General features: G+C 69.5%; 54 protein-coding genes and 1 tRNA gene. 18 read left to right on the top strand and 37 right to left on the bottom strand.

The annotated features are described in order from the left end of the window. Together AC0T5L_RS25070 and AC0T5L_RS25065 are read left to right on the top strand one after the other, a co-directional pair. On the top strand, positions 1 to 99 hold a 99-nt coding region (locus tag AC0T5L_RS25070), incomplete at its 5' end, for a transposase (RefSeq protein WP_476167953.1). Positions 100 to 299: 200 nt separating this feature from the next. Further along, positions 300 to 719, top strand: a complete 420-nt coding sequence (locus AC0T5L_RS25065) for a pyridoxamine 5'-phosphate oxidase family protein (RefSeq protein ID WP_476167951.1) — start codon at positions 300 to 302, stop codon at positions 717 to 719. A gap of 79 nt (positions 720 to 798) precedes the next feature. Here the strand turns inward: AC0T5L_RS25065 and AC0T5L_RS25060 are convergent, their stop codons facing one another. The 3 genes from AC0T5L_RS25060 to AC0T5L_RS25050 all read right to left on the bottom strand — a co-directional run bounded on the left by AC0T5L_RS25060 (position 799) and on the right by AC0T5L_RS25050 (position 3,881). After that, positions 799 to 2,148 carry a PhoH family protein gene (locus tag AC0T5L_RS25060; RefSeq protein WP_476167950.1) on the bottom strand — a complete coding sequence of 450 codons (1,350 nt, stop codon included), beginning with the start codon at positions 2,146 to 2,148 and terminating at the stop codon, positions 799 to 801. A gap of 267 nt (positions 2,149 to 2,415) precedes the next feature. Then, on the bottom strand, positions 2,416 to 3,177 hold the full coding sequence (locus AC0T5L_RS25055; RefSeq protein ID WP_476167949.1) for an isoprenyl transferase: 762 nt from the start codon (positions 3,175 to 3,177) through the stop codon (positions 2,416 to 2,418). A gap of 92 nt (positions 3,178 to 3,269) precedes the next feature. Further along, the gene (locus AC0T5L_RS25050; RefSeq protein ID WP_476167948.1) at positions 3,270 to 3,881 is read right to left on the bottom strand and encodes an RNA polymerase sigma factor; all 612 of its coding nucleotides are present in this window, start codon (positions 3,879 to 3,881) and stop codon (positions 3,270 to 3,272) included. Positions 3,882 to 4,196: 315 nt separating this feature from the next. Here AC0T5L_RS25050 and AC0T5L_RS25045 point away from each other — a divergent pair, with 315 nt between their 5' ends. Together AC0T5L_RS25045 and AC0T5L_RS25040 are read left to right on the top strand one after the other, a co-directional pair. After that, the gene (locus AC0T5L_RS25045) at positions 4,197 to 5,564 is read left to right on the top strand and encodes a serine/threonine-protein kinase (RefSeq protein ID WP_476167947.1); all 1,368 of its coding nucleotides are present in this window, start codon (positions 4,197 to 4,199) and stop codon (positions 5,562 to 5,564) included. 125 nt (positions 5,565 to 5,689) lie between these two features. Next, positions 5,690 to 6,517, top strand: a complete 828-nt coding sequence (locus AC0T5L_RS25040) for an alpha/beta fold hydrolase (RefSeq protein ID WP_476167946.1) — start codon at positions 5,690 to 5,692, stop codon at positions 6,515 to 6,517. On the opposite strand, the gene meaB is transcribed toward AC0T5L_RS25040, so the two are convergent. Next, positions 6,514 to 7,470: a methylmalonyl Co-A mutase-associated GTPase MeaB gene (meaB, locus tag AC0T5L_RS25035; protein ID WP_476167945.1), complete on the bottom strand. Its 957-nt coding sequence runs from the start codon at positions 7,468 to 7,470 to the stop codon at positions 6,514 to 6,516. The genes AC0T5L_RS25040 and meaB overlap by 4 nt on opposite strands. Before the next feature lie 267 nt (positions 7,471 to 7,737). Continuing rightward, positions 7,738 to 8,925, bottom strand: a complete 1,188-nt coding sequence (locus tag AC0T5L_RS25030; protein WP_476167944.1) for an acetyl-CoA C-acetyltransferase — start codon at positions 8,923 to 8,925, stop codon at positions 7,738 to 7,740. 86 nt (positions 8,926 to 9,011) lie between these two features. On the opposite strand from AC0T5L_RS25030, the gene mce reads away from it, so the two are divergent. Both mce and AC0T5L_RS25020 read left to right on the top strand, forming a co-directional pair. Continuing rightward, positions 9,012 to 9,539: a methylmalonyl-CoA epimerase gene (gene mce / locus AC0T5L_RS25025; RefSeq protein ID WP_476167943.1), complete on the top strand. Its 528-nt coding sequence runs from the start codon at positions 9,012 to 9,014 to the stop codon at positions 9,537 to 9,539. Between the two features lie 438 nt (positions 9,540 to 9,977). Further along, complete coding sequence (locus AC0T5L_RS25020) at positions 9,978 to 11,267, top strand: DivIVA domain-containing protein (protein WP_476167942.1); 1,290 nt, start codon at positions 9,978 to 9,980, stop codon at positions 11,265 to 11,267. 126 nt (positions 11,268 to 11,393) lie between these two features. Here the strand turns inward: AC0T5L_RS25020 and AC0T5L_RS25015 are convergent, their stop codons facing one another. From AC0T5L_RS25015 to AC0T5L_RS25005, 3 genes are all read right to left on the bottom strand, one after another. Then, positions 11,394 to 12,134, bottom strand: coding sequence for an alpha/beta hydrolase (locus AC0T5L_RS25015; RefSeq protein ID WP_476167941.1), 741 nt, complete (start codon positions 12,132 to 12,134; stop codon positions 11,394 to 11,396). Positions 12,135 to 12,193: 59 nt separating this feature from the next. After that, positions 12,194 to 12,511, bottom strand: coding sequence for an ATP/GTP-binding protein (locus AC0T5L_RS25010; protein ID WP_476167940.1), 318 nt, complete (start codon positions 12,509 to 12,511; stop codon positions 12,194 to 12,196). Positions 12,512 to 12,705: 194 nt separating this feature from the next. Continuing rightward, entirely contained in the window at positions 12,706 to 13,920 is a 1,215-nt protein-coding gene (locus AC0T5L_RS25005) for a 3-hydroxyacyl-CoA dehydrogenase (RefSeq protein ID WP_476167939.1), read from the bottom strand. Between the two features lie 137 nt (positions 13,921 to 14,057). On the opposite strand from AC0T5L_RS25005, the gene nucS reads away from it, so the two are divergent. From nucS to AC0T5L_RS24970, 7 genes are all read left to right on the top strand, one after another. Next, entirely contained in the window at positions 14,058 to 14,735 is a 678-nt protein-coding gene (nucS, locus tag AC0T5L_RS25000) for an endonuclease NucS (RefSeq protein ID WP_476167938.1), read from the top strand. 123 nt (positions 14,736 to 14,858) lie between these two features. Continuing rightward, positions 14,859 to 15,740 (top strand): ABC transporter ATP-binding protein, encoded by an 882-nt coding sequence (locus tag AC0T5L_RS24995; protein ID WP_476167937.1) that lies wholly within the window; start codon positions 14,859 to 14,861, stop codon positions 15,738 to 15,740. Beyond that, positions 15,737 to 16,564, top strand: coding sequence for an ABC transporter permease (locus tag AC0T5L_RS24990; protein ID WP_476167936.1), 828 nt, complete (start codon positions 15,737 to 15,739; stop codon positions 16,562 to 16,564). The genes AC0T5L_RS24995 and AC0T5L_RS24990 overlap by 4 nt, the downstream gene beginning before the upstream one ends. After that, a complete protein-coding gene (locus tag AC0T5L_RS24985) occupies positions 16,561 to 17,163 on the top strand; it encodes a sensor histidine kinase (protein ID WP_476167935.1) in 603 nt (200 codons plus the stop codon). Before AC0T5L_RS24990 ends, AC0T5L_RS24985 begins: the two co-directional genes overlap by 4 nt. Next, on the top strand, positions 17,160 to 17,792 hold the full coding sequence (locus tag AC0T5L_RS24980; protein ID WP_476167934.1) for a response regulator: 633 nt from the start codon (positions 17,160 to 17,162) through the stop codon (positions 17,790 to 17,792). The genes AC0T5L_RS24985 and AC0T5L_RS24980 overlap by 4 nt, the downstream gene beginning before the upstream one ends. A 133-nt stretch (positions 17,793 to 17,925) precedes the next feature. Further along, positions 17,926 to 18,591 (top strand): DUF1707 SHOCT-like domain-containing protein, encoded by a 666-nt coding sequence (locus tag AC0T5L_RS24975; protein ID WP_476167933.1) that lies wholly within the window; start codon positions 17,926 to 17,928, stop codon positions 18,589 to 18,591. 231 nt (positions 18,592 to 18,822) lie between these two features. Further along, positions 18,823 to 20,421: a M28 family peptidase gene (locus AC0T5L_RS24970; RefSeq protein WP_476167932.1), complete on the top strand. Its 1,599-nt coding sequence runs from the start codon at positions 18,823 to 18,825 to the stop codon at positions 20,419 to 20,421. Between the two features lie 323 nt (positions 20,422 to 20,744). Here AC0T5L_RS24970 and AC0T5L_RS24965 read toward each other — a convergent pair whose 3' ends face one another. Beyond that, a complete protein-coding gene (locus AC0T5L_RS24965; protein WP_476167931.1) occupies positions 20,745 to 21,038 on the bottom strand; it encodes a MerR family transcriptional regulator in 294 nt (97 codons plus the stop codon). A 157-nt stretch (positions 21,039 to 21,195) separates the two neighbouring features. Here AC0T5L_RS24965 and AC0T5L_RS24960 point away from each other — a divergent pair, with 157 nt between their 5' ends. From AC0T5L_RS24960 to AC0T5L_RS24950, 3 genes are all read left to right on the top strand, one after another. Beyond that, entirely contained in the window at positions 21,196 to 21,624 is a 429-nt protein-coding gene (locus tag AC0T5L_RS24960; RefSeq protein ID WP_476167930.1) for an Hsp20/alpha crystallin family protein, read from the top strand. An 80-nt stretch (positions 21,625 to 21,704) separates the two neighbouring features. Next, entirely contained in the window at positions 21,705 to 22,013 is a 309-nt protein-coding gene (locus tag AC0T5L_RS24955; protein ID WP_476167929.1) for a hypothetical protein, read from the top strand. Between the two features lie 102 nt (positions 22,014 to 22,115). After that, a complete protein-coding gene (locus AC0T5L_RS24950) occupies positions 22,116 to 22,712 on the top strand; it encodes a cob(I)yrinic acid a,c-diamide adenosyltransferase (protein WP_476167928.1) in 597 nt (198 codons plus the stop codon). A gap of 182 nt (positions 22,713 to 22,894) precedes the next feature. On the opposite strand, the gene AC0T5L_RS24945 is transcribed toward AC0T5L_RS24950, so the two are convergent. From AC0T5L_RS24945 to AC0T5L_RS24820, 26 genes are all read right to left on the bottom strand, one after another. Continuing rightward, a complete protein-coding gene (locus AC0T5L_RS24945) occupies positions 22,895 to 23,410 on the bottom strand; it encodes a hypothetical protein (protein WP_476167927.1) in 516 nt (171 codons plus the stop codon). A gap of 87 nt (positions 23,411 to 23,497) precedes the next feature. Continuing rightward, the gene (locus tag AC0T5L_RS24940; protein WP_476167926.1) at positions 23,498 to 23,794 is read right to left on the bottom strand and encodes an MTH1187 family thiamine-binding protein; all 297 of its coding nucleotides are present in this window, start codon (positions 23,792 to 23,794) and stop codon (positions 23,498 to 23,500) included. Positions 23,795 to 23,844: 50 nt separating this feature from the next. Further along, a complete protein-coding gene (locus tag AC0T5L_RS24935) occupies positions 23,845 to 24,327 on the bottom strand; it encodes a DUF2550 domain-containing protein (RefSeq protein ID WP_476167925.1) in 483 nt (160 codons plus the stop codon). Between the two features lie 30 nt (positions 24,328 to 24,357). Continuing rightward, on the bottom strand, positions 24,358 to 24,747 hold the full coding sequence (locus AC0T5L_RS24930) for a F0F1 ATP synthase subunit epsilon (RefSeq protein ID WP_476167924.1): 390 nt from the start codon (positions 24,745 to 24,747) through the stop codon (positions 24,358 to 24,360). Positions 24,748 to 24,877: 130 nt separating this feature from the next. Further along, positions 24,878 to 26,320, bottom strand: coding sequence for a F0F1 ATP synthase subunit beta (atpD, locus tag AC0T5L_RS24925; RefSeq protein WP_476167923.1), 1,443 nt, complete (start codon positions 26,318 to 26,320; stop codon positions 24,878 to 24,880). A gap of 5 nt (positions 26,321 to 26,325) precedes the next feature. Further along, positions 26,326 to 27,243: a F0F1 ATP synthase subunit gamma gene (locus AC0T5L_RS24920; RefSeq protein ID WP_476167922.1), complete on the bottom strand. Its 918-nt coding sequence runs from the start codon at positions 27,241 to 27,243 to the stop codon at positions 26,326 to 26,328. Positions 27,244 to 27,246: 3 nt separating this feature from the next. Beyond that, entirely contained in the window at positions 27,247 to 28,887 is a 1,641-nt protein-coding gene (gene atpA / locus AC0T5L_RS24915) for a F0F1 ATP synthase subunit alpha (protein WP_476167921.1), read from the bottom strand. Positions 28,888 to 28,952: 65 nt separating this feature from the next. Beyond that, positions 28,953 to 29,777, bottom strand: a complete 825-nt coding sequence (locus AC0T5L_RS24910; RefSeq protein WP_476167920.1) for a F0F1 ATP synthase subunit delta — start codon at positions 29,775 to 29,777, stop codon at positions 28,953 to 28,955. Then, positions 29,777 to 30,325, bottom strand: a complete 549-nt coding sequence (atpF, locus tag AC0T5L_RS24905) for a F0F1 ATP synthase subunit B (RefSeq protein ID WP_476167919.1) — start codon at positions 30,323 to 30,325, stop codon at positions 29,777 to 29,779. The genes AC0T5L_RS24910 and atpF overlap by 1 nt, the downstream gene beginning before the upstream one ends. Before the next feature lie 29 nt (positions 30,326 to 30,354). After that, positions 30,355 to 30,573, bottom strand: coding sequence for an ATP synthase F0 subunit C (gene atpE / locus AC0T5L_RS24900; protein ID WP_073704647.1), 219 nt, complete (start codon positions 30,571 to 30,573; stop codon positions 30,355 to 30,357). Positions 30,574 to 30,681: 108 nt separating this feature from the next. Next, positions 30,682 to 31,539 (bottom strand): F0F1 ATP synthase subunit A, encoded by an 858-nt coding sequence (gene atpB / locus AC0T5L_RS24895; protein WP_476167918.1) that lies wholly within the window; start codon positions 31,537 to 31,539, stop codon positions 30,682 to 30,684. Between the two features lie 93 nt (positions 31,540 to 31,632). Continuing rightward, a complete protein-coding gene (locus AC0T5L_RS24890) occupies positions 31,633 to 31,854 on the bottom strand; it encodes a hypothetical protein (protein WP_476167917.1) in 222 nt (73 codons plus the stop codon). Positions 31,855 to 31,914: 60 nt separating this feature from the next. Beyond that, positions 31,915 to 32,346 (bottom strand): hypothetical protein, encoded by a 432-nt coding sequence (locus tag AC0T5L_RS24885; RefSeq protein ID WP_476167916.1) that lies wholly within the window; start codon positions 32,344 to 32,346, stop codon positions 31,915 to 31,917. Positions 32,347 to 32,571: 225 nt separating this feature from the next. Next, the gene (locus AC0T5L_RS24880; RefSeq protein WP_476167915.1) at positions 32,572 to 33,735 is read right to left on the bottom strand and encodes an MraY family glycosyltransferase; all 1,164 of its coding nucleotides are present in this window, start codon (positions 33,733 to 33,735) and stop codon (positions 32,572 to 32,574) included. A 12-nt stretch (positions 33,736 to 33,747) separates the two neighbouring features. Next, positions 33,748 to 34,599: an L-threonylcarbamoyladenylate synthase gene (locus AC0T5L_RS24875; protein WP_476167914.1), complete on the bottom strand. Its 852-nt coding sequence runs from the start codon at positions 34,597 to 34,599 to the stop codon at positions 33,748 to 33,750. A gap of 211 nt (positions 34,600 to 34,810) precedes the next feature. Continuing rightward, positions 34,811 to 35,674 carry a peptide chain release factor N(5)-glutamine methyltransferase gene (gene prmC / locus AC0T5L_RS24870; protein ID WP_476167913.1) on the bottom strand — a complete coding sequence of 288 codons (864 nt, stop codon included), beginning with the start codon at positions 35,672 to 35,674 and terminating at the stop codon, positions 34,811 to 34,813. Next, a complete protein-coding gene (gene prfA, locus AC0T5L_RS24865) occupies positions 35,671 to 36,741 on the bottom strand; it encodes a peptide chain release factor 1 (protein WP_476167912.1) in 1,071 nt (356 codons plus the stop codon). The genes prmC and prfA overlap by 4 nt, the downstream gene beginning before the upstream one ends. Before the next feature lie 112 nt (positions 36,742 to 36,853). Then, positions 36,854 to 37,063, bottom strand: a complete 210-nt coding sequence (rpmE, locus tag AC0T5L_RS24860) for a 50S ribosomal protein L31 (protein ID WP_476167911.1) — start codon at positions 37,061 to 37,063, stop codon at positions 36,854 to 36,856. Positions 37,064 to 37,260: 197 nt separating this feature from the next. Then, positions 37,261 to 39,081: an L-lactate permease gene (locus tag AC0T5L_RS24855; protein WP_476167910.1), complete on the bottom strand. Its 1,821-nt coding sequence runs from the start codon at positions 39,079 to 39,081 to the stop codon at positions 37,261 to 37,263. A gap of 246 nt (positions 39,082 to 39,327) precedes the next feature. Continuing rightward, the gene (gene rho, locus AC0T5L_RS24850) at positions 39,328 to 41,319 is read right to left on the bottom strand and encodes a transcription termination factor Rho (RefSeq protein WP_476167909.1); all 1,992 of its coding nucleotides are present in this window, start codon (positions 41,317 to 41,319) and stop codon (positions 39,328 to 39,330) included. 443 nt (positions 41,320 to 41,762) lie between these two features. After that, the gene (gene thrB, locus AC0T5L_RS24845; protein ID WP_476167952.1) at positions 41,763 to 42,701 is read right to left on the bottom strand and encodes a homoserine kinase; all 939 of its coding nucleotides are present in this window, start codon (positions 42,699 to 42,701) and stop codon (positions 41,763 to 41,765) included. A gap of 191 nt (positions 42,702 to 42,892) precedes the next feature. Next, a complete protein-coding gene (gene thrC, locus AC0T5L_RS24840) occupies positions 42,893 to 43,951 on the bottom strand; it encodes a threonine synthase (protein WP_476167908.1) in 1,059 nt (352 codons plus the stop codon). Between the two features lie 251 nt (positions 43,952 to 44,202). Continuing rightward, entirely contained in the window at positions 44,203 to 45,489 is a 1,287-nt protein-coding gene (locus tag AC0T5L_RS24835) for a homoserine dehydrogenase (protein ID WP_476167907.1), read from the bottom strand. Positions 45,490 to 45,554: 65 nt separating this feature from the next. Next, positions 45,555 to 46,940: a diaminopimelate decarboxylase gene (lysA, locus tag AC0T5L_RS24830; protein ID WP_476167906.1), complete on the bottom strand. Its 1,386-nt coding sequence runs from the start codon at positions 46,938 to 46,940 to the stop codon at positions 45,555 to 45,557. A gap of 122 nt (positions 46,941 to 47,062) precedes the next feature. Beyond that, a complete protein-coding gene (locus AC0T5L_RS24825; protein ID WP_476167905.1) occupies positions 47,063 to 48,151 on the bottom strand; it encodes a DALR anticodon-binding domain-containing protein in 1,089 nt (362 codons plus the stop codon). Beyond that, positions 48,148 to 48,534: a response regulator gene (locus AC0T5L_RS24820; RefSeq protein ID WP_476167904.1), complete on the bottom strand. Its 387-nt coding sequence runs from the start codon at positions 48,532 to 48,534 to the stop codon at positions 48,148 to 48,150. Before AC0T5L_RS24820 ends, AC0T5L_RS24825 begins: the two co-directional genes overlap by 4 nt. 130 nt (positions 48,535 to 48,664) lie before the next feature. Here AC0T5L_RS24820 and AC0T5L_RS24815 point away from each other — a divergent pair. Next, positions 48,665 to 48,736: transfer RNA gene (locus AC0T5L_RS24815), tRNA-Arg, on the top strand. A gap of 184 nt (positions 48,737 to 48,920) precedes the next feature. On the opposite strand, the gene AC0T5L_RS24810 is transcribed toward AC0T5L_RS24815, so the two are convergent. Then, on the bottom strand, positions 48,921 to 49,163 hold the full coding sequence (locus tag AC0T5L_RS24810; RefSeq protein ID WP_476167903.1) for a hypothetical protein: 243 nt from the start codon (positions 49,161 to 49,163) through the stop codon (positions 48,921 to 48,923). A 149-nt stretch (positions 49,164 to 49,312) separates the two neighbouring features. Then, a complete protein-coding gene (locus AC0T5L_RS24805) occupies positions 49,313 to 49,681 on the bottom strand; it encodes a hypothetical protein (RefSeq protein ID WP_476167902.1) in 369 nt (122 codons plus the stop codon). A 106-nt stretch (positions 49,682 to 49,787) separates the two neighbouring features. On the opposite strand from AC0T5L_RS24805, the gene AC0T5L_RS24800 reads away from it, so the two are divergent. Continuing rightward, positions 49,788 to 50,195, top strand: coding sequence for a MerR family transcriptional regulator (locus AC0T5L_RS24800; protein ID WP_476167901.1), 408 nt, complete (start codon positions 49,788 to 49,790; stop codon positions 50,193 to 50,195). The last annotated feature ends 130 nt before the right edge of the window (positions 50,196 to 50,325 follow it).

The following is a 50,325-nucleotide window of genomic DNA, read 5'->3' as shown; positions in this document are numbered from 1 at the left end:
AAGCGGTTGTGGTCGGGGTCCTACTTCGCCGGATCGGTCGGGGGTGCTCCGATCAGCGTGCTGCGCCAGTACATCGAAGGGCAGCAGCGTCCGGCCTGACGGCCGGGCGGGGGGTCGGATCCGATTCACCTCCGGCCTGAAGGCCGGAGCACTCTCGGATAAGACCATAGCCGGGCTTGACCCCAACAGCGGTTGAGGACGCAGACTCTTCCTCATCACCGCACCACTGCCTTGGGGCGCCGGGGACCCGTGGAGGGTCCCCGGCGCCCCGGGCCGTCCGACCGACCAGCTGAGGGACCATGACCGAGCCGAGGACCGTTACACACGTACCCGTGCCAGCAGCGGTGGCCGACCGGCTGCGCACCGACCGGAACGTGTGGCTGTGCACCCTGCGCCACAACGGAACACCGCACGTCACACCCGTGTGGTTCGTCCACCTCCGCGACCGGTGGTGGATCAGTGTGGGGGCCGGGTCGGTCAAGGCCCGCAACGCGGCCGCCGACCCCCGGGTGTCCCTGGCGCTGGAGGACGGTGACGCGCCCGTGGTGGCCGAGGGCCGGACCAGGGTGCGCACGGCCGGCTTCCCCGAAGACGTGGTCGAGGCATTCCAGAGGCGATACGGCTACGACATCCGTACGCCGTTCCCGGGGAGCACCGACGGCCGCGCCCTGCTGGAGGTGTCGGTGACACGCTGGCTGCTGAGCGGCACCGCGCGGTGAGGAAGGCCCCGGAGCCCCCGTGTGGCGGAGGGCGACGGGCCCGCCCCGGAAAGCCGGGGCCGGCCCTCCGGCGCCCGGGTCAGTTCTCCAGCATCTCGGTGACCAGGGCCGCGATCGGCGACCGCTCGGACCGGGTCAGGGTGACGTGGGCGAACAGGGGGTGCCCCTTGAGCTTCTCGATCACCGCGACCACGCCGTCGTGGCGGCCCACGCGCAGGTTGTCGCGCTGGGCGATGTCATGGGTGAGCACCACCCGTGAGTTCTCGCCCAGACGGGACAGCACCGTGAGCAGCACGTTGCGTTCCAGGGACTGGGCCTCGTCCACGATCACGAACGCGTCGTGCAGCGAACGGCCCCGGATGTGCGTGAGCGGCAGGACCTCCAGCATCCCCCGGTCCACGATCTCCTCGATGACGTCCTCGCTGGTCACCGCGGACAGGGTGTCGTGCACCGCCTGACCCCAGGGGGTCATCTTGTCGTTCTCGGTCCCGGGCAGGTAGCCCAGCTCCTGACCGCCGACCGCGTACAGGGGCCGGAACACCATCACCTTGCGGTACTGGCGGCGCTCCAGGACGGCCTCCAAACCGGCGCACAGGGCCAGGGCCGACTTACCGGTGCCCGCGCGCCCGCCCAGGGACACGATGCCCAGCTCGGGGTCGGTGAGCAGGTCCAGGGCGATGCGCTGCTCGGCGCTGCGGCCGTGCAGGCCGAACACGTCCCGGTCGCCGCGCACCAGCTTCACCGACTTGTCGGGCTGGACGCGGCCCAGCGCCTTGCCGCGCTCGGACACCAGCACCAGTCCGGTGTGGCAGGGGAACTCGCGTGCCTCCTCGATGTCGCTCTCACCGCTCGAGAACAGCTCACCGATCTGGTGGGCGGGCACGTCCAGTTCGGTCATGCCCGTCCAGCCGTGCTCGATGGCCAGTTCGGCGCGGTACTCGTCGGCGGCCAGGCCGATCGAGGACGCCTTGATCCGCATCGGCAGGTCCTTGCTCACCAACACGACGTCCTCGCCCTCCTCCTGGAGGTTGCGGGCCACCGTAAGGATCCGGGTGTCGTTGTCGCCGAGCCGGAAACCCGCTGGCAGGATCTTCGGATCGCTGTGGTTGAGCTCCACACGCAGCGTTCCGCCCTGGTCGTTCACCGGAACCGAGACGTCCAGACGCCCGTGGGCGGCCCGGAGGTCGTCGAGGCGACGCAGCGCGTCACGTGCGAAGTACCCGATCTCCGGGTGGTGACGCTTGCTCTCCAGCTCGGTGATCACCACCACGGGGATGACGACATCGTGCTCGGCGAACCGGCTCATGGCCTGCGGGTCGGCGAGCAGGACGCTGGTGTCGAGCACGTGGACGCGCCCGCCCTCTCCACCCTCCGCGCGGGGGTCGACGGGGGACTGGGTGTCACGGTGATCGGTCGAGGAACTAGCCACTCGTTCTCCCCTTGGGCACCACTGGGGCACCCTACTGTCACGGGATCTTGGAGGACCGGGACCTGGCCCGCGAGGGCCGGGTCCGGCCCTCCTCGTTGACTTTCCGCGATGGCGGAGGAGATCAATGAGCCGGGGCCTCCCGAACGGACGGACGAACGCCATCCGCTGCTTTCGACGCTACGCGTCCACGCTCCCGTTTCCAAGGGACCCGTCCCTCCACGCGATGAACTCCGCGTTAAGGGGCCGGTCGCCGAGGGGACACGGGGGTCAGGACCCGTAGCGGCGGGTGCGCGCGCCGTAAGAGCGCAGTGCGCGCAGGAAGTCCACCCTGCGGAAGGCAGGCCAGAAGACCTCGCAGAAGTAGAACTCCGAATGCACGCTCTGCCACAGCATGAAACCGGACAGACGCTGTTCTCCCGACGTGCGGATGAGCAGGTCGGGGTCGGGCTGACCGCGCGTGTAGAGATGCCGTGCGATGTCCTCGATGTCCAGGCGCTCGGCCAGCTCCTGGATACCGGTGCCCTTGGCCGCCTCTTCGTGAAGGAGGGACCGAACCGCATCAGCGATCTCACGTCTACCTCCATACCCGACGGCGACGTTGACAACCAGGCCGGGGTTGCCGGATGTGGCCGCCTCCGCCTCCTTGAGCTCGCGGACGGTGGAGTCCGGCAGCACGTCGAGCGCTCCGACGGGGCGTGTGTTCCACCCCTCCTCGCACAGCCGGGCGATGGTCTGCTCGATGATGCGCACCAGCGGTCCCAGCTCGGACTCGTCGCGGGTGAGGTTGTCGGTGGACAGCATCCAGAGGGTGACCACCTGCACACCCACCTCGTCGCACCAGCGCAGCAGCTCGAAGATCTTGTCCGCGCCCGCCTGGTGGCCCTGCTCGGCTGCCTGGAGGCCGCTGCTCTTGGCCCAGCGCCGGTTGCCGTCCATGGCTACGCCGACGTGGCGGGGGATCTCCTGGCTGGTCAGCCTGCGTTCAAGACGCCGCTCATACAGCCAGTACAGGGGGTCACGAAGCCCCATTGGCGAAACCTCTCAGAGCTGGATCAGGGACAGCACACCGCTGGAAAGGATGTGCCGACGGGGATACCTCCAGCGTAGTTCGCCCACGGGGGTTACGTCACAGTCAGGGACTTGCGCACGTGCTTGCGCCCCTGGTGGATACGGGACTTGACGGTGCCCAGGGCCAGATTGAGCTCGGAGGCGATCTCGTTGTAGTCCATCTGGCACAGGTCTCGCAGGACCAGGGGGGCCACCAGGTTGGGGCGGTCCTTCTCCAGCTGGTCGAGGGCCTCCAGCAGGTCGATGCGGGAACCGGCGATGACGCTCGTGGTGCGGGGGTCGCGCTGGTGGGGCATGCGCTCGGCCTCGGTGGGGAACTCGGCCGAACGGCGCTTCATCGAGCGGTAGGTCTGCCGGGCGGAGTTGGACACCACCGTGTACAGCCAGGTCGTGAACAGGGAGTCGCCCTTGAAGCTGTCGATCTTGCGGGCCACGCGCAACAGCGCGTCCTGGCATGCCTCCTCGGCGTCCTGCCGGTAGGGCAGGAAGCGCGAGCACCGGCGCAGTACTTCGGGCTGGATCCGCCGAAGCAGGTCGTCCAGGGCCGTGGCGTCGCCCTCCTTGGCCCGGCGCGCGAGCTCCTCCAGCTCCTCGTCGACGTTGCTGGCCACCCGGCGCCGAGGCGTGGGGGTCTCCTCGTGGTCTGCGTGGTCACTACTGCGCATGGCTGGTCTCTCCCTGACTGACGGCAGACGTCCGACCGTCCGCTCCGGACGCGTGAGCGCCCGTCGATTTCGAGGGTCACACGTGTATGGGACGCCTACGGTTCCCGTCCGGCTCCGACCTCGCGAAGACTCACGTTTCCTCGCGACCATTCACATGGCGCGGAACCCGTCGGGTCGTCTCCAGTCTCCATGGCCCGGGGGCTCCGACGCCACCCAGAGGGTGGGGGCCATATCGCTGGGAGACAACGTGAAGGTACAGATGGTGTATTAGTGGGGCAACGACTGAGTATTCACCCCCGACAAGCCGAGGCGGAAATGAGCCAACCGGAGGCCTTCGGACGTTACCGCGTCATACGGCGCCTTGGGTCCGGCTCCTTTGCCACGGTCTGGTTGGCGCAGGACGATCTGCTCAACTATCCGGTGGCCATCAAGGTACTCGCCGAGAACTGGGCGCACCAGATGGACATCCAGTACCGCTTCCTGGAGGAGGCGCGCATCCTGCGCCAGACCGACTCCACGTGGCTGGTGGCGGTGCACGACGTGGACGTGCTGCCCGACGGGCGGCCCTACATGGTGATGACCTACGCCGACCAGGGGAGCGTCGCAGACCTCGTCCACCGAGGTCAACTGCCTTTGGACGAGGTGCTGCGGCTGCTGACCGAGATCGGCCAGGGCATCACCGTGCTGCACAACCACGGCACGATCCACCGCGACATCAAGCCGTCGAACGTGCTGCTTCAGTCGTCACCCGTGGGGCAGCGGGTACTGGTGGCGGATCTGGGGTTCGCCAAGTCGATCGACGAAGCCTCGGGGTTCACCGCGGCGGCCGGGACACCCGGATACATGTCCCCGGAACAGAGCACCCCCGGCGGTGACCTGGACGTCCGCTCCGATGTGTATTCGCTGGGCGCGGTCGCCTACGAGCTCATCACCGGCCGTCCGCCGTCGCGCCCGCCGGTGAAGACGCCGCCTGGCCGGATCCGGCCAGGTCTGCCCCCAGCGCTCGATGAGCTCATTCTGTCGGCACTTTCGGTGGACCGAGAAAGCCGTCCAGCGGACGCCAAAACCTTTACCGACCGGGTCAGAACCATTCGCATGGCTCCCGACCTGCCCAAGGTGGTGCCGTGGTGGCAGCGGTACCGAATGCCGTGGCAGCGGACCGCGGCACTGCTGGTCGTCCTCGCCGTGCTTGCGGCCACCGTCACGGCCTCCGTCGGCAGGCCGGACCTGTCCCTGACCACGGTGCGCTACGCCACCCAGCAGATCCACGTGCGTGTGCCGTCAGTGTGGGCCCGAGAGTTCCACGTCGGCCGGGAGGCACGCCCAGCGGCCGCCGAGGCCGTGACCAGCCCCGGGCTGCTGGTGACGACCGACGCCGACGGGTGGTACTCCACCGACGCGCCGTCCTACGGGGTGTACGCGTCGGTGGTGCCCGGTGGACACGACCTGGACGGGGTCGCGGGCACCGATCCGTGCGGAAGCGCCCCGAGGGAGCGGGAGCTGGACACCGATGCCTGGGCGGGCACGGTGTGGGACTGGCCCGAGTGCGACGGCAACGGCTCGTTCAGCAGCGCCGCCGTGCGCCGGCCGGGCATGTCCGAGACCGTGTACCTGGAGGTCCGCCAGCCGGGGTACCGCCCCGACCTGGTGAACGAGATCATCGACGGCACGTACCTGGGCTGAGTGCGCCTCACGACCGCCGCCTCGACTTTTTCTCGGCGGGGCCGATGAGTTCGCGCCCTCGCCGAGGTCTGTTCCCGGTGACGCCCCCCGTCCGACGGGGGCACGCACGAGAGGGAGCGGCGGCCATGGCGAGCACGCACACGCTGGAGACACCCGACGGAACCCTGTACTACGAGGTGCGCGGCCGGGGGCCCGTCCTCGTACTCGCGGGCGCGCCCATGGGCGCGGAGGAGTTCGGCCCCGTGGCCGATCTGCTGGCGCGGGACCGCACCGTCCTCACCCACGATCCCCGGGGCATCTCCCGCAGCACTCTGAACGACCCGGAGCGGGACTCCACGCCCGGGCTGCGCGCCGACGACGTCGTCGCCCTCCTGGACGCCCTCGGCACGCGATCGGCCGACGTGCTGGGGACCAGCGGCGGCGCGGTGACCGCGCTGGCACTGGCCGAGCGGCACCCCGGCCGGGTCCGCACCGCCGTCGCGCACGAGCCGCCCCTGACGGAGCTGCTTCCCGACGCCGCCGAGCAGCGCGCGGCGATGGAGGACCTCATCGCGACTTACCACCGGGACGGCGTGTCCGCGGCCTGGGCCGAGTTCATGGCCAACGCCGGGTTCCCGGCGGAGGAGGGCGGCGGCGCTCCGGCCGAGGAGCCCTCAGAGCGGATGCTCGCCGACAGCACCCGCTTCTTCGCCCACGAACTGCGGCACACCACCGGGTACGTGCCCGATACCGGCGCCCTCAGGGCAGGGCCCGTCCGCGTCGTCGTCGGACTCGGCGCCGACTCAGGTCCCCTGCTGACCTCCCGAACCTGTAAGGCGCTGGCCGACCGGCTCAGCACCGTACCGGTCGTCTTCCCCGGCGGGCACGGCGGCTTCGCCGAGGCTCCCGAGGACTTCGCCGCCGTGCTGCGCGAGGTCCTGGAGTCCGAGGACGTGTTCCACGGACCGCGCTAGCGCAGGTTGGCGCCCAACTCCTTGGCCAGCACGTCCGCGGCCGAGTACGGGTCCTGTCGCCCGTCCGCTACCTCCTGGGCCAACGCGTCCAGACCGGCGTCGTCGCCCACCACGCCCATGCGCGAGCGCATCAGGTCCAGCACGATCGCCTGTACCTCGTGTCCGGCGCGGACCCGGCGGCGCGCGGCCAGGTCTCCGCTGGCCTCCAGATGGGCGAAGTGCTGGTCCATCCGCTCCCACAGCTCGTCGACGCCCTCGTCCCTGGAGGCGACGGTCATGACGATCGGCGGCTTCCACTCCTCGTCGGTGCGGTCCTTCATGGCGATCATCTGGCGCAGTTCGCGCAGTGTGGACCTGGCACCGTCCCGGTCTGCCTTGTTGATCGCGAAGACGTCGGCGACCTCCAGCACGCCCGCCTTGGCGGCCTGCACGGAGTCGCCCATCCCCGGGGCGCAGAGCACCACGGTCGTGTCGGCCTGCCCGGCGATCTCCACCTCGGCCTGCCCCACACCCACGGTCTCCACCAGGATCACGTCGAACCCGGCCGCGTCCAGCACCCGCAGCGCGTGCGGCGTGGCCCAGGACAGCCCGCCCAGGTGGCCCCGGTTGGCCATGGAGCGGATGAACACCCCCGGGTCGGTGGCGTGCTCCTGCATCCGCACGCGGTCGCCCAGCAGAGCGCCACCGGTGAACGGGGACGAGGGGTCCACGGCCAGCACGGCCACGGTCATCCCCTTCGCCCTGGCGGCGCGTACGACGGCGTTGGTGGTGGTGGACTTGCCCACCCCCGGGGAGCCGGTGAAGCCCACCACCCGGGCGCGACCGGTGTGCGGGGCCAGGCCCGCCATGATCTCGCGCAGCTCCTCGGACCCGTTCTCGACCAGGGTGATCGCGCGGGCCAGCGCCCGGCGGTCGCCCCCTTGGACCCGTTCGACCAGCTGGGGGGTGTGCATGGGACTCCTTGGTGTCAACGAAGCAGGACGGGGCGAGGGCTCGTGGCCCCCGCCCCGCGACTGTCAGGTGCGTCGTGCCTCCCGGGGCTTTCCCAGGTTGCACAGTGTCTTCGGGTCGGGTTCACCCGCACGGGTGCGCCACGCGAACGGCCGGGGGTCTCCCGGTGCCCACGGCGCAGAGCCGTCAGGTAGCGGCCGCCGCCTGCCGGGAACCGGCTCGGCCCGGGCGGCCGCGGGCGTCCGGGGCGTGGCCCCGAAGGTGCCGGACTACTCCTCGGGAACCGTGAACAGCAGGGCGTCGCCCTGGCCTCCGCCGCCGCACAGGGCGGCCGCGCCGAACCCGCCGCCGCGGCGGCGCAGCTCGTGGACCAGGTGCAGGGCGATCCGGGCACCGGAGGCGCCGATCGGGTGGCCGATCGCGATGGCGCCGCCGTCGACGTTGACGATGTCCTCCGAGATGCCCAGGTCCCGGGTGGACTGGATCCCCACCGAAGCGAAGGCCTCGTTGATCTCGACCAGGTCCAGGTCCTCCACCGACCTCCCCGCCTTGTCCAGCGCGTGGTTGATGGCGTTGGAGGGCTGGGAGTGCAGCGAGTTGTCCGGGCCGGCGACGTTGCCGTGCGTGCCGATCTCAGCGAGGACCGGGGCGCCGAGCTCCTCGGCCTTGGCGCGGCTCATCACGACCACGGCGGCGGCGCCGTCGGAGATCTGGGAGGAGGACCCGGCGGTGATCGTGCCCTCGCTGTCGAAGGCCGGACGGAGTCTGCCCAGGCTCTCCGCGGTGGTGTCGGGCCGGACGCCCTCGTCCGCGGAGAAGACGACCGGGTCGCCCTTGCGCTGCGGGATCTCCACGGGGACGATCTCGGCGTCGAAGCGCCCGGCGGACGCGGCGGCGGCCGCGCGCTGGTGGGAGCGGGCCGCGAAGGCGTCCTGCTCCTCGCGTCCGAGGCCCAGCTTGCCGTTGTGGCGCTCGGTGGAGGCACCCATGGAGTCGCCCTCGAAGGCGTCGGTCAGGCCGTCGTGCGCGGTCGCGTCCAGGACCTCGATCGATCCGTACTTGTAGCCCTTGCGCGACTTCGGCAGCAGGTGCGGCGCGTTGGTCATGGACTCCATACCCCCGGCCACCACCACGTCGAACTCGCCCGCGCTGATGAGCTGGTCCGCCAGAGCGATGGCGTCCAGGCCCGACAGGCAGACCTTGTTGACCGTTACCGAGGGCACGCTCATGGGAATACCCGCCTTGACGGCGGCCTGGCGGGACGGGATCTGTCCGGCGCCCGCCTGGAGCACCTGTCCCATGACCACGTATCCGACCTGTTCGCCGCTGATACCGGCGCGCTCCAGCGCGGCCTTGATCGCGAAGCCACCGAGGTCGGCGGCGGAGAACCCGGCGAGGGAGCCGAGGAGTCTGCCGGTGGGGGTCCGAGCCCCACCGACGATGACGGAACCGGGCATCGTAACTGGCCTCCAAGTGATGGGTGACGCACCTGGTCTGCAACGATACCTACACCGCCGTCAGCGACCCCCGGGAGGTTCACCTCATGAGTGACGCACCGCACTCGGCCAGCGAGTTCTCCGCCTCACCCGCCCCAACCGACTCGTCGTCCCCATCCGGCCAGCCTGGTTCCTCCGTACCGTTCTCGGGGCTGACCCGGCTCGACCACGTGGGGATCGCCTGCCGCGACCTCGACGCCTCGATCGCGTTCTACCGGTCCACGTACGGGTTCGAGGTGGACCACGAGGAGGTGAACGAGAAGCAGGGCGTGCGCGAGGCCATGCTCCGGATCAACGGCACCGACGACGGCGGCGCCACGTACCTGCAACTGCTGGAGCCGGTCCGGGAGGACTCCCCCGTGGCGAAGTTCCTGGAGCGCAACGGCGAGGGCGTGCACCACATCGCCTTCGGGACCGCGGACGTGGCCGGCAGCGCGGCGGGGATCGGTGAGCGCGACGTACGTGTCCTGGACGCCGAACCCCGCGACGGGACCGCCGGATCGAAGATCGTCTTTCTGCACCCCAAGGACTGTGGGGGCGTTCTCACAGAACTGGTCCAGAGCGCGCATCAATAACGGGATACCTGCTCTGAGCAGGGAAATTCTCCTATGAAGGCACCGGGGGCACGTCACGGGGGCGTTCCGGACACATCACAGGTTGAGCGTCATGTGCGTGGTCGGGCGCAGAGGCCACCGGAAGTTACCCGAAACCCTCTTCCCAGGGGTTCTGCGCTTGATAAAGTCGGCTAGCTGCCGGATTCACCGTTCCGGCTCTGGTCCATGTCTTGCAGTCCGGTAGTCGAGCCGGGTCGGCCGTGCCGCCGTGTCAGATGACAGGGCGCACGCGGACGGCGTCGGATGCGGTCAGGGGCGCACGAGCCCGCCGCATCGACCCCCATCCCTCCGGTTCGCCGTCCCGGACCCGCCCGTCCCCCGGGGACAGCGCAGCCGCCCTCCTCGCCGTCCCCGGCCGTTTGCAAGTAGCCGTCTCGCACCCGTTCAGGATTCCGCCACATGCCGTCAAACAACATTGACACCCAACTCAACAACATTTTCGACGAGGACAACACCCCACCCGAATTCGACGTGGTGCTGCGTGGCTTTGACCGCAACCAGGTGCTGGACCACCTGGAAGGCCTGCGCAACGACCTGAAGCAGAACACCAAGCAGGTCGAGAAGTTCAAGACCGAGCTGGCCGCCAAGACCCGGCAGCTCCAGGAGCGTGAGCGCCCCTCCTACTCCGGCCTGGGCTCGCGTATCGAGGAGCTGCTGCGCCTGGCCGAGGAGCAGGCCAACGAGCTGGTCCAGAGCGCGCAGATCGACGCCAACGACATACGCTCCGCCGCCCAGATCGAGGCCGCCGAGATGCGCGCGGCCGCCGAGTCCGAGGCCACCGAGGTCCGCACCCTCGCCCAGCGCGAGGCCGATGAGACCCGCCAGGCCGCCGACTCCGAGGCGGAGGAGATCACCACCACCGCCCGCCGCGAGGCCGACGAGCTGACCTCCACCACCGAGCGCGAGGTGCAGAAGAAGCGTTCGGCGGTCGACCACGAGATCGCCGAGAAGCGCGCCACCTTCGAGGGCGAGATCGCCAAGCTGCGCACCACCACCGAGCGCGAGTGCGCCCAGGCCCGCGCAGCCGCCAAGCGCGAGCGCGACGAGACCATCCAGGCCGCCAAGAGCCAGGCCGAGGAACTGCGCAAGAACGCCGAGCGCGCCTACGCCGAGTCCGAGGCCCGCCGTACCGAGGCCGAGGACCAGTTCGAGCTCCAGCTGGCCGACCGCCGCGCCGAGGCGGAGCGTCAGGACGCCGAGCGCCTCGCCGCTGCCCAGGCCGCCACGCAGAAGATGGTCAACGAGGCCGAGGAGCGCGCCGCCAGCGCCGAGCAGCGCGCCACCAAGGCGAGCCAGCAGGCCGAGCAGACCCGCCGCGACGCCGAGAACCACGCCAAGCAGCTGGTCGGCAACGCCAAGAAGAACGCCTCCCAGATCGAGACCGAGGCCAAGTCCAAGGTCGAGCACCAGCTCAGCGACGCCAAGGCCGAGGCCAACCGGATCATGACGGTCGCCACCAAGGAGGTCGACGAGCTCAACCGCCAGCGCGACAGCATCCAGTCGCACCTTCAGCAGCTGCGCCAGCTGCTCGGTGGCGGCGACGGTGGCGCCGCTCCGGCGGCTCCCGCCGCCCCGTCGGCCCCGGCCCCGGCCGCGATCCCGCAGGACTCCGCTCCGGAGGCCGAAGAGGCCAAGCAGCCCGCGCACTCCGGCAAGGGCGCCGACGACGAGGACTGGTGGCAGGAGTAGCGTTCCGGCCCCTTCGGGGCTGAGACGCGCTCACGCACGAGGGCCCGCCCTCCCCGTTGTTCCGGGAGAGGGCGGGCCCTTCGCCGTGCCGGGCCGACGCGACCCGGCGATACCGGCCCGTCCGGGTCACCTGAGGGTCTGCGTGTCCCTCTCGTACGGGCCGTCCCACTCCACGGGCAGCGGGTAGGCCTCAGGGTTGACCCTTTTGACGATCTCGTCCAGAACCCGGCGCACGTAGGGCTCGCCCACCCACAGGTGCTTGGCGCCCTCCACCCCGATGACCTCGCACTGGGTGAGCGGGCTGAACCGCTCCTTGGCCTCGTCGGGGCGCAGGTAGTCGTCGTGCTCGGGTACCAGGGCGATCACCGGCTTGCCCGAGTCGGCCCACACCGCCATGTCGGACTCATCGGCGCGGTGCAACGGGGGCGACAGCAGCAGAGCGCCCCTGACCTGCGGATCGGCACCCCATTTGAGAGCCAGTTCGGTACCGAAGGACCAGCCCACCAGCCAGGGTTCGGGCAGGCCCTCGAACTCGGTGAACTCGATGGCGGCGAGCACGTCGTGCTTCTCGGCCTCGCCCTCGCCGAACTCACCCTGGCTGGTCCCGTGCCGTGAGCTGGTGCCGCGGGTGTTGAACCTCAGCACCGCGACGTCGGCCAGCGCGGGCAGCCGGAACGAGGCCTTGCGCAGGATGTGGCTGTCCATCATGCCCTCGGCGGTGGGCAGCGGGTGCAGGCACACCAGAGTGGCCTTGGGCTCGCGGCCCTCGGGCAGGGCCAGCTCGCCGACCAGTTCCAGGCCGTCGGCGGTGTGCAGGGTGATGGGTCGTCTCACGGCGGGCAGCACCGTGGTGGCTCGGATCTCCATGGCTCCTCGTGTCCGGGTTCGGTTGCCGTGAAGCAGGGCGTGTTCAGCGGTCAGTACACCTAGCGCACGCCGCGGAGGCGCCGGTTCCAGCAGGAGGAGTGCCAGTGGCGCCGGTCGCCGCCGTCACCGTAGGGGCGCCAGGCCACGACGTGGGCCATACCCACGGGGATCTCCTGGACACAGCCGGGGCAGCGGTAGACCTTGGTGGCCGCGGCACCGGGGACACGGCGGGTCACCCACTCCCCGTCAGGACCTGTCTCACGGCGCTGTCCTCCGGTGATGCGCAGCATGAGGGCGTCCTCGTCGTCAGGGGCGCGACGGGGTGCGTTACGGCCCCGGCCGAACTTGCGGCGGGGGGAATTACGGCGCGGGCTCACACCGTCCAGGGTAAAAGAAGCCGGACAGTGGCCGCCGCCACACACGTGGCGGCGGCCAGGACACCAGGTCGTGTTTTTTGCATCATTTCGGTCCCGCCCGTCTCCCCCCACCACCCTCAGGGGAGAGCCTGCGGCCCGGTCTCCCTCGTCCGCCGGGCCGCTCACTGATCCGAAGGCCTTCTGAAAAACACTCCCTAGCTGTGGCAGGCGCAGCCGCCGCCGTGTCCTCCGCCCTCCTCGGTGTCGGGCAGCTGGTCCATCAGCAGCGGCGCGGGCACCGTGATGCTGGTCAGGCTGTACTCGCCCATCGCGACCAGGGTGGTGACCACGGACTCGGCGCCGCGCTCCTCCAGAAGCTCGGTCGGACCCTTGGGGTAGCCGCACCCGAACCGCATGGCGGTGTCGACGTCCTTCGCCGAGGCGTAGCCGTCGCCGATCATGCGCATGGCGTCGTCGATCTGCGGAGCGATGAGGATCTCGCCCAGGTCCAGGATCTCCTCCTCGCGGACCATCTCCGCGTAGCGGCCCGTGGGACGGGGCTCGGGCTCCTCGTCGGTGCCCGCGTAGAAGCCCTGGCCGGACTTGCGGCCCAGGCGGCCCGCGGCGACCATACGGCGCACCAGCGGTGAGGCGGCGTAGCGCGGATCGCGGTACTCCTCCCACAGCACGTCCATGACGGCCAGGCAGACGTCCAGGCCGACCAGGTCGGCGAGGGCCAGCGGTCCCATGGGCAGGCCGGCGGCCTTCTGGACGGCGGAGTCGATCTCCTCGCGAGTGGCGATCTTGCGCTCGTAGAGGCGGACGGCGTCGTTGATGTAGGGGACCAACAGGGCGTTGGCCACGAACCCGGCGCGGTCACCGACCGCCACCGGGGTCTTGCCGATGCGCTTGGCGACCTCCGAGACCAGGTCGACGGTCTCGCCGCTGGTGGAAACCGTGGTGATGACCTCAACCAGCTTCATGACCGGAGCCGGGTTGAAGAAGTGCAGACCCACGACCTTGTCCGGACGGCCGGTGAGCGCAGCGATCTCGGTGACCGACAACGACGACGTGTTGGTGGCCAGGATCGTGCCGGGCGGGCAGATCCGGTCCAGATCGTTGAAAACGTCCCTTTTGATGTCCATCCGCTCGGGGACGGCCTCCACGACGAAGTCCGCGTCGGCGAGGTCCTCGCGCGAGATGGTGAACGTCAGCCGGGCGTCGATCCCGGAGCGTTCCTCCTCGGTGAGTTTGCCCTTGCTGACCGCACGCGAGAGGGACTTGTCCACGTGGGCACGGCCGCGGTCGATGGCGGCCTGGTCGATCTCGACCCCGGTGACGTTGAACCCCGCACGTGCGAACACCTCAGCGATGCCCGCTCCCATCGCGCCGAGTCCGACGACACCGACCTTGTCAAATTCCTGCACCATATGCCCAGAGTACGGGCCCCGTGTCCCGACCAGCGCACGGGCCGCCTTCGCGGGGCGGCTTGTCATCGCTCATCTGGTGCACGGCGGTTATACGACCGATCCCCGCCCGCCGCACGGAGGCGGTAACGTTGCCTCCCGTGCGTCTCGTCATCGCTCGGTGCAGCGTCGACTACGTCGGCCGACTCACCGCCCACCTGCCCATGGCTCCCCGCCTGATCCTGATCAAGGCCGACGGGAGTGTGTCCATCCACGCCGACGACCGGGCGTTCAAACCGCTGAACTGGATGAGCCCGCCCTGCAAGCTGCGCGAGGAGACCGTCGCCGACGGCCCGGACGTGTGGACGGTCACGCACAGCAAGTCCGGTGAGAAGCTGGTGCTGACCGTCGAAGAGATCACGCACGACTCCTCGCACGAGTTGGGCAAGGATCCCGGCCTACAGAAGGACGGCGTCGAGTCCCACCTCCAGGAGCTCCTGGCCGAGCACATCACCACCCTCGGCGAGGGTTACACGCTCGTCCGGCGTGAGTACCCCACGGCGATCGGCCCGGTCGACATCCTGTGCCGGGACGGGGAGAACGCCACCGTGGCCGTGGAACTCAAGCGGCGCGGGGACATCGACGGCGTCGAACAGCTCACCCGCTACCTGGAACTGCTCAACCGGGACCCGCAGCTGGCCCCGGTGCGCGGAGTGTTCGCCGCCCAGGAGATCAAGCCGCAGGCCCGCGTCCTCGCCGAGGACCGCGGGATCTCCTGCGTGGTGCTGGACTACGACGAGCTGCGCGGCATCGAACCGGACGTCCTGCGCCTGTTCTGACCCGGCGCGGTGGCACCCGCCGCGTGGTGGCAGCCGTACGGGGCGGTGTCCTCCGACCGGAGGACACAAGTGCGCCCCGGCGGCCGATATCCGGGCCGGCGCCGCTCCGGAAGAGTCGGTGCCATGAGCGAGACAGCGATCGAGGTACGTGGCCTCCGCAAGAAGTATCGCGACGACGAGGCCGTCGCCGGTGTCGACCTGACCGTCCCGCGCGGCGAGGTCTTCTCCTTCCTCGGCCCCAACGGGGCGGGCAAGTCCACTACCGTCGAGATCCTTGAGGGCTTCCGCCGCCGAGACGGCGGCACCGCACGGGTACTGGGCCAGGACCCCGGCACGGCCGGGCGCCGGTGGCGTGCGCGCATCGGCGTGGTCTGGCAGCGCGAGACCCTGGTCCCGCAGCTGACCGTGCGTGCGGTGGTCCGCCACTTCGCGGGCTACTACCCCGATCCCCGCGATCCCGACGCGACGGTCGAACTGGTCGGCCTCGGCGAGAGGGCCGGGGCCCGGGTCACCTCCCTGTCCGGCGGACAGCGGCGTCGGCTGGACGTGGCGCTCGGTATCGTCGGCGGACCCGAACTGCTGTTCCTGGACGAGCCCACCACCGGGTTCGATCCCCGAGCCCGGCGCGACTTCTGGTCGCTGATCGGTGGCCTGGCCCAGGGCGGCACCACCGTCGTGCTGACCACGCACTACCTGGAGGAGGCCGAAGCCCTCGCCGACCGCGTGTGCGTGATCGCGCGCGGCAGGGTCCGCGCCGAGGGCGCCCCCGCCACCCTGGGCGGGCGGGCCACGGCCCAGGCCACCGTCAGCTGGACGGACGGCGGGCGGCGCCGCGAGACCAGGACCGCGGAGCCCACCCGGGTGGTGGGCGAACTGGCCACCCTGTTCTCCGGCGAGGTCCCCGGGCTGAGTGTGCACCGCCCCACGCTGGAGGATGCCTACCTGGACCTGATCGGCGACGGCGCACGGGACGCCCGTGCCGAGAGGGAGTCGGTCTCCGTATGAGCACCCGTACCGAGCACGCTCCCGCTCCCCTTCCCGGTGTTCTGCGCGTCGGACTCTCCCGGGGCTGGCTGGAGGTCCGCGAGTTCGCCAACGAGTGGGAGAGCGTGATCTTCACCTTCTCCCTTCCCGCGCTGATCCTGGCCATGTTCTCGTTGATCTTCGACGGCATGTTCGACATGGGTATGCCCGCCGTGGACTACTACCTTCCCGGCCTGATCGCCATGGGCCTGATGTCGGTCAGCTTCCAGACCCTGGGCCTGGCCATCGCCAACGAACGCGACACCGGCGGCCTGCGCCGCCTGCGCGGCACCCCCATGCCGCCGACCGCCTACTTCGTCGGCAAGACCGTGCTGATCCTGTTCCTCGCCCTGGGACAGGTGGTCCTGCTCCTGGCGGTGGGCGGTCTCGTCTTCGGTGCGCGGCTGCCACAGGACCCGGCTGCCTGGGTGACGCTGGCGTGGGTGTTCACGCTCGGCACCGTCTCCTGCTCCCTGCTGGGCATCGCGGCCAGCTCCCTGGCCCGCAACGCCCGGTCCGCCTCCGGAGTCGTGGTCCTGCCGTTCCTGGTCCTGCAATTCGTCTCGGGGATCTTCGTGCCCGTCATCGCCCTGCCCGAGTGGGTGCTCAACGCCGCGTCGCTCTTCCCGCTGCTGTGGATGGCGCAGGGTCTGCGCGCCGCGTCCTTCCCAGCCGAGATGGCCGCCCTCGAACCCGGCGGCTCCTGGGAGCTGCCCTCGGTGGCCCTGGCACTCGGCACGTGGTGTGTGGTGGGCTTGGCGGTGGTGTTGCTGACGTTCCGGTGGAAGACGCGGAAGGACGGGTGATCGCCCTCGCCCAGGCGGTGGAGTCGGAGATGGAATCCGACCCCGCCCTGGTTCGCCGCCACCTCGCCCTGATGCGCGAGACCGCCGCGGAGAACCTCGCCGAGGCACGGGCCATGGTCGCCGCCCGCCAGCCGGTGAACCTGGACCACGGATCCCTCGAAGCCGCCCTGGAACGGGTCTCGGCGCGGCTGGGCGACGAGCTCGGCATCTCGGTGGACACCTCCGTGCGGGGCGTTCCGGTTTCCCTTCCCAACGACCTCCAGGTTTGTCTGCTACGCACCGCCCAGGAGGCGCTGGCCAACGTCCGCAGACACGCCCGGGCCACGCACGCGCATGTGTCCCTGGAGTATCCGCCGACGACGGGCGGCGCCTCGGGGACGGTGGAGCTGACCGTCTCCGACGACGGGACCGGTTTCCGTCCCGACGAGGCCGTCGGCGGACACGGGCTGGCGAACATGCGGCACAGGGCGGACGACGCCGGTGGCGCCCTGGCGGTCGACAGCGCCCCCGGGCACGGCACCACCGTGCGGATATCGCTGCCCCTGCCCACGGCCCCGGACGGCGGCCAGCGCGAGAGCGATGAGGAGTACGCACCGTGATCCGTGTCCTGCTGGTCGACGACCACCCGGTGGTCCGCGAGGGCATCCGCGGCATGCTCAGCGCCGAGGAGGACCTCGTCATCGCCGGTGACGCCGCCTCCGGTCCCGAGGCGGTCGCCCTGGTGGCCGCACTGGAACCGGACGTGGTGCTCATGGACCTGCGCATGCCCGGCGGCGACGGGGTGGAGGCCACCGAGCGCGTCCACGCCGAACGCCCCGGAGTGCACGTCCTGGTACTCACGACCTACGACACCGACACCGACATCCTGCGCGCCGTGGAAGCGGGCGCCACCGGCTACCTGCTCAAGGACACCCCGCGCGCGCAGCTGGCCGAGGCCGTGCGCACCGCCGCACGAGGCGAGACCGTCCTCACCGGGCGGCTGGCGGGCAAGCTGGTCACCGGGATGCGCCAGCGCGCCGAGCCCGCCACCGCCCTGTCCCCGCGGGAGGCGGAGGTCCTGCGCCTGGCCGCTGAGGGGCGTACCAACGCGGCGATCGGCCGCGCACTGCACATCAGCGCGACCACGGTGAAGACCCATCTGATGCGGGCCTACGACAAACTGGGGGTGAGTGACCGGACCGCCGCGGTGTCCCAGGCGATCCGCCGCGGCCTGCTTCCGGAGGCCTGACGCGGAGGGCTCGCGCAGGGGCTGGCGCTGCCGTCGGCAGGCGCATCACGCGAAAGAGCCGGCCACGGCCTCAGGGCCCTCTCAGGGACGATCCCGGATGCCGTGTGCCGTGCCGACGCGGAAGAATCGTCATATGGTGGAATCAATGAGCGAGATCACTCCCCCCGAGCACGGTCGGATACGCGCCTCCGACAACGACCGTGACTCCGTCGCGCACCAGCTGCGCGAAGCCCTCGCCGAGGGGCGACTGGACCCGGACGAGCACAGCGAGCGGCTGGACGCCGTCTACCGGGCCAAGACCCTCGGCGACCTCGTCCCCATCACCGAGGACCTCCCGGCGCAGAGCGGCCCCGCCGCCTCCGCGGCGCCCACCGGCTTCCGTTCGCCCCGCCCGGTCTACGGCGGCGGCCGGATCGTGAACCAGCAGCCCACCAGCCGGAGCGCGATCGTCCTGATGGGCGGCGCCGACCGGTCGGGCAACTGGGTCGTGCCGGGCACCTTCGTCGCCGCCGCGGTGATGGGCGGGATCGAGCTGGACCTGCGCGAGGCCCGGTTCGCCCAGCGCGAGACCACCATCTGGATCTGCACCGTCATGGGCGGGGTGGGCGTCACCGTGCCCGACGACGTGCAGGTGCGAGTGCACGGGCTTCCGCTCATGGGCGGCTTCGGCGTCTCCGAGAACACTCCCAGCGTCGTGGACCCGGAGGCGCCGGTCGTGCACATCCGGGGCGTCGCCGTGATGGGCGGGGTGGGCGTCGAGTACAGGCCGCGCAAACACCAGGACAGGACCGAGGAGTAGGGCAGGCGGTCCCCATCCCTCCCGGCAAGACGTTCTGCTCGTTCTGAGCCGTCCATCGAAACACAGTGATGCCCCGTACGTAAGGTCTGTGGCTGATTGTGGCAATTGTGGCCACTGGTCCTTGCTGTGCAACCCTTCTGATGTCAGGCTTCAGCGATACCTCGCCTACCCAAGGTGTCCATCCCCCAACGACACGGAGCGGTGGACCCCCGTAACCCCGGAGGAAGATCGTTGCATCCCACGCACGAAGGGACCTCGTCGCGCAGAGCGGCCGTCTCCGCTTCCCGGCGCCGCGCCGCCACCGCCGGCGCCGCCGCCGTCCTGATGGCCGTCGGAACCCTGGCGGCCTCTCCCGCCCACGCCGAGCCCGGGCCGCCGGACCACTCCCGTGCCCCGGAGCACGCCGGTCCGCCCGAGCACGCCGGCAAGCCGGACAAGCCGGGTGATGACCTGCCGCTGTCGGAACTGGTGACCGCCGGGGCCATCCAGGAGCACATGGAAAACCTCGACACCATCGCCGAGTACAACGGCGGCAACCGGGCCACGAACACCCCGGGCTACGACGTCGCCGCCCTGTACGTCGAGGACCAGCTCGAACGCGCCGGATACGAGCCCTACCGGCACGAGTACGAGTACGAGCTGTGGCGGCAGCACTCCCCTTCCGTCCTGGCCCGGACCGCGCCGGACGAGGCCGTCTACGAGTCCGGCGCCGACTACGTGACCATGAGCTACTCCGGCGCGGGTGACGTGACCGCACCGGGCGTGGCCGTCAACTTCGACAGCGCCGAGAGCGGCTGCTCGGCCGACGACTTCGCGGACTTCCCCGAAGGCGCCGTCGCGATCACCATGCGCGGCACCTGCCCGTTCGGGGAGAAGGTCCAGAACGCCGCCGACGCGGGTGCCTCCGCGGCCCTGGTGGTCAACAACGCCGACGAGGCCTTCCAGGGCACCGTGGGCGATCTCTCCGACATCCCCGCAGTCGGGGTCTCGGGGACGGTGGGCGCCGACCTGCTCTCCGCCGAGGACCCGGAGCTGCGGGTGAGCGTGGACGCCGAGATCAGCACCGAGACCTCCTTCAGCGTCCTCGCCGAGACCCCGGGCGGCCAGGAGGACAACGTGGTCGTGGTCGGCAGCCACCTCGACGGTGTCGAGGAGGGGCCCGCCATCAACGACAACGGCAGCGGCTCGGCCTTCGTGCTGGAGACCGCCGTCCAGCTGGCGAAGCAGGAAAGCCCCAAGAACAAGGTCCGCTTCGCCTTCTGGGGCACCGAGGAGGAGGGCCTGGTCGGCTCCACCCGCTACGTGGAGGACCTGACCGAGGAGCAGGTCGAGAACACCGCTCTCTACCTCAACTTCGACATGATCGGCTCGCACAACTACGGCCGGTTCGTCCTGGACGGCCGGATGGAGCTGCCCGGCTCCGTCAGCGCCCCCTCCGGGTCCGGAGCGATCGCGAAGGTCTTCGAGGACTACTTCGCCGAGCAGGGCCAGGTCAGCGAGCCCGGCGTGCTGAGCGGCCGCAGCGACTACCAGGGGTTCATGACGGCGGGTATCCCCGCCGGCGGCCTGTTCAGCGGCGCCGACGGAGTCAAGACCGAGGAGCAGGTCGGGTGGTACGGCGGTACAGCCGGCGAGCAGTTCGACCCGTACTACCACACCGCCGGGGACACCATGGAGAACGTCGACTGGGACTCGGTGGCCGAGCTGTCGGCCGCCGGCGCGCACGGTGTGGAGTTCTTCGCCGAGAGCACCCTGCCGGTGAACGGCGTACTGCGCTCCACCACGGTCGGCGCCGAGTTCCCCCGGTTGGGTGAGGCCTGGCTCAGGTAGTCCGTGCCCTCCCGCACATGAGATCGGCCGCACGGCCCGAAGACGGGGCGGGTGGCGTGGACCCCCCGGTTCCACGCCGCCCGCCCCTCGCAGTGTCTCCCCCCTCCGCGACCGCCCGGATGGCCCCCTCTGCCCACCCGGAACCTCGCGCACGGACACCGCCGGAAACTACTTGGAGTAGCTTCCTGGTTCCCTAATGTATCAGTGATCTGAATCACTTTCACCCGCTGCTACGTGACAGCTATCCCCCGTCATGAAGGCCGTGCCGGTGCGGCACCAGGCTGCACGCCCCGCCGCGACGGTCCGGCGGAAGCGGGCCGTCCTCATCCTCCCCCGGCCGCCCCGGGGTCATCACGCAGGCGGATGTTCTCGTCCTCCAGCTCGAGGATCCGGCCGACCCCGGCAAGGTTCACCCCCTGGGCCGCCAGCTCGGCGACCCGCCGCAGGCGGGCGATGTCGTCATCGCTGTACAGCCGCGTGCCGCCCTCGGTACGCGCCGGGGCGACCAGGCCCCGCTCCTCGTAGGAGCGCAGGCTCTGCGGCGCGATGCCCGCCAGCTCCGCCGCCACGGAGATCGTGTAGAGGCCCCGGGCGGAACCCGGCCGGGATTCTGTCATGAGCGGCATCCTTCCCCAGCACACCGCCCCGCCATGGGAGTGTGCCCTTCAGCTGACGAAACCTTTATCAGACTCTGTTGTTTATCTCCTCAAGGATGAGGTATAAAACTTGCGTCAGCTCGCATCAGGTTTTGTGGTACGGACAAAGGAGGTATCCATGATGCTGATGCGCACCGACCCCTTCCGTGACATCGACCGCCTCACACAGCGGATCCTGGGCGACGCCGGCAGGCCGGCCGCGATGCCCATCGACGCCTACCGTGACGGAGACGTCTTCATGGTCTGCTTCGACCTGCCCGGTGTGCGCGCCGACTCCATTGACCTGGAGGTCGAGCGCAACGTGCTGACCGTGACCGCCGAGCGGGCCGACACCCTGGGCGACCACGACTCGGTGCTCGTCGCCGAGCGGCCCACCGGCACCTTCTCCCGGCAGCTGTTCCTCGGGGAGACCCTGCGAACCGACGACATCCAGGCCGACTACACCGACGGCGTCCTGACTCTGCGCATCCCGGTGTCCGAGCAGGCCAAGCCGCGCAAGATCAGCGTCAGCCAGGGTGCCGAGCAGCCCTACAGCATCAAGGCCTGAGCACCCGTGGCCCGGCCCCGGCCGGGCCACGGTTCCACACTTCCGAACACCTGTCCCGCCAACCAGGAAGCAGTGATTCGATGTCCCCAGTTCTGCGCAGAACCCGCGCGGTGGCCGAGCACATCCAGCGCCAGAGCGGCCAGGAGTCGACGCATCTGGCGTGTGTCCGCTTCTTCCACGCCCTCAGGTCCTACGAGAGCGCCTGGGGAAGCACTCCCGACCGCCTCCGCCAAGCCCTGAACGACCTCCGGCGGGCCACCACCGACCTCACCGGCGACCCCGACGCCTTCCGACGGGCATGCCGGGATCCCCACCACCGAGGCGTACCGCAGAGCCTTGACGGCCCTCTCGCCGAGCAGCTGCGGTCGTTCCTGGCCGTACCCGCCTGAGCACGGCCAGACCGAACCCGGCGGAGACCGCCGCCCGTCGGAACGCTTCCCGAGAGTCCGGCGCCCTCGGCACCCCGGGGGCGCTCATCTAGGGTTGGGGACATGACCAAACGGGACACCGACAAGCCGGTCGTGCTGTCGAAGATCTACACGCGCACCGGCGACGCCGGATCGACGGCGCTCGGCGACATGAGCCGGACCAGCAAGAACGACACGCGCCTGGTCGGGTACGCCGACACCGAGGAGGCCAACGCCGCCATCGGCACCGCCCTGGCCATGGGCGAACTGCCCGACGACGTCCGGGCCCTGCTCGTCCGCGTCCAGAACGAGCTGTTCGACCTGGGCGCCGACCTGTCCACACCGATCGTGTCCGACCCGGAGTTCCCACCGCTGCGGGTCGAGTCCGACTACGTCGCACGGCTGGAGGAGGCCTGCGACGTCTACAACGCCGACCTGCCCACCCTGCGCAGCTTCATCCTGCCCGGGGGCTCACCCACCGTGGCGCTCATGCACATGGCGCGGATCGTGGTCCGGAGGGCGGAGCGCAGCGTGTGGGCGGCCGTTGAGGAGTACGGCGACACGGTCAACCCGCTCACCGCCCAGTACCTCAACCGGCTCTCCGACCTGCTGTTCATCCTCGGCCGGTACGTCGCCGGAGAGGGTGACGAGGTCCTGTGGAAGCCGGGGGGCGAACGCTAGCTCCCGCTCCTCCGGGAGAAGGGGCCCGTTCCGCGGAGCGGGCCCCCTTCCGCGTTCCCGCCCCCTTCGGGCGGTTCCCCCGCCCCGAACGCCGGGGCCGAGAGCCGGGGCCGCGCCGGCATGGGGACGACCGTCCACGGACACGAAGAGGGTCCGAGAGATGCCGTGCCACGCGCGAGGACTCAGCACTCGGGCGGAAAACCCTCGCGGGGAGAGATCTCCGCCTCCGAGGAGTCCTCCAAGCTGGCGTACACGCCCTCCTCGCCCGCCAGCGTCTCGGTCATGAACACGACCGTGCCGATGTCATGCTCGGCGTCCTCTCCCGGGGCACCGGCCTCGGACCCGATCCCGACGAGGTACTCCTCCCGCTCCGACTCCGGGGCCAGCCGGTAGACGGGGTCGCCGGAGCCGTCCGTGATCCGCCAGTCGTCGCCGGGGGCGGACAGGTCGACCTCCAGTTCGCTCCCGTCGAACTCGCGGGTGGCGACCAGGTGTCTACGCAGTTCCCCGCTGACCAGGTCGATCTGCCGCGGCCCGGCGTCGCCGCACCAGGCCACGAGCAGCACGGGGAACTTGTGCCGGGCGCTGAAATGGCCCGTGGCCACCGCGCCGACGTGGCCGCCCGTCGGCTGACAGGCGGCGAGCAGGGGCACCAGAAGCGTGAGGGCGAGGAGGCCGGAGAACCGGGAAGCGCGCATGGAACCGCATCCTGCCGTGTTCTGGTGCCCCGCGGAAGGGGGCGTTCGGACGGGCGGAGCGCAGCGGAGCCCCCCGAAAAGCACTGCCTAGAGGTTGTCCAGCTCACGCTCGACGGCCTCGACCTTGCCGTGCAGGGCGTCGGTGACGCCCTCTCGGATGTCGGCCTTGAGGGTGAAGGTCACCCGGGAGGCGCCCTCCCCCGCGGCCTCCACCGCACGCCTGACCACGCCCATGACCTCGTCCCACTCACCTTCGACCGTGGTGAACATGGGACCGGTCTCATTGGGCAGCCCGCTCTCACGGACCACCTTCACAGCGCGGGCGACGGCGGGGGTGACGGACTCACCGGTACCGAGAGGAGCTACGGAGAAAGCAACGATCATGCGGCCATGCTAGGCACGGGGGGAACCGCTGTGAATGACCGACACGGCCCTCAGCCCTCCCAGTGCGTCCCCGGCGGCATCGACTCCAGCCAGGACAGGAAACCGGTCAGGGTGCCCTCGTTCATAGCGATCTCGTACGCCGGTTCCCGGGGATCGGAGCCGTCACCGCGGAGCCAGCCGATCTGGAGCACGGTGAGGTCGACCGGCAGGTCCTCCCCCTCCTCGGGCGCGCGCCTCCCCACAACGACGAGACCGCGGCGCGACAGCTTCGCTGTCGGCCGCGGTCTGAGCGAGAAGATGGGGAACCAACCCAGGTTGTCCGTGCCGTACCGGCCAAAACCGATGCGCCAGGAGCCCCGACGGCCCCGCGCCCCGACGGCGCGCAGATAGCACTCCACCGCGCCGCCGCGCCGTACGAGGATCCAACGGCGCAGGGAGACTGCGAGTACCAGAGCCAGGAGGAAGAGGAGCAGGGCGTAGAACACCCACTGCGCGGACTCCAACCACGGTGTGCCAGGCAGCAGCCGTTCCATGCCCACTACTCGTTCCGCCGTCCCGGTACGCTAGGCGACTTCCTCGCCCGCAGCGCGCAGGCGACTGCTGGCGCGGCCCAGAGCGACGTTGTCGCCGGACTCGTCCGCGTTCTTCAGCGCCGTGCGCGCACGGTTCACATCGATGTCCTCGGCGAGCTCTGCGGTCTCGGCGAGGATGGAGACACGACCCTCACCCGAGACCGAGACGAACCCGCTGTGCGCGGCGGCCCGGACCTCGCCGGCCTCCCGCGCACCCAGCACGCGAACGACGGCGTCGTGGGCCAGAAGCGAGACCAGCGGGACGTGCCCGGGCTGGACGCCGATCTCACCCTCGACGGTCTTCGCGATGACCATGTCGCCCTCGCCCGCCCAAATCTCACGTTCAGGCGAGACGATCTCGACGAAAAGCTTCTTCGACACTGCCACAAACTCCTCGGCTAGCGGGTGGTTTCGGCCGGGCCGGTCCCCGATGATCCGCGGGAACCGGCCCGGCCCAATAACTAGCCCGCCCGTCGCCCGCCACCACCCTCAACGGACGCTACGCGCGGCTTTAGCCTTGCAGCTTCTTGGCCTTCTCGACGACCATGTCGATGTTGCCGACGTCGAGGAACGCCTGCTCGGGCAGGTGGTCGTACTCACCGTCGCAGACCGCCTTGAAGGAGGAGATGGTCTCCTCCAGCGGGACGAACACACCCGGGTTGCCGGTGAACTTCTCGGCGACGAACATGTTCTGCGAGAGGAAGCGCTCCAGGCGCCGCGCCCGGTTGACGACGATCTTGTCCTCTTCGGACAGCTCGTCCATACCGAGAATGGCGATCTGGTCCTGCAAGTCCTTGTTGCGCTGCAGGATCTCCTTCACCCGCTGGGCCACCTCGTAGTGCTCGTCGCCCACGTACTGCGGGTCCAGGATGCGCGAGGTGGAGGCCAGCGGGTCCACCGCCGGGTAGATGCCCTTCTGCGAGATCGGGCGGGAGAGCTCGGTCGTCGCGTCCAGGTGGGCGAAGGTGGTCGCCGGAGCCGGGTCGGTGTAGTCGTCCGCGGGCACGTAGATCGCCTGCATCGAGGTGATCGAGTGGCCGCGGGTCGAGGTGATCCGCTCCTGGAGCTGACCCATCTCGTCCGCCAGGTTGGGCTGGTAACCCACGGCCGAGGGCATACGGCCCAGCAGTGTGGAGACCTCCATACCAGCCTGGGTGAAACGGAAGATGTTGTCGATGAACAGCAGCACGTCCTGCTTCTGGACGTCACGGAAGTACTCCGCCATCGTCAGAGCGGACAGCGCCACCCGCAGACGGGTGCCCGGGGGCTCGTCCATCTGTCCGAAGACGAGCGCGGTGTCCGGCAGGACGCCCATCTCGTCCATCTCCAGGAAGAGGTCCGTACCCTCACGGGTGCGCTCACCGACACCGGCGAACACGGACACACCACCGAAGTTGCGGGCGATACGGGTGATCATCTCCTGGATGAGCACCGTCTTGCCGACACCGGCACCGCCGAACAGACCGATCTTGCCACCACGCACGTACGGCGTGAGGAGGTCGATCACCTTGATGCCCGTGACCAGCATCTCGGTCTTGGACTCAAGCGTGTCGAAGGACGGAGCCTTGCGGTGGATCGGCCAGTGCTCGGTCGCACCCAGCTCGGAGGAGGGCACGTCCATGGACTCGCCCAGGGTGTTGAACACGTGGCCCTTGACGACGTCGCCGACGGGCACGCTGATCGGCGCACCGGTGTCGCGGACCTCGGCGCCACGGACCATGCCGTCCTGGGGAGCCAGGGAGATGGCGCGCACCAGGTTGTCACCCAGGTGCTGGGCGACCTCCAGGGTGATGGTCTTGTCCTTGCCGCCGATGCTCACATCGGTGTGCAGGGCGTTGTAGATGGCAGGCAGGGAACCGACGGGGAACTCCACGTCGACGACCGGGCCGGTGACCCGGGCGATGCGGCCGGTGGCGGTGCCAGCCCCAGCCGTCCCTTCAACTGTCGCAGTCACTTTGGTTACTCACTTCCCGCGCTGGCAGCAGCGAGCGCGTCGGCACCGCCGACAATCTCACTGAGCTCATTGGTGATCTCAGCCTGACGTGCCTGGTTGGCCAGGCGGGTCAGGTTCTTGGCGAGGTCCTCAGCGTTGTCCGTGGCGGCCTTCATAGCCGCGCGACGGGACGCCTGCTGGGAGGCTGCGGACTCCAGGAGCGCGAAGTAGATGCGGTTGGTCACGTACTGCGGAAGCAGCCGGTCCAACGCCTCCTCCACGGAGGGCTCGAACTCGTACAGCGGCAGCGGAGCGCCCTGTTCGGCCTCAAGCTCGTTCGCGTCGACCTCCTCGAGCTCCAGCGGCAGGGCACGAACGGCCGTGGCGCGCTGGGTCAGCATCGAGACGAACTCCGTGGAGACCACGTGGATCTCGTCGACACCGCCCTCGGAGCTGTCCATGGCGAACTTCTCCATGAGCGCGGAACCGATCTCCTGGGCGTGTGCGTAGGTCGGGCGCTCGGTGATGCCCTCCCACTGCCCTTCGAGCGGACGGTCGCGGAACTTGTAGAAGCCCACGCCCTTGCGGCCCACCATGTAGGTGAGGACCTCCTTGCCCTGCTCCCGCAGGAGCCCGGAGAGGGCCTCAGTCTCCTTGAGCACGTTGGACGAGAACGCGCCCGCCAGGCCCTTGTCACTGGTGATGACCAGGACGGCCGCACGGGTCGGGTTCTCGGCATGGGTCAGCAGCGGGTTGTAGGTCACCCGGCTGGCCAGGGCTGAGACCGCCCGGGTGATCTCCCGCGCGTAGGGCCCAGCAGCCTCCGCCGCACGCTGCGCCTTGGTGATGCGCGTCGTGGCGATGAGCTCCATCGCGCGGGTGATCTTCGCCATCGACTTCGTCGAGCGGATCCTCCGGCGATAGACGCGAAGCTGTGCACCCATGGGTTACTTCCCGCCCTTGGCGACCTTGATGGTCTCCTGGCCGACCTGGTCCTCGCTGAGCGCTCCAGTCTCGGCCTCGGTGCCCAGGAGGGTCCCGGCCGAGGTCTGGAAACCCTGCTTGAACTTATCCAGGACGGAGTCCAGGGACTTCTTGGTCTCGTCGTCGAACTTGCCGGTGTCACGGATGGTGTCGAGGATGCCGGAGTGCTCCCGGGAGAGGTAGTCCAGGAAGTCGTCCTCGAAGCGGCGCACGTCCTCGACCGGGACGTCGTCGATCTTGCCGGTGTTGCCGGCCCAGATCGAGACGACCGTCTTCTCCATGGGGAACGGCGAGTACTGGCCCTGCTTGAGCAGCTCCATCATCCGGGCACCGCGCTCCAGCTGCTGCTTGGAGACCGCGTCCAGGTCCGAACCGAAGGCGGAGAAGGCCTCGAGCTCGCGGTACTGGGCCAGGCCCAGACGCAGCGTGCCGGAGACGTTCTTGGTGGCCTTGGTCTGGGCCGCGCCACCGACACGGGAGACCGACACACCGACGTCGATCGCCGGACGCTGGCCCTGGTTGAACAGGTCCGAGTCCAGGAAGACCTGGCCGTCGGTGATGGAGATGACGTTGGTGGGGATGTAGGCCGAGACGTCGCCCGCCTTGGTCTCGATGATCGGCAGAGCGGTCATCGAGCCCTTGCCCAGCTCGTCGGAGAGCTTGGCGCAGCGCTCCAGGAGACGGGAGTGCAGGTAGAAGACGTCACCGGGGTAGGCCTCACGCCCCGGCGGACGGCGCAGCAGCAGCGACACCGCACGGTAGGCCTCGGCCTGCTTGGTGAGGTCGTCGAAGACGATGAGGACGTGCTTGCCCTGGTACATCCAGTGCTGGCCCAGGGCCGAACCGGTGTACGGGGACAGGTACTTGAAGCCCGCCGAGTCCGACGCCGGGGAGGCGACGATGGTGGTGTACTCCATCGCGCCGGCCTCTTCGAGGGCGCCACGCACACTGGCGATGGTCGAGCCCTTCTGACCGATCGCGACGTAGATGCAGTGCACCTGCTTGTCGGGGTCGCCGGACTCCCAGTTGGTCTTCTGGTTGATGATCGCGTCGATACCGACCGCGGTCTTGCCGGTCTGCCGGTCGCCGATGAGCAGCTGGCGCTGCCCGCGGCCGATCGGCGTCATGGTGTCGATCGCCTTGATGCCGGTCTGCATCGGCTCGTGGACCGGCTGGCGCTCCATGACCGTCGCGGCCTGGAGCTCCAGTTCGCGGCGCTCGGTCGACTCGATCTCGCCCTTGCCGTCGATGGGGTTGCCCAGGGGGTCCACCACGCGGCCGAGGAAGTTGTCACCCACCGGCACGGAGAGGAGCTGGCCGGTGCGGCGCACCTGCTGGCCCTCTTCGATGCCGGTGAAGTCACCCAGCACGACGGCACCGATCTCACCGATCTCAAGGTTCTGGGCCATGCCCAGGGTGCCGTCTTCAAACTGCAACAGCTCGTTCGCCATCGCCGAGGGAAGGCCACCGACGCGGGCGATGCCGTCACCGGAGTAGGTGACGGTACCGACCTCTTCCGCGCGGGTAGCTTCAGGCTCGTACGACTGGACGAAGCGCTGTAGCGCGTCCCGGATCTCGTCCGGTCGGATCGTCAGCTCCGCCATCTCTACGTTGTCCTTGCTCTCAAATGGCGCCGGGCCGGCGCCGTGCGTGCTTGCCTTGCGTTTTCTCAGCCGGCCAGGCGGCGCTGGACCTCGGCGATACGCCCGGCGATGGTCCCGTCGATGACCTCGTCACCCACCTGGATGGACAGTCCACCCACGATTTCGGGGACGACCTCGATGTTCAGATGGATGTCACGGCCGTAGGAGCGCGAGAGCGCGGCCCCGAGCCGGGACTGCTGGTTCTCGCTCAGGGCGACGGCGCTGCGGACGACGGCGACGTAGCGCTTGGCGCGCTCGGCGACGAGCTGTCCGAAGTTGTCCAGTGCCTGTTCCAGCGTACGGCCGCGGGGACGGGTGACCGCCTCGCCGACCAGCGTCAGCGTCGCGGGGTTCACCTTGCCCGAGAGCAGGCTCTCCGCGAGGGAGAGGCGCAGCTCGGGGTCGGCCCCGTCACGGGTGAGGGCTTCCCGCAGGTCGGGCTGGGAGGCGACGATCCGCTGGAAGCGGAACAGTTCGTCCTCCAGCCCTCCGAGCCCGTCGGCGCTCTGGAGCGGGGCGACGGTCGCGTAGACCGCCATCCGCTCCACCGCGTCCGTCAGGTCACGCGCGGTCGACCACTTGGCCGAGACCACATCGCTGGCCACCATGACAGCTGAGGGAGACACCCTGGTCTCCAGTAGCTCTCCGACCAGCCTGGACTTGTCCTCGGCCGGATTCGCCTGGTCGGCGAGCCACCGGCGCAGCGAGTGCTCGTTCGTGAGGAGGGCGACGACCTCGAAGAGCTCCTTGCCCAGGGAGGCGTCGCTCTGCGCGGTGGACGCCGACGCCAGGACGTTCTCGTCCAGGCGCCGGGTCACCTCGATCAGCGACGTGCGGCTTACACCACGCATCAACGCACCTCAGCCTGCTGCGTGTTCCCGCTCTGCTCCAGCTCGTCCATGAACCGCTCGATGACGCGGTTCTGGGCGTCGCTGTCGCTGAGGGTCTCACCGACGATACGGCTCGCCAGTTCGGTGGAGAGCGCACCGATCTCGTTGCGCAGCTGCACCAGGGTCTGCTGGCGGTCGGCCTCGATCTGGGCGTGCGCCGCCTCGACGATGCGACGGGCCTCTACCTGGGCCTCCTCGCGCGCCTCGGCGATGATCGCCGCCTTCTGCTCCTTGGCCTTCTCCAGCTCCTGGGCGTACTCGCGGTGCGCCTCCTCGAGCTTCTCTCGGTACTGCTGGCGGATCTCGTCCGCCTCAGCCTCGGCCTTCTGAGCGCGAGCGATGCCACCCTCGATCTGGTCGGCACGCTCGTCCAGCGCCTTCGTCAGCCTCGGCCACATCTTGTAGACGACAGCGAGGATGATGAGGAAGGCGATGAGACCGAAGGTGAACTCGTCCCAGTGGATCCGCAGGACGTTTTCTTGCTCGGCTGCCAAATTCACGGCTGGCATCCCCTTCGCGTTCTATTGACCGGGTCTGACTAAACGGCGAACGCGAGAACGAAGCCGAGAATGGCCAGGGCCTCAATGACGGCGAAGCCGAAGATCATCTGGCCCTGGAGGATGCCGCGAGCCTCGGGCTGGCGGGCGATGGCCTGGACACCCAGGCCGAAGACGAGACCGACGCCGATACCGGGGCCGATGGCGGCGAGGCCGTAACCGATGCTGTTCAGGTTACCTTCGATGGCGGCGAGATCCATGTTGATATTCCCTTTACTACACGCCGGCGATGATGGTTGACGCCGGACTGACGTTACGAATCGGACGGGTCGTGAATGCGCATGGGGAAGGGCCGGGAGGCCGTTTCCCTAGTGCGCGCCCTCCATGGCCTCACCGAGGTAGATGGAGGTCAGGAGGACGAAGACGTAGGCCTGGACCGCCATGATGAACAGCTCGAAGGCCGTGAAGACCAGGAAGCCGATCAACGCGATGGCGGAGTACCCCACCGAAATGGCGCCGAAGAGGCCGCCCATCGGGGACATGGGGTTGAACATGTAGAAACCGGCGGCCGCGAACAGTGCGAGCAGCAGGTGCCCGGCGAACATGGTCGCGAACAGACGGATCATGTGCGTGGCGGGCCGGATGATGAAGTTCGACAGCGCCTCGATCGGCACCACGATGGGCAGGATCCAGCCGGGGACCCCGCTGGGGACCAGACGGGCCTTGAAGTGGCCGCCGGCCCCGTGTCGGCGGATGCCGACGATGTTCCACAGCAGGAAGACGAAGATGGCCAGGACCGCGGGGAAGGCCAGGTTGGAGGTCACCGGCAGCTGGAGGCCGGGGATCAGACCCATGATGTTCATACAGAAGATGAACAGGAACAGGGTCACGATCAGGGGGAGGAACTTGTCCCCCTCCTTGCCCATGGTGGTCCGGGTGACCTGGTCGCGCAGGAAGCCGACCAGCATCTCGGCCACGCCCTGGCCGCGGCCGGGGACGACCTTGGCCCTGCGCGTGGTGAAGTACCAGAAGGCGGCGGCGATGATCAGCGCGACCACCGCGACCAGGTAGTACTTGTTCAGACCCGAGGCACCCGGGAGCCCGAAGTCGAGCCACGGCGTCGGGAAGAAGAGGCTCACGGTCGGAGCCTCGAACCCGCAGCCGAAGTCGTTGAAGATGTGGCAGCCTGGTTCGGACGCCGCGACGACGTTCACGTCAGCACCCACGGCGATCCCTTTCGTCGTGACGCAACATAATCCTTGGTGTTGTGGTCGGTACGGCCCTGCCCTCAGCGCGGGAGGACGCATCCGAATATTCGGTCAGGACCGGACGTGCTGGATGTAGATGAGGTAGATCGAACCGACCAGGCCCACGCCGAAACCGATGGGCAGGAAGAGGCCGGAGAAGCCCAGCGCCCAGTCCACGACCCAGCCGACGCCGCCCCAGAAGGCGAGGCCTCCCAGCAGATACGAGACGAGTGTGGCCGCGTTGGCGTTCGGCGCCTCTTTCGAGCCGCCTTTCACGCTTCGATGACCGTTCATCTCGCTCCGGAAGATAGCAGTAGGTGATCAGGCTCCGCACACCGGCCCGCGCGAGCGGGCTCACCGGTGTGCCTCACTGTCCTCGACCCGGTCCTCGTCCGCGGGGACGATGGTCGGCTGTTTGCTCCTCTTGACGGCCACGGCCTGCGCGGTCAGCCAGACGAGCACACAGGCGAGCGCCGTCCATCCGAAGACGTCCTTGTCCAGGGCCGTCGTGTCCCCGAAGAAGATCAGGACGACCAGGAGGATGCCGAACTTCGTCGTGTAGACGAGGAAGGCCACCGGGAGTAGGAGTTCGGGACGCCGGCCGCCGGCCCAGGAGATGACGAAGGCCGAGGCGGCGAAGGCGCCGATGACCAGAAGTACGCCGAAAAGCGCACCGTAGAGTCCCTGGGTGCCGGAGAGGGCGAAGCCTGCGATCAACGCGACCACGCCGACGACGGCCGTCGGAAGCGCGGCGCCGCGGAGAGTCCGGGCGTCGTGTTCCTGCATCAACGAAGCTCCATGGGGTTCAGTGGTTGCCTGCTCGTGAAAGCTATCACAAGGTTTTTAGTGTTGAATCCGGGGGTTCCTTAACGCGACCTTAACGGGCCACAAAGTGCCCGCTCCAGGCCGTTTCCAGCCCTTGTGTCACTTTCGCCACATCCACTCCACCATGGTATCCGCAGGTCAGGATCAGGTCTTCCCGACCGCTCGGTTCCGCACGCGATCGCACCCTCACACATCAGATGGCGAATCGTGACCTGCGCCCTTCTTAACGCCTCCCTTACGCCCCAGAGGCAGCAGTCCGCGCCGCCGCAGCCGGGGCAGCGCGATGAGGCCGACCGCGCACGTGGCCACCAGCGCGGTCACCGTCAGCACGATCACCGGGGAGTTGAACACCGACAGGGCCACAGCTGCGAAGGACACGATGCCCGCCCACAGGTACATCAACAGCACCGCGCGCATGTGGCTGTGGCCGATGTCCAGCAGACGGTGGTGGAGATGGCCGCGGTCCGGGGCGAACGGGGACTTGCCCGCGAGGGTCCGGCGCAGGACGGCGAGCACCAGGTCGGCCAGGGGCAGGGCGATCACCAGCAGCGGCAACGCGACCGGCAGGAACACCACCAGGCCGGAGTTGAACTCCTCGCGCGCGGTGTTGGCGTCGAACTGGCCGGTCACCGTGATGGTGATCGAGGTCAGCAGCAGCCCCAGCAGCATCGCCCCGGTATCGCCCATGAACACCTTGGCCGGGTGGAAGTTGTGGAAGAGGAACCCGGCACACGTGCCGGCCAGAATGATCGCGATCATCGCCGGATAGGACTGGCGCACGAAGCCCTGCTCCACGGCGACCACGTAGTAGTAGGCGAAGAACGCGAGGGCGGAGATGCCGACGATGCCCGCCGCCAGCCCGTCGAGGCCGTCGGCGAAGTTGACCGCGTTGATGGTCACCACGATGAGCAGGATGGAGACCAGCGCGCCCAGCCAAGGGCCCAGCGACAACTGGGTGCCGGGCAACGGCAGCCACAGCAGCTGCACGCCCTGCCACACGAGGATGCCCGCCGCGGCGGTCTGCCCGGCGAGCTTGCTCAGCGCGTCCATCCCCCATCGGTCGTCGATGACGCCGATGACCGTGATGAGCCCTCCCGCCAGCAGCAGCCCCATCCAGATGTCGGCGACGAAGACGTTCTGTAGGTGCGGCAGCTGGGCCGAGATCAGCAGGGCTGCGGCGAACCCGCCGTAGATGGCGAGCCCTCCCAGACGCGGAATGGGTTCGGTGTGCACGTCGCGGTCGCGCACCGGCGGGGTCGCGCCGAAGGCGATGGCGAACCGGCGCACCATCGGAACGAGCAGGTAGGTCACCGCGGCGGCGATGACGAAGGTGAGTGCGTACTCCCGCACGTCCTGGCCCTTCTAGTTATCGTCGCCCTCGGGGGCATGCCCCGCCTTGGACACCTCCGACGGGGCGTCCTGCGCGGCCCGGCTCTCCTCGGGAGCCTCCTGCGCGCCACCCCCTGTCCGAGCCGCGCCGTCCCCCGTCTCCGGCGGGACCTCCCGCGCGGCCTGGCCCGCCTGCTCGGTCTCCTCGCTCTTGCTGGTCTTCGTGCGGCCCTTGCGCAGCTCGCCGATGACGGTGCCGCACACCGCGCGCAGCTGCTCGATGGAGATGGCGCCCGTCCGTAGCACGCGCGGGACCGCGTAGGTGAGGTCGACGATGGTGGAGGAGACCCGGGACTCGGTCTCACCGCCGTCCAGGTAGACCGCGACCTCTTCCTCTCCGAGCTGCTCGATGGCCTCCTCCACACGGGTCGTGGAGGCCTGGCCGGACTTGTTGGCGCTGCTCACCGCCATCGGACCGACCTCCTTGAGCAGCTCCAGGGCGACCGGGTCCATCGGCATGCGCACGCCCACGGTGCCCTTGGTGTCGCCCAGGTCCCAGGACAGGCTCGGGGTGGCGGTGCACACCAGGGTGAGCGGACCGGGCCAGAACTCCTCCATGAGGTCTCGGCCGTGGTTGCCCAGGTCGTCGATGAGGGCGGTGGCCGCGCGCATGGAGCCGACCAGGACCGGCGGGGGCATCTCACGTCCCCGTCCCTTGGCGGCGAGCAGCCCGGACACCGCGGTCGGGCTGAAGGCGTCGGCGCCGATGCCGTACACGGTGTCCGTGGGCAGCACCACAAGGTCGCCTCGGCGTACCGCGGACGCGGCGTCGGCGATGCCGTCCTTGCGGGCGGTCTCGTCCGCGCAGTCGTAGATGCGGCTCACCTGCGTTCACCTCATTCTCGAACAGGGTCGACCGGGTTCACGGTCGGACAAGGGTACGGGAGTAGTGCGTTCGGGCGCCGCCAGGGGTCTGCGGGACGGGGCGAGCCGCGAGCGAGGAACGAGCGACGGGCGCGGCCAGGGACGAGGACACCTGGCCTCGGGGTGCCCGAACACGGACCGAGGCGGAGCGGAGGACCAAAGCAAGCACAACCTAGCCGTCCTCGTCGGAGCGGCGCATGACCACGAAGCGGTCGCGCCGCGCCATGTCCTTGCGGTTGAGCACGTCGCGCCAGCCCCTGTCCTCGGGGAACAGCCTGGGGATGTCGATGCCCTGGCCGTCGTGGTGCTCCACGGCCATCGCGCCACCGGGGCGCAGAAGCCTGCGGCCGACCGCCTCCAGGTCGCGGATCATATCGAGTCCGTCATCCCCCGACCACAGCGCCGGGGCGGGGTCGTAATCGCGTACCTCGGGCGGGATGACCGCGGCCTCGCGCGTGGGGACGTAGGGCGGGTTGCTGATGAGCAGGTCGACGCGGCCGTTGAACTCGGGCAGGGCGGTACGCATGTCGGCGTGGTGGGCGGTGACCCGGTCGGCGTGGCCGCTGGCGCCGATGTTGCGGCGCGCCCAGTCCAGGGCCACGGGATCGATCTCCACCGTGTGCACCCGCGAACGCGGCACCTCCTGGGCGATGGAGATGGCGATGGCGCCCGATCCGGAGCCGAGGTCGACCACGAGGGGATCGGCCACGTCCATGGAGCGCAGGGTCTCGATCGCCCAGTCGACCATGATCTCGGTCTCGGGCCGGGGCACGAACACCCCGGGCCCGACCTGGAGCCGCAGGTAGCGGAAGTAGGCGTGGCCGGTGATGTGCTGAAGGGGTTCACGGGCCTCGCGCCGGGACACGCACTCCCAGTACCGGGCGTCGAAGTCAGCGTCGGCGACCATGTGCAGTTCCCCTCGACGGACACCGTGCACGAACGCCGCGAGTTCCTCGGCGTCGGTGCGAGGTGAGGCCACGCCCGCTTCCGCGAGCCTGAGCGTCGCGCGGGCGACCTCGTCGAGCAGGAGGTTCATGATGCTTGAGCCGCTTCGAGCCTTTCCTTGGTGTCCGCGTCCACGAGGGCCTTGATGACCCCGTCGAGCTCTCCGTTGAGAACCTGGTCGAGGTTGTAGGCCTTGTATCCGACACGGTGGTCGGAGATGCGGTTCTCAGGGAAATTGTAGGTGCGGACACGCTCTGAGCGGTCCACGGTGCGCACCTGGCTCTTGCGCTCGGCGGCGGCCTCGGCGTCCACGCTGGCCTGGGCCTCGGCGTAGATCCGGGCGCGCAGGATGCGCATGGCCTGCTCCTTGTTCTGGAGCTGGCTCTTCTCGTTCTGGCAGGAGGCGACGATGCCGGTCGGCATGTGGGTGATGCGCACCGCCGAGTCGGTGGTGTTGACGCTCTGGCCGCCGGGCCCGGAGGAGCGGTAGACGTCGATCCGCAGGTCCTTCTCGTGGATGTCGACCTCGATGTCCTCGGCCTCGGGCACGACCAGTACGCCGGCGGCGGAGGTGTGGATGCGGCCCTGGGACTCGGTGACCGGGACTCGTTGGACCCTGTGCACGCCGCCCTCGAACTTGAGCATGGGCCACACGCCCGAGCCGGGCTCGGGGGTGCCCTTGTTCTTGAAGGCGATCGTGATGTCCTTGTACCCGCCCAGGTCGGAGTAGGTGGCGTTGATGACCTCGGTCTTCCAGCCCTGGCGCTCGGCGTAGCGCAGGTACATGCGGACCAGGTCCCCGGCGAACAGGGCGGACTCCTCGCCGCCCTCTCCCGCCTTGACCTCCATGATGAGGTTCTTGTCGTCGGCGGGGTCGCGCGGGATGAGCAGGAAGCGCAGGCGCTCGGTGAGGGCCTCGGCCTCCACGGCCAGGCGGTCGGCCTCCTCGGCGAAGGAGGAGTCCTCGACGGCGAGCTCACGCGCGGCGTCGATGTCGCTCTCGACCTCCTTGAGCGCCCGGTAGGCCTCGATGATGGGGGTGAGCTGCGCGTAGCGTTTGCCAAGCGTGCGCGCCTTGCCCTGATTGGCGTGCACCTCGGGGTCGGCGAGCTGCTGTTCCAGCTCGTAGTACTCCCCCAGAAGGTCGTCCAGCTTCACTTTCGCCCGTCCCCGTCTTGTTGTGCTTGCCTCGCCTGTGTGTCTCCCCCCGTGGGGGCCAACCTGGTCCCGCGGCGCCGGACGGCCCAGTGCCGCGGGACAGCGGGCAGCGCTACTTGCGCTTGCCGAAGCGCTTCTCGAAGCGGGCGACCCGGCCACCGGTGTCCAGGATCTTCTGCTTGCCGGTGTAGAACGGGTGGCACTCGGAGCACACCTCAGCGCGGACCTTGCCCTCGGCGACGGTGCTGCGGGTGATGAAATGGGCACCGCAGGTGCAGGTCACCTCGGTCGCGACGTACTCGGGGTGGATGTCGGCCTTCATGTGTGTCTCCTCATCAGGGGCGCGGCCGCCGGACGCATGACAAGCCGCGCCACCCGGGGGTGGGACAGTCGTCGTGGGTCATGCGCGAACCGGTGCCGCGGCGATCCAGGTAACGGGGCGGCGAGTCCCGCCGAGGCAGGGACAGGCCGCTCTCCGCTACCAGTTTGCCAGACCCACAACGATGCCGGGACCAGTGGCTATTCCTTCCCTGTCTCCCCGGTGCCGTGGAACCCGCGTGAGGGGGGCTTGTTCGCGTCGGCCCCGCGCATGAGGAGGACGAGTCCGGCCAGCGCGGCGAGGACGAGGACGAGCATCACGGTTCCGGCGTTGGGCCCGAGGCCGTAGACGAACACGTAGCTGACCGAACCGGCCAGGAGCACGTAGTAGGCCATGGGCAGGATGCTCTGCCGGATGAGGTCGCCCTCCCTGCCGACCAGGCCGACCACCGCGGAGGCGGCGACCACGTTGTGCACGGTGATCATGTTTCCGGCCGCGCCGCCGACGGCCTGGGTGGCCACGACGGTCTCCGGCGCGATGCCGGTGTGTTCGGCGGTGGAGAACTGGAAGAGGGAGAACATCAGGTTGGAGATGGTGTTGGAGCCCGCGACGAAGGCGCCCAGCGCACCGATCCAGGGGGCGTAGAGCGGCCAGCCGCTCCCGCCCAGTTCGGCGGCTCCGACGGCCAGTGTGAGGGGCATGCTCTCCATGGCGGTGTCGCCGAACTCGGCTCCGGTGTTGATGAAGACCCGAACCAGTGGGACGGCGAAGAGCAGCGCGACGGCGGCTCCGGCCAGCTGCGATCCGGCCATCTTCCAGGACTCGACGATCTGGCGTGGCCTCATGCGGTGCAGGCCGTAGGTGACCAGGCAGACCAGGATGAAGGTCGCACCGGGCGAGTAGAGGGGCTCCACGGCCTGGGCGACGGGAGTGCCGAAGATGTCGCTGGCTCCGACGCTGATGCCGGTCAGCCAGTTCTTGACGGGCTCGACGGTACGGGTGGCCACCAGCACCGCGGCGACCAGGAGGTAGGGCGTCCAGGCGGCGAGGAAGCCGACGCGGCGGCCGTCGGCGGGCGGGGTCTCCCCGTTGCCGGGAGCGATCCTGCCGGTCCATCGGGCCAACCAGTCCTCGCGGGGCGGAAAGTCCCATGTCCGCTTGGGCATGAGGAAGCCCCGGCGAGCGGCGAGGACGACGATGACCAGGCCGGTGAGGCCGCCCAGGAGACTGGTGAACTCCACGCCGAGGAAGTAGTTGTACAGGACCGAGGGGACGGTCATGGCGAAGGCGGCGAAGAGCGCGAACCTCCACACGCCCAGACCGTCGGAGAAGCGGCGCTCGCCACCGTAGAAACCGCACAACATGCAGCAGATGAACAGAGGGATGAGGGTGCCCGAGACCGCGTGGAGCACGACGGTCTGGAACCCGATGTGGCTGACGAACTCGGGCATGGTGAGCCCGAGCACGGAGGCGCGTTCGGCGACCTCGGGCGATCCCTCCAGACCGCCGGACACTCCGACGAGGATGGGCGTGCCCACCGCACCGAAGCTGACCGGGGTGCTCTGGATGACCAGGCCGACCATGACGGCGGCCATGGCGGGAAAGCCCAGGGCGAGCAGGAGCGGGGCCACCACTGCGGCGGGGGTCCCGAAGCCGGAGGCGCCCTCGATGAAGCTGCCGAACAGCCAGCCGATGATGATCGCCTGGACGCGGCGGTCGGGGGTGATGTCGGTGAAGGTGGAGCGGATGGTGGCGATGGCGCCGCTCTTGGTCAGGGTCGAGAGCAGAAGCAGCGCGCCGAAGATGATGTAGAGCAGGCCGAGGGCGAGGATGAGGCCCTGGACCGTGGAGGCCGCGACGGCGACCCAGTCGGTCTGCCAGAACATGACGGCGATGGCGACCACGACGACGTAGCCGACGGGCATCGCGTACATGGCCGGGAGACGGAATCCGACGAGTAGGACTCCGATGAGGATGATCGGGGCGAGCGCGAGGAGACTGAGTACGGCGAGGTTGTCCATCCAGACTGCTCCCTGGCATGGGGGACTCGGCTGGCGCGACCCTAAATCGTTTTCCTCCGCGGGGACATCCCCCTTTGTGATCCGCAACACATCAGTGATCTTTTTCGCGTCTTGAGCAAATCCTTTCGCCATCCGAAAGGAAGTCGGCATTAGTTCGGATACCGACACTCCGGGCGCGATCCGGACACGACAGGGCCCTCTCCCCGATGCGGGAAGAGGGCCCTGTCGTGCCTGTGGGCGAGCGGTCTAGCGCTCGGGGCCCACGGTGGTCTTCTGGATCTGGAGCAGGAACTCGGCGTTGCTCTTGGACTCCTTCATCTTGTCCAGGAGCAGCTCGATGGCCTGCTGGGTGTCCAGTGCGTGCAGCACCCGACGCAGCTTCCAGACGATGTTGAGCTCCTCCGGGGACATGAGGATCTCTTCCTTGCGGGTGCTGGAGGCGTCCACGTCGACCGCCGGGAAGATCCGCTTGTCCGCCAGGCTCCGGTTGAGCTTGAGCTCCATGTTGCCGGTGCCCTTGAACTCCTCGAAGATCACCTCGTCGGCGCGTGAGCCGGTCTCCACCAGCGCGGTCGCCAGGATGGTCAGCGAGCCGCCGCCCTCGATGTTGCGGGCCGCGCCGAAGAAGCGCTTGGGCGGATAGAGGGCGGTGGAGTCCACACCACCGGACATGATGCGCCCGCTGGCCGGGGCGGCCAGGTTGTAGGCACGGCCCAGACGGGTGATGGAGTCCAGCAGGACGACGACGTCCATGCCCATCTCCACGAGCCGCTTGGCTCGCTCGATGGCCAGGTCGGCGACGACCGTGTGGTCCTCGGCGGGCCGGTCGAAGGTCGAGTGGATGACCTCGCCCTTGACCGTGCGCTGCATGTCGGTGACTTCCTCGGGCCGCTCATCGACCAGGACCACCATCAGGTAGCACTCGGGGTTGTTCTGGGTGATGGCGTTGGCTATCGCCTGCACCACCATCGTCTTGCCCGCCTTGGGCGGCGAGACGATGAGCCCGCGCTGACCCTTACCGATGGGTGCCACCAGGTCTATTATGCGCGTGCTGAGCACACCCGGCTCAGTCTCCAGGCGCAGTCGCTCCTGCGGGTAGAGCGGAACCAGCTTGGAGAACTCCTGGCGGTTCTTGGACTGGTCGGTCGACATGCCGTTGACCGAGTCCAGACGCACCAGGGCGTTGAACTTCTCCCTGCGTTCGCCCTCCTTGGGCTGGCGGACCGCACCGATGATGTGGTCGCCCTTGCGCAGGCCGTGCTTGCGCACCTGGGCCAGAGAGACGTAGACGTCGCTCTGCCCGGGAAGGTAGCCGGTGGTACGCACGAAGGCGTAGTTGTCCAGGATGTCGAGGATGCCCGCGACCGGCAGCAGGACGTCGTCCTCGCCGATCACCGGTTCGGACTCCTGGCCCCCACCGCGTCCGCGACGGTCCCGGCGGTCCCGACGGCGTCCGCGACGGCGTCCGCCGCCGAAGTCGTCGTCATCACCTCCGCCGCCCCGGCCCTGGTTCTGGCCGCCTCCGCCCTGCTGGGCGTTGCCGCCGTTGTTCTGGTCGTCGCCGCCTCGGTTGCGGTTACGGCGATTGCGCTGGCGCTCGCGACCCTGCCCGGACCTGGTGTCACGGTCCTCGGCGGAGTCGGGGCCGTTCTTCTGGGGGGTGCTGGATGTCTTGGTCACGCTGCTCGCGGAGGTAGAGGAGTCGGCGCCGTCCACCGATCGGGGCTGGTCTCCGGACTCGTCACCGCGCTTGCGGGACGAACGTCGACCGCGGGACGGCTTGTCGCCCCGCCCACCCTGGGTGTCAGTGACGGCCTGGTCCGACGGCGGCCCGGCCGCACGCTTGCGCGGGGCTTCGTTCGTGCTCGAAGTGTCGGGGACCTGGGCCTCGGTCTGGCCGTCGGTTTCCCCGACCTTACCGGCCTTGGGCGCCGTCTCGGCATTCTTTGCGGATTTGGCCTTCGACGGACCGCTGACGGGGCCGCCCTGCTTGGCCTCGATCGCAGCGATGACGTCGCTCTTGCGCATGCGCCCCGTGCCGGTAATACCCAGGCTCGACGCGAGCTTCTGGAGCTCGGGGAGCTTCAGAGCCGCAAGCCCGGTACCGCCGCGCGACGCCGCGCGGGACCGCGACGACGCACCTGTCGGCGCGGCATCGCCAGCCTCCGCTTCGGAGGCGCCGGTGGTGGTTTTGCTGTCGACCGCCGCGTCCGTTCGGAGTTCGGTGGTGTCGCTCACTAAGGGTCCTTCCCAAGGAGCGGGCTTCGGCCGTCAGCGGGTGCTGGAGCGGCCGGCCCGGTGGTGCGAACCGGCAGGGCCGGGTAGGGCGTGCCCCACGTGGATGTCGGAAACCGGTGTGATAAACGGTCCCCTACCTACCCAATCGCGGCGGGCTCTGGGTACAGCCAGACGTCGGGGCAGATGGCTCGGTGGTGTTGCCCGTCAATCGTGGATACGCGCTCATCCGAGGAAGAGCGGGTTGCGATGACGTTGGCACAGTCGCGGTAGAACCGCTGACTCGACACGTCGGCCGCCGCTTCCGAGTGACCGTGATACGGAACCATCGGAGTATGAGATGCGAAGGCCGCTGTGGCGGATGAGCACTCACCCCGCAACGGGGCATCTGGTGCTTCACCTAGCCTAACATCACCAGCGGCCACGGCTATTCCTCAACACAGGTGCTACGAATGGGGAGATGGGGACCGCACCCCAGCCGGCTCAACGGGCAGGGGGCGTACGCACCAATTCTTACCCGCCCTCTCACGGATCAAATCAATCTGAGGGCTGATTTCCGGTGAATTCACGTGCGCCTCCCCCGCGCTCGCGGAGCACAGCACCAGCACCGTGGGCCCCGCTCCGGAGATCACGGCGGGCAACTGCCCGTGTCGCCGCAGGTCACGAATGAGATCGAGGGTGCGCGGCATGGCGGGCGCCCTGTAGGACTCGTGTAGCCGATCCTCGGTGGCCGCGTACAGGGCCTGCGGGTGGCCACAAACGGCCGCGGTCATCAGCGCGGCGCGCCCGGAGTTGAACGCGGCGTCAGCGTGCGGGACCTCCTCTGGAAGCAGACCGCGGGCCCGCTCGGTGGACAGCCGCCAGGAGGGGACGCACAGCACCGGCAGGATCCGCGTGTCGGGGGCCAGGGACACCGCGCCCCAGCCGTCGCCGTCGCGGTAGGCGACCGTGTACCCGCCGTAGACGCAGGGGGCCACGTTGTCGGGATGGCCCTCGATGTCCGCGGCGATCCGGTAGATGCCGTCGCGGTCCGGCCCGCCGTCGGGCGCGGTGCGCCCCAGCAGGGCGCTCGCGGCGGCCACGCCGCCGACGATCGCGGAGGAGGAGGAACCGAGTCCACGGGCGTGCGGAACGCCGTTGACACAGGCCAGATCAAGTCCGGGCAGTCTCTCACCGGCCCGTTCGAAGGTCTCGCGCATGGCGCGCACGACGAGGTGGCGCCCGTCGAGCGGCACTTCCCCGGCATCCTCCCCCTCGACGCGGACGCGAAGCTCGCCGTCGTCGCGCGGACGGATCTCGAACTCGTTGTACAGCCGCAGGGCCAGGCCCAGGGCGTCGAAGCCCGGGCCGAGGTTGGCGCTGGTGGCTGGAGCGCGGACGGACACCCGGTCGGGGCGTGGTGGGGTCACGATGGGCTCTTTCCGTGTCTTCTTCGGGGCTCCGCTCCGCTTCGCCCGCCCGTCGCCCTCCATCACCCTCAACGGTCGGCCTGCGGCCGCAGCCGTCTTGTGTTCGGGCATCCCTGGGGTTGAGCACGCAGAAACAGGTGGACACCCCCCGGGTCGGGCGCTTTGGGTCAGGCGAGGTCGAGGGCCTTGGCCGCGGCGAGGGCGTCCACCGGCACCGTGGTGGCGGAGGAGGCCCCGGCCAGCGCCCAGTCGGGGTCCTTGAGGCCGTTGCCCGTGACAGTGCACACCACGCGGCTGCCGCGCTCGACCTGTCCCGCCTCCGCGGCCTGTAGCAGGCCGGCCACGCTGGCGGCTGAGGCCAGCTCCACGAACACGCCCTCCTCGGCGGCGAGGAGCTTGTAGGCAGCCATGATCTGGCGGTCGGTGACCTTGTCGATGAGGCCGCCGGACTCGTCGCGCGCCTGCTCGGCGAGCTTCCAGGAGGCCGGGTTGCCGATGCGGATCGCGGTGGCGATGGTGCTCGGGCTGATGACGGGCTCACCGTTGACGATGGGCGAGGCGCCACTGGCCTGGAAGCCGAGCATGCGGGGGCTGCGCGTGGAGACCTTGTCCCTGGCGTACTCGGTATAGCCCATCCAGTACGCGGTGATGTTGCCGGCGTTGCCCACGGGGATGCAGTGAACATCAGGGGCGTCGCCGAGGGCGTCGACGATCTCGAAGGCGGCGGTCTTCTGGCCCTGGAGGCGGTAGGGGTTGACCGAGTTCACCAGGGCGACCGGGTAGTCGACGCTGAGCTTGCGGGCCAGTTCGAGGCAGTCGTCGAAGTTGCCGTCCACTTGCAGGAGACGGGCGCCGTGGACGAGGGCCTGGGCGAGCTTGCCCATGGCGATCTTGCCCTGCGGCACCAGCACGGCGCAGGTCATGCCCGCACGGATGGCGTAGGCGGCGGCGCTGGCGCTGGTGTTGCCGGTGGAGGCGCAGATGACCGCCTTGGCGCCGTCCTCGGCCGCCTTGGTGATGGCCATGGTCATCCCGCGGTCCTTGAAGGAACCGGTGGGGTTGAGCCCCTCGACCTTGAGGAAGACCTCGCAGCCCGTGAGCTCGGATACGCGCGTGGCGGGCAGCAGGGGCGTGCCGCCCTCCTGGAGGGTGACAACGGGGGTGCTCTCGTTGACGGGAAGGCGGTCGCGGTACTCCTCGACGATGCCTCGCCACGCCCGTGCCATGCTCACGACTTTGTCCCTTTCGGGTGGATGCGGCTTCGCTTGACGCGCGATGGAAGCGGTGGGTCGTTCGAGCGGCACTGCGGCGCGCCCGTCGCCCCCACCAGCTACGAGTCTATGACCCCGACAAGAGTATCTCGAATCGCGGTCGCCCATGTCTCACTATGCGGAATACTTGGGCATGGCGTACTGACCGTACGGGTGTCCGTACGGTCAGTACGCGGCCGCTCCCGAGCCCTGCCCGGGCAGGATCGTCAGTCGGCGAAGGACTCCACGCGCATCACACTGGCCACCTCACGCACCATGTCGTGCGTGTGCAGGACCTCGACCGTGGCACTGAGCGCGGCGTCGGGGGCGGGGTGGCTGACCAGCACCAGCTGGGCGTCGTCGCCGCTGCCCTCCTGACGCACGTTTCTGATGGACACCCCGTGGTCGGCGAAGATCTCCGCGACCTTGGACAGCACACCGGGGCGGTCGGCCACGTCCAGCGACACGTGGTAGCTGGTGATGGTCTGGCCCATGTCGTGCACCGGCAGCCCGGTGTCGTGGCCGCCTTCGGCCACCGAGGTGCCGACGAGGCGGTTGCGCGCCACCGCCACGAGGTCGCCCAGGATCGCGCTGGCCGTGGGGGTGCCGCCGGCGCCCGCGCCGTAGAACATCAGGCGGCCCGCGGACTCGGCCTCCACGAACACCGCGTTGTAGGCCTCTTTGACGCTGGCCAGCGGGTGCTCGACCGGCAGCATCACAGGGTGGACGCGCACACCCACCGAGCGGCCGTCCTGCGAGCGCTGACAGATGGCCAGGAGTTTGACCACGCATCCCATGGCGCGTGCGCTGGCGATATCACCCGCGGACACACCGGTGATGCCCTCCCGATGCACGTCGGCGGCGGTCACACGCTGGGTGTGGAAGGCCAGCCGGGCCAGGATGGCGGCCTTGGCGGCGGCGTCGAAGCCCTCCACGTCCGCGGTGGGGTCGGCCTCGGCGTATCCGAGGGCCTGCGCCTCCTCCAGGGACTCGGTGAACCCGGCGCCCTGGGAGTCCATCCGGTCGAGGACGTAGTTGGTGGTGCCGTTGACGATGCCCAGGACACGGTTGACCCTGTCCCCCGCGAGCGAGTCGCGCAAGGGGCGCAGCAGCGGAATGGCCCCCGCCACGGAGGCCTCGTAGTACAGGTCCACCCCGGCGTCGCGGGCCGCGGTGTGCAGGGTTTGACCGTCCTCGGCGAGCAGGGCCTTGTTGGCCGTGACCACGGACTTGCCCGCCTTGACGGCGGCGAGGATCAACGAGCGGGCCGGTTCGATGCCGCCGATCACCTCGACCACCAGGTCGATGTCGGGACGCGTGGCCAGGGCCGTGGCATCGGTGGTCAACAGCGCCGGATCGACGCCGCGGTCGCGGTCGATGCGGCGCACCGCGATACCGCCGATCTCGATCGGCGTGCCCACCCGCGCGGCCAGCTCCTCGGACTGCTCGTTGACCAGGCGGACCACTTCCGAACCCACCACGCCGCATCCGAGCAGCGCCACCTTCATCGCCATTTGGGCATGACTCCCACTTCTCTCGTGTCCTGTCTTCGGGCGGCCGCGCCGCCGTGGAGGACTGTTCAGCCGACGTCGAGGCGGAGCAGGTCCTCCTCGCTCTCCCTACGCACGATGACGCGGGTGCTTCCGTCTCGGACCGCGACCATGGCCGGTCGGGGCAGGTGGTTGTAGTTGCTCGCCATGGAGTAGCAGTAGGCCCCGGTGGCGGCGACCGCCACCAGGTCGCCCGGCCGCAGGTCGGCGGGCAGGTAGAGGTCGTGCACGATGATGTCACCGCTCTCGCAGTGCTTGCCGACCAGGCGGGACAGCATGGGCTCGGCGCCGCTCTCCCGGGAGACCAGCTGGCTGGTGTACTCCGAGCCGTACAGGGCGGTACGGATGTTGTCGCTCATGCCGCCGTCGACGCTGACGTAGGTGCGGATGCCCTCGACGTCCTTGATGGTGCCGACCTCGTAGACGGTGATCCCGGCCGGACCCGCGATGGCACGGCCCGGCTCCACCGCGATACGGGGCACGGGCAGGCCGGCCTCCTGGCACTCGCGGCGCACGATGGAGGTGAGGCTCTCAGAGATGGTCTTGGGGTCGAGCGGGTCGTCGCCCGAGGTGTAGGCGATGCCCAGTCCGCCACCGAGGTCGAGCTCGGCGAGGGTGACGCCCAGGTCCTCGTGGACGCCGGTGAGGAACCGGGTGACACGGCGGGCGGCGACCTCGAAGCCGGAGGTGTCGAAGATCTGCGAACCGATGTGCGAGTGCAGACCGACCAGGTCCAGGTGCTGGGCCTGGAGCACGCGGCGGACGGCCTCGGCTGCGGCTCCGGTGCTCAGCGCGAAGCCGAACTTCTGGTCGTCGTGGGCGGTGGCGACGAACTCGTGGGTGTGCGCCTCCACCCCGGTGGTGACGCGCACGAGGACCTTGGGCCGGGCGTCGAACTCGGCGGCGATGGCCCCGAGGCGCTCGATCTCGTCGAAGGAGTCGATGATGACGCGGCCCACGCCCGCCTCGACGGCGCGGCGCAGTTCGGCGACGGACTTGTTGTTGCCATGCATGCCGATGCGCTCGGCGGGGACCCCGGCGGCCAGGGCGACGGCGAGCTCGCCTACCGAGCACACGTCCAGCTTGAGGCCCTCCTCCGCGACCCAGCGGGCGACGGCCTTGGTCAGCAGGGCCTTGCCCGCGTAGTAGACGTCGGCGTCGGAGAAGGCGGTGCGGTAGTCGCGTGCTCGGCCGCGGAAGTCCTCCTCGTCCATGACGAAGAGGGGGGTGCCGTGGGTGGCGGCGAGTTCGCGCACGCCGACACCGCCGACGGTGAGCTCGCCGTCGGCGCGGCGCGCGGTGGCGGGCCACACCCTGGGGTCGAGCTCGTTGAGGTTCTCGGGCGGCAGCGGTGGGTTGTCCTCCGGCAGGATCTCCGCGTGGCGGGAACCGGCGGGATGGGCGTAGCGGCTCATGATGGGCTTTCGGCTGGGACTGTACGGCTGTGCGGGTTGGCGGCACCCCTTCCGCCTATTGTCCATCGAACCGATCGGGACGGAAGGGTTGGGTGCGCCGCCGGACGGAGGCCACGGAGTGCTCACAGCCTTGTGGGCGCTGACACTCCGAGCAGGAAGAGCCCGGCGCGGAGGACTCCGGCGACGGCGGTCGGCAGGGCCGGGTCCGTGGCGGTCCGCACCGCGGGTCCGGGGACCGCCGCGGGACACGTCCGCCATTCATCGTAGGCACTGGTCAACGCCTCCAGGTATCGGACCAGGATATGGGGTTCCTCTCGGCGTGCGGCCGTGTCCAGGACACTGGGGCCGTCGAAGAGGAGTCCGCGCACGGGGACGGTGTGCGCGGGGCAGGCCGTGTGCGGTGGAGCGCCCTCAGCGGCCCAGCGGCGCAGGCTGACCGCGTGGGCGTGGGCGTAGCGCAGCCGGAAGGCGGGGTTGGCGTCGGTCAGGCGGGCCCAGGCCCCGGGGTACTCGGCGGAGGGAAGCACCGGCAGGTCGCGACCTGTGGTCTCGGTGTCGCGAGGCCGCTCGGGCACCGAGCGGCAGAAGGCGAAGCGGGCGCTGTCCTCGCCGACGGCGCCGAGGACGCGGGCGGCGGGCGTGATCAGTTCCCTACGGCCGCCGTCCAGGTAGGGATCGCGCCAGGAGGCCTCACCGCCGGGGCCCGGCGGCGGTGCCTGCGGTCCGAAGGCCAGGTTGATGCGGGCGCGGGCGTCGGCGCGGGCGAGCCTGCGGGCCTGGGCGACCGGCCCGGCCTCGTGCAGGGCGGAGAGCGGCCACTCCCCCGTGCCGTCCCAGTTCCGTCCGGTGAGGAAGCGGGGGCCGTCGGCGGCCTCGGAGAGCAGGGTCTCGCGCTGCTGGCAGGTGAAGACGACGTTGAGGAAGCCGCGGCGGTCGTCGAACACCCGGGCGAAGTCCACCAGGCCCTCGTCGCGCATGTCCGAGAGCCGGTCGGCGACCCGGGTGGCGACCACCGCGCGACGGTCGTCCCGGGGGACGGACAGCCGGCCCCCCACCCCGCTGACCAGGCGGAGCGGCAGTGCTGTGGCGGCGTCGACGCCCTCGCCCGCGTGGTCGTTGCGGGGCCACACGAACGGGATCCGGGCCGGGTCCAGGTCGAACGCCCGCGCGGCGGCCTCGCGGACAGCCGTCTCCAGCTCTCTGGGGGTCATTCCCCGTCCCCGTGGACCAGGCCGCGGATGACGTCGACGAGCACGTCGGGGTCGAAGGGCTTGGTGAGGTAGGCGTCGACGCCGATGAGTTCGCCGCGCCGCTGGTCCTCGTCCTGTGTGCGCGCGGTGACCAGGATGATCGGCCGGTCGCGGGTGCGGGCGTCGGCACGCAGGCGTTCGGCGGCCGTCCACCCGTCCACGCGGGGCATCATCACGTCCAGGGTGACCACGTGGGGATCGATGTGCGCGGCGCGGTCGAGGCAGTCCTGCCCGTCCACGGCTGTGAACACCTCGAACCCCTCCAGCTCGAGGTTCAGGCGGATGAGTTCCCGGATCACGTCGTCGTCCTCGACGACGAGAACCCGTGTGGGTAGGGCGTTCACGGGCGCGACACTACCGCTGGTAGGCGGCACGGCACCACCGGATTGCGGGGATCGGCGGGCCGGGCCGGGCACGTCCACGACGAGTGGACGAAGGGCCCTGGGCCCCTGCTACAGTTGTTCACGCAAGCCAGCCCCCTTAGCTCAGGGGATAGAGCAACGGCCTCCGGAGCCGTGTGCGCAGGTTCGAATCCTGCAGGGGGCACATCACACTGACCGGCGCCGACCTTCGGGTCGGCGTTTTTCATGTCACGGTGCGCGAGACCTTCCCCCGCACCGCATCGGCGGACGCCTGGATCCGGGCATCGTCGACCGGGCGAGGACCATGTGCGGCACCCGACCGCCCGCGAGCCCGTCCTGGTCCGGCGTCCGCCCACGGAAGGGTGCGGTCACTGCCAGCCGCGCACTCCGACGGGGGCCGGCAGAGGCTCGTTGATCCAGGTCCAGGAACCGTCGTTCTCGGTGAAGCGCCGGTGCAGGGTCTCGACGTCCTCCAGCGGCACCGCGGCGACCTCACGCCAGGAACCGGCGGCACGTTCCTCCAGGTAGAGGGTGTGTGCGTCAGTACGGGTCCGCGTCGCCTGCCGAGTGCTCTGGGAGCCGTCCTTGAGGAGGATGCGGTAGTGGGCCATGCTGCTCCGTCGTCGGGTCGTGGTGTGGATGGTGCGGCGCTCCCCGGTGCTCAGGCCACGAGGGGGAAGGGCCGAAAAGCACAGGGGAGGCCGCTGCCAGTCGCGGAGAAACTCTACTGTCACGTAAGGGTAGAAACCAAGATCTGGTCTCAACGGGGCAGGATCAGCGACCCGGACTCTTCTTCGCCGCCCTCACGCCTGCGGGCCGCGGCGGGCTGGTACTGGCCGGGCACGGGTTTTTGCCGGTTGGCCCGGGCGAGTATGCCGGCGTCGCACTCCGCGCACAGCGGGATGTAGTGCAGGGAGACGATGGAGAGCCGGGTGCCCCGGGAGTACCGCGTCAGCGCCTGCGGCCTCATGTGGATGTCCTGGCCCTGGCAGGTCGCACAGGTGTAGGGGGTGTCCCGGGCCCAGCGCACTCCGCAGGAGTCGCAGCGGATACGGATCCCGGACTCCGCGCGCTCGCCGGTGAACTCCTCTTCCTCCCCGCACCCCGGACAGGTCATCTGACGCGGCATGGAAGCCCTCCTGTGCTTACGGGCGCACTAACCCGGCGCCTCAAATGGCCGATCCCACCCAAACGAACCTAACGTTAGAGTAGAGTTGACGAAAAGGGGTGCCGCGATGCCCGGAGCGGACCACATGCAGATCGGCGAGGTCGCCGAGCGCACCAGTCTGTCCCTGCGCACGATCCGCTACTACGGCGAGGTCGGCCTGGCCGAACCCTCGGCCCGGTCCCGTGGGGGCTTTCGCCTCTACACCGAGGCGGACGTGGACCGGCTGAACCTGGTCAAGCGGATGAAACCCCTGGAGTTCAGCCTGGAGGAGACCCGCGAGCTCCTGGCCGCGCTGGACCGGCTGGGCGAGGCCGACACCGGCTCGGAGGAGCGGGCGTCGCTGAGCGAGCGGTTGGACGCCTTCGAGGCGGCCATCGCCGCCCGCTGCCAGGCCCTGCGCGACCAGCTGGCGATGGCCGAGGAATTCGCCGGACGGCTGCGCGAGCAGCGGTCCCGGCAGCACATCAGTACCTGAGACACCCGGAGGACGCAGTGACGACGACGGCGGTTCCGGAGAAGGTGGCGGCCGAGGTCGCCCGTGAGGCGTCGCGGCGGCGCACGTTCGCGGTCATCTCCCACCCCGACGCCGGCAAGTCCACGCTGAC

The organism is Nocardiopsis sp. TRM 82005 (assembly GCF_056312425.1).
This window is presented reverse-complemented; position numbering and strand designations above follow the sequence as displayed.

Excerpts from the sequence above, each read along its gene's own strand:
- AC0T5L_RS24945 (WP_476167927.1), bottom strand. The coding sequence starts at position 23,410 with ATGCGCGCTTCCCGGTTCTCCGGCCTCCTCGCCCTCACGCTTCTGGTG.
- AC0T5L_RS24910 (WP_476167920.1), bottom strand. The coding sequence starts at position 29,777 with ATGCGTGGTGTAAGCCGCACGTCGCTGATCGAGGTGACCCGGCGCCTG.
- AC0T5L_RS24990 (WP_476167936.1), top strand. The coding sequence starts at position 15,737 with ATGAGCACCCGTACCGAGCACGCTCCCGCTCCCCTTCCCGGTGTTCTG.
- AC0T5L_RS24825 (WP_476167905.1), bottom strand. The coding sequence starts at position 48,151 with ATGACCCCCAGAGAGCTGGAGACGGCTGTCCGCGAGGCCGCCGCGCGG.
- AC0T5L_RS24890 (WP_476167917.1), bottom strand. The coding sequence starts at position 31,854 with ATGAACGGTCATCGAAGCGTGAAAGGCGGCTCGAAAGAGGCGCCGAAC.
- AC0T5L_RS25050 (WP_476167948.1), bottom strand. The coding sequence starts at position 3,881 with ATGCGCAGTAGTGACCACGCAGACCACGAGGAGACCCCCACGCCTCGG.
- atpF (WP_476167919.1), bottom strand. The coding sequence starts at position 30,325 with ATGCCAGCCGTGAATTTGGCAGCCGAGCAAGAAAACGTCCTGCGGATC.
- atpE (WP_073704647.1), bottom strand. The coding sequence starts at position 30,573 with ATGGATCTCGCCGCCATCGAAGGTAACCTGAACAGCATCGGTTACGGC.
- AC0T5L_RS24935 (WP_476167925.1), bottom strand. The coding sequence starts at position 24,327 with ATGGAACGGCTGCTGCCTGGCACACCGTGGTTGGAGTCCGCGCAGTGG.
- AC0T5L_RS24810 (WP_476167903.1), bottom strand. The coding sequence starts at position 49,163 with ATGGCCCACTACCGCATCCTCCTCAAGGACGGCTCCCAGAGCACTCGG.
- AC0T5L_RS25055 (WP_476167949.1), bottom strand. The coding sequence starts at position 3,177 with ATGGGGCTTCGTGACCCCCTGTACTGGCTGTATGAGCGGCGTCTTGAA.
- prmC (WP_476167913.1), bottom strand. The coding sequence starts at position 35,674 with ATGAACCTCCTGCTCGACGAGGTCGCCCGCGCGACGCTCAGGCTCGCG.
- AC0T5L_RS25015 (WP_476167941.1), bottom strand. The coding sequence starts at position 12,134 with ATGGAGATCCGAGCCACCACGGTGCTGCCCGCCGTGAGACGACCCATC.
- AC0T5L_RS24950 (WP_476167928.1), top strand. The coding sequence starts at position 22,116 with ATGACCAAACGGGACACCGACAAGCCGGTCGTGCTGTCGAAGATCTAC.
- AC0T5L_RS24805 (WP_476167902.1), bottom strand. The coding sequence starts at position 49,681 with ATGCCGCGTCAGATGACCTGTCCGGGGTGCGGGGAGGAAGAGGAGTTC.
- AC0T5L_RS24885 (WP_476167916.1), bottom strand. The coding sequence starts at position 32,346 with ATGCAGGAACACGACGCCCGGACTCTCCGCGGCGCCGCGCTTCCGACG.
- atpA (WP_476167921.1), bottom strand. The coding sequence starts at position 28,887 with ATGGCGGAGCTGACGATCCGACCGGACGAGATCCGGGACGCGCTACAG.
- mce (WP_476167943.1), top strand. The coding sequence starts at position 9,012 with ATGAGTGACGCACCGCACTCGGCCAGCGAGTTCTCCGCCTCACCCGCC.
- AC0T5L_RS25020 (WP_476167942.1), top strand. The coding sequence starts at position 9,978 with ATGCCGTCAAACAACATTGACACCCAACTCAACAACATTTTCGACGAG.
- AC0T5L_RS24975 (WP_476167933.1), top strand. The coding sequence starts at position 17,926 with ATGGTGGAATCAATGAGCGAGATCACTCCCCCCGAGCACGGTCGGATA.
- AC0T5L_RS24855 (WP_476167910.1), bottom strand. The coding sequence starts at position 39,081 with ATGGACAACCTCGCCGTACTCAGTCTCCTCGCGCTCGCCCCGATCATC.
- AC0T5L_RS24965 (WP_476167931.1), bottom strand. The coding sequence starts at position 21,038 with ATGACAGAATCCCGGCCGGGTTCCGCCCGGGGCCTCTACACGATCTCC.
- AC0T5L_RS24995 (WP_476167937.1), top strand. The coding sequence starts at position 14,859 with ATGAGCGAGACAGCGATCGAGGTACGTGGCCTCCGCAAGAAGTATCGC.
- AC0T5L_RS24800 (WP_476167901.1), top strand. The coding sequence starts at position 49,788 with ATGCCCGGAGCGGACCACATGCAGATCGGCGAGGTCGCCGAGCGCACC.
- AC0T5L_RS25030 (WP_476167944.1), bottom strand. The coding sequence starts at position 8,925 with ATGCCCGGTTCCGTCATCGTCGGTGGGGCTCGGACCCCCACCGGCAGA.
- AC0T5L_RS24960 (WP_476167930.1), top strand. The coding sequence starts at position 21,196 with ATGATGCTGATGCGCACCGACCCCTTCCGTGACATCGACCGCCTCACA.
- AC0T5L_RS25065 (WP_476167951.1), top strand. The coding sequence starts at position 300 with ATGACCGAGCCGAGGACCGTTACACACGTACCCGTGCCAGCAGCGGTG.
- AC0T5L_RS24940 (WP_476167926.1), bottom strand. The coding sequence starts at position 23,794 with ATGATCGTTGCTTTCTCCGTAGCTCCTCTCGGTACCGGTGAGTCCGTC.
- AC0T5L_RS25040 (WP_476167946.1), top strand. The coding sequence starts at position 5,690 with ATGGCGAGCACGCACACGCTGGAGACACCCGACGGAACCCTGTACTAC.
- AC0T5L_RS24955 (WP_476167929.1), top strand. The coding sequence starts at position 21,705 with ATGTCCCCAGTTCTGCGCAGAACCCGCGCGGTGGCCGAGCACATCCAG.
- AC0T5L_RS24835 (WP_476167907.1), bottom strand. The coding sequence starts at position 45,489 with ATGGCGATGAAGGTGGCGCTGCTCGGATGCGGCGTGGTGGGTTCGGAA.
- AC0T5L_RS25045 (WP_476167947.1), top strand. The coding sequence starts at position 4,197 with ATGAGCCAACCGGAGGCCTTCGGACGTTACCGCGTCATACGGCGCCTT.
- rpmE (WP_476167911.1), bottom strand. The coding sequence starts at position 37,063 with ATGAAGGCCGACATCCACCCCGAGTACGTCGCGACCGAGGTGACCTGC.
- AC0T5L_RS24920 (WP_476167922.1), bottom strand. The coding sequence starts at position 27,243 with ATGGGTGCACAGCTTCGCGTCTATCGCCGGAGGATCCGCTCGACGAAG.
- lysA (WP_476167906.1), bottom strand. The coding sequence starts at position 46,940 with ATGAGCCGCTACGCCCATCCCGCCGGTTCCCGCCACGCGGAGATCCTG.
- AC0T5L_RS25005 (WP_476167939.1), bottom strand. The coding sequence starts at position 13,920 with ATGGTGCAGGAATTTGACAAGGTCGGTGTCGTCGGACTCGGCGCGATG.
- thrC (WP_476167908.1), bottom strand. The coding sequence starts at position 43,951 with ATGGCACGGGCGTGGCGAGGCATCGTCGAGGAGTACCGCGACCGCCTT.
- meaB (WP_476167945.1), bottom strand. The coding sequence starts at position 7,470 with ATGCACACCCCCCAGCTGGTCGAACGGGTCCAAGGGGGCGACCGCCGG.